This window comes from Hymenobacter sp. (genome assembly GCF_036387835.1).
Lineage (GTDB): Bacteria > Bacteroidota > Bacteroidia > Cytophagales > Hymenobacteraceae > Hymenobacter.
The window spans coordinates 1-57,671 of sequence record NZ_DASVSY010000110.1 but is presented as its reverse complement, the minus strand read 5'-3'; the positions used below and the strand labels follow the sequence as shown (position 1 = coordinate 57,671).

Genomic DNA, 57,671 nt, shown 5'->3' with positions numbered 1-57,671 from the left:
AGATAAACAAAAACGTCCCTCGTTGCGTGTCAATGAAAGCTGCCGGCCAAATCCGTACTTTTGCGCGTCTGTTCCCACCGAGCGGGCCTTCCTGCCTTTCCTGGCATCAACTCCATCCGTTTTATGCCCACAACCGAATCTGCCGACCTGCTGGCTCCCGTAGCCACTCTCAGTAAAGACGAACTCCTGCGCGACTATCGCCTCGGGTGGGAAAGTCGGTACGCCTCGTTGGCGGGCCGCAAGGAGGTATTCATGGGCAAAGCTAAGTTTGGCATCTTTGGCGACGGCAAAGAGCTGCCCCAACTAGCTATGGCCCGCGCCTTCCGCGCCGGCGACTGGCGCGCCGGCTACTACCGCGACCAGACCTTTATGCTGGCCATCGGCGAACTGACGTTGCAACAGTACTTCGCCCAGCTCTACGCCCACACCGACGTGGAAGCCGAACCCGCCACGGCCGGCCGCGCCATGAACGGCCACTTCGCCACCCGTATCCTCGACGAAGACGGCAACTTCAAAAACTTGGCAACCAGCAAAAACTCCTCGGCCGACATTTCGCCCACTGCCGGCCAGATGCCCCGCCTGGTGGGCTTGGCCTACGCTTCTAAGCTGTACCGCCAAAACCCCGAGCTGCAGCAGTTCGAACAGTTTTCGGTGAATGGCAACGAGGTGGCTTTTGGCACGATTGGCAACGCCAGCACTTCCGAAGGCATGTTTTTCGAGGCGCTCAACGCCGCCGGAGTCCTCCAGATTCCGATGTTGATGAGCGTTTGGGACGACCACTACGGCATATCGGTGCCCGCCGAGTACCAGACCACCAAGCAAAGTATATCGGCCATTCTGATGGGCTTGCAGCGCGAAAGCGAAGGCGAGCAAGGCTTCGAGATTTTCGTGGTGAGAGGATGGGATTACCCGGCCTTGTTTGACACCTATCAGCGCGCCGCCGAGCTCTGCCGCACGCAACACGTGCCCGTGCTTATCCACGTAACCGAAGTCACGCAGCCACAGGGCCACAGCACCAGCGGCTCGCACGAACGCTACAAGCCCAAAGACCGCCTGGTGTGGGAGCAGGAGCACGATTGCCTCCTGAAAATGAAGTTGTGGCTCATGGCGGAAGGTCATGCCACCGAAGACGAGCTGCAACAGATTGAAAGCGAATCCCGGGAAGTGGTAAAAGCGGCCCGCACTGCCGCTTGGGCCGCTTTCTTCGACCCCATCAGGCAGGAGCGCGACGACCTGCTGACCCTACTTACTCAGTTGGCCACGGAAGCCGGTCCCGAAAGTGGGGTGCAGCAGCAGCTGGATTCTCTCAAGCAAAATCCAACCCCCATCCGGGCCGACCTCATGCGCACCGCGCGCCGGGCCTTGCGCCAGGTGCGCGGCCAGCGCCGGGCCGCCCGCCGCAACCTGCTAAACTGGCTCGACCAAGCGCAGGCCGAAAACGCTGACCGCTATAATTCTTACCTCTTCAGCCAAAGCGAAGAAGCCATTGGCAACATCGAAGTAGTGCCCGTTCAATTTGCCCCCGATGCTGCCCAAGTAGACGGCCGCGAAGTGCTGCAAGCTTGCTTCGACGCCAATTTTCAACGCGACCCGCGCATTTTTGCCATTGGGGAAGACGTGGGCCGTATCGGCGATGTTAACCAGGCTTTTGCCGGCTTACAAGAAAAGTTCGGTGAACTGCGCATAACCGATACTGGTATCCGGGAGTGCACCATCGTCGGGCAGGGGATAGGGGCGGCGCTACGCGGTCTGCGCCCCATCAGCGAGATTCAGTACCTGGATTATCTGCTCTACGCCATCCAGATTTTAAGTGACGATCTGGCCAATCTGCAATACCGCACCAAGGGCGGCCAGAAAGCGCCGCTCATTGTGCGTACCCGCGGCCACCGCCTCGAAGGCATCTGGCATTCCGGCTCCCCGATCCAAATGATCCTCGGTGCCATTCGGGGCATTCACCTCTGCGTGCCCCGCGACATGACGCAGGCCGCCGGGTTCTACAACACGCTCCTGCGCTCCGATGAGCCGGCCATTGTAATTGAACCCCTGAACGGGTACCGCCTCAAAGAGCGAATCCCGAGCAACGTTGGCGAGTTTACGTTGCCCCTAGGTGTGCCCGAGGTGTTGCGCGAAGGCTCCGACGTGACGGTAGTAACCTACGGCTCGATGTGCCGCATCGTGCTGGATGCCGCCAAGCAGCTGGCCGAAGTAGGTATTTCGATAGAAGTGCTGGACGTACAAACCCTGCTGCCCTTCGACCTAGAGCACGTCATCACCGACAGCATTCAGAAAACCAGCCGCGTCCTCTTCACCGACGAAGACGTGCCCGGCGGCGCCACTGCCTACATGATGCAGCAGGTGCTCGACGACCAGGACGCCTACCGCCACCTCGACTCCGCCCCGCGCTGCCTGGCTGCTCAAGCCCACCGTCCCCCCTACGGTTCCGACGGCGACTACTTCTCGAAGCCCAATGCGGAAGAGGTATTCGACACCGTGTACGAAATGATGCGCGAAGCTGAACCCAAGCGTTTTCCGGCTATTTATTAGGCTGTTTCTGAAAACGCTAGCTCGTCATGCAGAGGTGCAGCCGAAGCATCTCGCTAGTATGGTAAGCTCATTTAGTGCTACAACGTCAGCATGCGAGATGCTTCGGCTGCGCCTCTGCATGACGGGCTTTCAAGGAAAACAACCTCACTAAGGATTCCTCAGACATAGCCTAGCACCAATTGGGAAGGCACAGCTGTTAAGGGAATGGGTAATCCGAAAATTAATCTGTTTACATCTTCATGAAAAAAGGCGAGCAACGCAACTAAAAATCGCATTGCTCGCCTTGTATTTTTTCCTTAACAATTACCGCTCGATAACGTGACTGGAAGTAAATATCTCGTTGCTCCGGTTTAAAGCGCGGTCTTTGATGCTAACCCTGTAACGAATCTCAGAACCAGGGGGAAATACCGGGCCGACAGTTACGCTTGTGTTGAACTTTAGTGTTCCTTTAAGCGGAGCTTCTTTGTCAGATTCGGGTGCAAGACGAGGATAGCGACTGTTATACACACCTGCTGGTAAACCTGTAGCAACATAGTCTTCCCAATCACCAGTGCTTGGATTCTTTATTTGCGTTTGAACGAAGTAGTTGTAATAATTCTCATTCACCTCCTTTGTCACTGGATCTACTGTTCTGTCATAAGGAGGCATAGTATCAGTAGTAGAGAGACCCAAATCACCATTGCCATCCTCGAAATAAATCCGGATAGTATCCGAGTATTCAGTCTGGAAGCCAGGTGGGTTGGGCAAACGCACTATATCCAGGTTTTCAAACTTGATGCGTGGCGTATCCGAAAAATCAGGAGGGCTGATACAGGAGGTGGCGGCCGCGCAGAGCAGCGCGAAAAGTAAGCCTAAGGAAAGCGTACGAGACATGGCCATAGTAAGAAGAAAGACAAATAAAATATCGCCGCGGCGACGGGTAAAAGGTACAGCTTCTCAACGAAGACTTACTGCTTTTGTTATGTGTTTTCCTAACTCCATAACCCTGCAATGAGTTTCCGCGAAGAGCACTTGCGTCAGCTGCCGCACCTAACTACTTCCAACGTTTCGGAAGTGGCTTTGCGTATGTTTCGCTACCAGGCGAAGCACTGCCCACCCTATAGAGCATATTTAGAGGCATTAGGTTGCAATCCGGCCACTGTAGAGCGGCTAACGGATATTCCTTTCCTGCCCATCGAGTTTTTCAAGACGCACGACGTACGTACCGACCCCCAGGATTGGGAGCCGCGGGAGCTGTTCTTAAGCAGTGGCACCACGATGCAGCAGCGGAGCCAGCACCACGTCCGCGACCCGCAGCTCTACCGCCACAATGCGGCCAGAATTTTCGAGCAATACTATGGCCCGCTGACTAACTGGACGTTTCTGGCGTTGCTGCCCTCTTATCTGGAGCAAGGAAACTCCTCCCTAGTGGCCATGGTCGACTACTTCGCCAAGGAATCAGGCCAGACGCAACCCGCCTTCTTTTTGCACGACCACGCGGCTTTGCTGCAAGCGTTGCGCGAAGCGAAGCAAGACACCAGCCGCCGCGTCATGCTCTTCGGCGTGAGCTACGCTCTGCTGGACCTAGCTGCTGAAGTTGGCCCGGCGCCGGAACTACAAGACCTAACGGTGTTGGAAACCGGGGGCATGAAGGGCCGCCGCCGAGAAATGATCCGGGAAGAGCTGCACCAGGAGCTACAACAAGTTTTCGGCCCCGATGGCATCCACTCCGAATACGGTATGACCGAACTGCTAAGTCAAGCCTACAGCCTCGGCGACGGCCGTTTCCACGCGCCCCCGCAGTTGCGCATCCTGCTCCGCGACCCCGCCGACCCGTTCTCTGTTTCGGAAACCCGCCCCGATGGTGCCATCAACCTCATCGACCTGGCCAACGTGGATAGCTGCGCCTTCATCGAAACCAAAGACCTGGCCCGCCTGCACCCCGACGGCTCGTTCGAAGTGCTAGGCCGGCTTGACAACTCGGACGTGCGCGGCTGCAACCAGATGGCGTAGTGAGTTGCCAGTTGCCAGTTGATAGAACAGACTGGCAACCGGCAACTCACAACTGATAACTCATTTCCCCGCAAATGCTCTGGCATCGGCTTCTGAAATGGTGTCGTCGCTCATGATAACGAGGCGCTCTACCACATTGCGTAGCTCGCGGATGTTGCCACGCCAGTCGAGGCCTTGCAGGTATTTGAGGGCGGCGGCGTCTACCTTCTTGGGCTTGTTGCCGTAGTCGTTGGCAATGTCTTGCAGGAACTTTTGGATCAGGTCGGGGATGTCCTCGCGCCGGTCGTTGAGGGAAGGCACCTGGATGAGGATGACCGAGAGGCGGTGGTACAGGTCTTCGCGGAAGTTGCGGTCGGCTATTTCCTGCAGCAGGTTCTTGTTGGTGGCGGCCAGCACGCGCACATTCACTGAAATTTCCTTTTCGCCGCCCACGCGCGTGATTTTGTTTTCCTGCAAGGCCCGCAGCACTTTGGCCTGCGCCGAAAGGCTCATGTCGCCGATTTCGTCCAGAAAGAGCGTGCCGCCATCGGCCTGCTCGAACTTGCCGATGCGCTGCTTTACCGCCGACGTGAACGAGCCTTTTTCATGGCCAAATAGCTCGCTCTCAATCAACTCCGACGGAATGGCGGCGCAGTTTACCTCAATAAGCGGGCCGCTGGAACGGTTGCTTTGCTCGTGCAGCTGGCGCGCTACCATTTCCTTGCCGGCTCCGTTAGGACCCGTAATGAGCACGCGGGCATCGGTTGGTGCTACTTTCTCGATGGCCTTGCGCACGGCACCAAGCGCCCCCGACGAACCCACCATTTCCGAGCTTTTGGCAACCTTCTTCTTGAGCGTCTTGGTTTCGGCTACCAGCTTGGTGCGGTCCAGGGCGTTGCGGACGGTTACGAGCAAGCGGTTGAGGTCTGGTGGCTTTTGCAGGAAATCGTAAGCGCCTTTTTTGGTGGCATCTACGGCCATTTCCACGTTGCCATGGGCCGACACCATGATAAAAGCCGAATCGGGCGCCACAATGCGGGCCCGCTCCAGCACCTCAATGCCGTCCATCTTGGGCATCTTGATGTCGCAGAGCACTACGTCGTACTTGTCGCGAATCAGCATGTCGAGGCCCGTGGGGCCGTCTTCGGCTTGGTCTACCTGGTAGCTTTCATACTCCAAAATCTCCTTCAGCGTATTGCGAATGGCTTTTTCGTCGTCGATAATGAGAATGCGGGGCATAGAACGGGTTCAGCAAAAAGGGGAAAGCGAAAGGAACGAAGGTAACGAAAAGCCATACTTGGTTGGTGTGCGCGAACAAAATACAGCGCCCCGACGACCCGGCTGCAACTCCTGCTTAAAACCTGCCGACTTTGCTTTTCGCACCAGCATAACTAGTTTGCCGTGCCGCACCAGCAACAGAAGTAACCTCTGCTGTAGGAATGTAGTAAGCAAGCAAGCTAAGCCGGTGGCTTATCGATCTGATTTTCAGCGTTACACCCTTTGATTGACGGAACCCTCCTCCTATGAAACACCTCTTGACCCGCTACTTGTTGCTGCCCTCGGCTTTGGTTGGCAGTTTGGCACTCTACGCCTTAACCAGCAAAGTAGGGCCCCCGGTACCCGACGCCGACAATGCCGGCCTGAAACTACCAGCCGGTTTTGGAGCCTTGAAAGTGGTGGAAACCGGTGCCCGTACCCGCCACCTGACCATCACGCCCCAGGGCACGATCTACGTGAAGCTGGCCCGGCCCGACAAGAGCGGCAAAACCATCCTGATGCTCCGCGAAAACAGCGGCGGCAAGGCCACCGTGGCCAATAGCTTCGGTAGCTACGGCGGCACGGGTATCTGCATCAAAAACGGCTACTTGTACGCGTCGTCCGAGGAAGAAGTGTTTCGCTACAAGCTCAACGAGAAAAATGAAGTGCTGAACCCCGACAAGCCCGAAAAGATAATTACGGGCCTCATCAACCGGGGCCAGCACGAAACCAAGTCAGTGGCGCTCGATAACGAGGGCAACATCTACGTCAACATCGGGGCTTTTTCCAATTCCTGCCAGGTGAAAGACCGGCAGAAAGGCTCGCTTGGGCAACCCAATTGCCCGGTGCTGGATTCGGCCGGGGGCATCTGGCAGTTTCGCGCCGACAAGCTCAACCAGACCTACGGCGACGGTACGCGCTACGCCACCGGCCTGCGCAACGTGGTGGGCCTCGACTGGAATCAGCAAGCCAACCAGCTCTTCGTGATGCAGCACGGCCGCGACCAGCTTCACGACATTTTTCCGGACATGTACGACGTTAAGCAGTCGTCGCTGCTCCCCGCCGAATGCATGTACGCCCTCAAAAAAGGGGATAACGCCGGCTGGCCCTACATGTACTACGATGGGCTACAGCGCAAGAAGATGATGGCCCCTGAGTACGGCGGCGACGGCAAGAAGGAAGCAACCGGCAACTTTATTGACCCGGTAGCGGCATTTCCGGCCCATATGGCTCCCAACGCGCTGCTGTTCTACACGGGCACTATGTTTCCCGAGAAGTACCGCAACGGCGCGTTCATTGCGTTTCATGGGTCATGGAACCGGGCTCCGGAGCCGCAGGCGGGCTACTACGTAGTTTTCCAGCCCTTCAAAAATGGCAAGCCGTTTGGCGAATCGGAGGTATTTGCCGATAATTTTGCCGGCTCGCCCGAGAAAGTAGCTTCCGGCCGCGCTGACCACAAGCCCTGCGGCTTGGCCCAGGGCCCCGATGGTTCGCTCTACGTCTCCGACGATAAGATGGGCACGATTTACCGCATTGTATACGCCAAGAAATAAGTGCTTCAATGAAGAAGTTAATTGTTGCTCTTGCCGGACTGGCCTTATGTAGCTTGTCGGCAGCGGCCCAAAAAAAACCTGCTCCTAAAGCTAAAACAACTACGCCAGTAGTTTCGGCGGCTGCCCTTGCCCAGGGAAAAACGGTGTACACCCAAAACTGCCTGAGTTGCCACCAAGCCGATGGACTAGGCGTAGACGGCATGAACCCGCCACTCAGCAAAACCAGCTACGTGTTGGGCGACAAAACCCGCATCGTAAAAGTGGTGCTCAACGGCTTGCAAGGCGTAGACATTGATGGAGAGTCCTATAATGGCGCCATGCCGTCATACGATTTCCTCACCGACCAGCAGATAGCGGACGTGCTGACGTACGTGCGTAACAGCTTCGGCAACAAAGCGGTAGCTGTCGGCGTAGCGGAAGTGAAAGCCGTAAGGGCGGCTAATAAGAAGTAGGGTGTTAAGGAACGTCATGCGGAGGCGGAGCTGGCGCATCTCGCGTGCCGACTCAAGATTGCCATTATACTGTCGGCACACGAGATACTTCGGCTCTGCCTCTGCATGACGGGCTAGAATCCTGTCGTTCAGTGAAAAAGGCCGCCGCAACACAAGTTGCGGCGGCCTTTTTGTTGTGGGTGACAAGTCTATAAGCCGGGTTTTGTACGTGGCCCCGAAAGGCCGCGTCTCCACCATTTATCTAGGCCAGTCCTCGCGGAAAGGCTCCATCAACCTACCCGCTGGCTCCGGACGAGCCGCCCGGTACGTCCTCGCAGGGCGCGCGCCAGCTTATTTGGTCTTTCAACCCCTGAGGTTTACCCAGCCGGGACAGTCGCCTGCCCGCTGGTGCGCTCTTACCGCACCTTTTCACCCTTACCAGTGGCGAATGAGTGGCTGAGTGAATGAGTGAAGTAGCCTCTGGCGCTGTAGTCAGCTTGCGTAGGCTACTTCACTCAATTACTCTCATTCACCGCTTCGGCGGTTATTTTCTGTGGCACTGGCTGTCCTGGTTCGCATTATACTTGCCAGTCCTTCCCGTTAGGAAGCAGGGTGCTCTACGTTGCCCGGACTTTCCTCGTCGCCCCGGAAGGCGCCGCGGTGGAGCGACTTGTCACGCAGGCAAAGGTAGGAAATGGTTTCGTACTGAAACTATCAAGGAAGACGGACAAGACGGCCCCGCTCAAATACAAAACGATACGTGCCTTGTGAGCCTTCTTCGTCCAGAATGCCACGGAGCACTATCAGCTTACTAGTTAAGCGAAAATCAATAGGACTAAACTCGTCAGGCACATTGCCGCTCCAACAGCATACTGTTGCGTCCTCGAAGTATACAGTGCCCGTCTGCGCGTCGATGATGGCGTAGCTAAGGCATTCTGCGCCACAACCCCAAGCGGCTAGTATATAATGCCCGGCGAAGTTAGGCCGGAGCTTGGCTGCCTCCCGGATACGGGTTCTAAACATCCAAGCTGCCGTATGGCGGGTGATTTTGGGCACCGCAGATGAGCCTTTATATAATTCAGATGCTGGAAAATTTTGAAAGGAGGATTGTTGGCCGAAGGCAACTGTCGCATTAATCCAAAACCCCAATTCAAACAAGAGCCAAAATAGGAGGCTACCGCATAGAGGAAAATAACTGGGATTTATGCCCGTCTAGCTTCAATCAACTCGTAACCTTCATCTACCAGCAGCTTGCCCTGAGTGGCGCTCCGCACGGCGAGCTGGTCGCAACGTTCGTTTTCGGGGTGGCCGTTGTGGCCGCGTACCCACTTGAACGACACCTTGCGCTGGGCATACACCTTCAGGAAACGGCGCCACAAGTCCTCGTTGGCTTTCTTGCCGAAGTCAGCCTTTTTCTCCCACCCAAACACCCATTTCTTGTCCACCGCATCCACTACGTACTTCGAGTCGGTCACGACGGTGATGGGCAACTCGGGGCGGGTTATGGCTTCGAGGCCCTTGATGACGGCCAGCAGCTCCATGCGGTTGTTGGTGGTGAGGCGGAAGCCTTCGGTCAGCTCCTTCTCGTGCTGGCCGAAGCGCAGAATGGCGCCGTAGCCGCCCGGGCCCGGGTTGCCGCGGGAAGAGCCATCGGTGAAGAGGTAAATCATTTTGAATGACTAGGTGGCTGAATGGTTAAATGGTTGATTGTTTAGGTGTCGTGTAAGTATGACAAGCCATTTAACCATTCAACCATTTAGCCATTCAGCTAAAAATTACTTTTAAACAGTTTGATGGCAATGGCCAGCAGAATCACGCCGAATACGCGGCGCAAGATGTCTTCGCCGGCTTTGCCCAGTTTACGCTCGATCCAGGCGCTGCTTTTAAGCACGAGGTACACAAACACCAGATTCAGGGCAATGCCAACCAGCACGTTGGGCAGCGAATATGCGGCGCGCAAGGAGAGCAGCGTCGTCATGGTGCCAGCTCCTACAATGATGGGAAAAGCCAGGGGCACAATCGAGCCCGTGGAGGTCAGCGGGTTATGGCGGAACAGCTCAACACCTAGTATCATTTCCATGCCAATGAGGAAGATGATAATGGCGCCAGCCAGCGCGAACGATTGATAATCAACCCCAAAAAGCGATAAGATGCTCTGGCCCAAAAACAGGAACACCACCATCAGCACGCCCGCTACCAGCGTAGCTTTTTCGGAGTGAATCTTACCCTCGCGCTGCCTGATTTGAATGATGATAGGAATAGAACCCAGCACATCAATCACGGCAAACAGCGTGAGCGTGACAGAGAAGATTTCCTTGAGGCTAAACATGGGGAAAGGGGAAATCATGAAAGGTGAGGTTGTGAATTGCGCCTTAGGTACAATTCACGGAGTTGAACGCCAATTCACAAACTCACAACTTCACTATTTCACCGCTAGGCAAACTCTTTGGCGAAGAACTGTACTAACTGCTCGAAGGCTTGATCTGGGATGGCGGGGAAATTGGCGATACGGAAGCTGCCGGCTTTCCAGCTGCCGTAGCCGTTGCCGAGCTGCAAGCCTTGCGTGAGAGCCCGACGCTTCACCTCGTCGATGAGGGGAGGAGGGCCTTGCAGACCAATGACGGTGGTGGAGCGGGTTTCGGGGTTGTTGATGAGAGGCTTGAACGGGGTAGCTTGCTCGAAGTAGTCGTAGAGCTTGGTGGCGCGCTCCAGCAGGTGCTGATGCACCATCTTGATGGGCTCCCGGTCTTGCATAACCCGGCTCAGTAGGTAGATACCGAGCACGTTGGGCGTGTGAGTGGTCTGGAAGTTGAGCATCTTCTCGTACTGCGCCGTGAGCGAGTTGTAGTGGCTGCGCTCATTGATTTGCCGAAACCGGTCAACGGCCCGCGGCGACAAAATCATCAGCGACAAGCCCGCGGGCAAGCCAAAGCACTTTTGCACCGAGCCGTACCAAACATCGGCCTTGATGTACTTCATTTGAATACCGCCCAGCGAGGAAGTGGCGTCTACGGCCAGCAGCGAGTTGCCGAGGCGGTTGTAGAGGTTCAGGATAAAGCCGTCGCGCAGTTGGGTGGCGTTGCTGGTTTCGTTTTGGGTGATGCACACCAAGTCGATTTCCTGATCGGGGAGGGGCAGGGCGGCTACATCGGGTATCTCGTCGGGGCCGAAGGGGAAGGCCATGGTATCGGGCCGTAGGGCTTTGGCATACTCGTACCACTTCTCGCCGAAGGCGCCGCTGTAGAGGTGGAAACTCTTGCGGGGCGTTAGACTCTGGGTGAGAACTTCCCAGCACTCGGTGGCCGAGTTCATAAAGAACACCGTGTAGTCCTGGGGCACGTTGAGCTTGTTTTTCAGCTCGGCTACGGTTTGGCGCATCAGGCTCGTAAACCGCTCGCCCCGGTGCGGAGCCGACAGCCAGCCTTCATCGAAAGCATCCTGAAGATACTGGCGCACCTGCGGGTACACCTGCGACGGGCCGGGATTGAATGTATACATAGGTAGTGAAGGGCTTGGGAAATGGAGGTGCAAAGGTAGGAACGACAAAGTGGGGATTTGGCGACTTCGTGATTTAGTGAGTTTGCCGTTCAAACTGCGCACACGGCTCTTATAAAACAGTAAACTCGCCGAATCGCTCTATCACCATTTCACCACGGCTACACTTTGAACCCTAGACGTTTGGGGCGGAGGCTGTCGAAGTACTGCACAGCTAGGCGGTAGCTTTCCAGCTTGAAGCCGCTGATGCTGCCCACACAGTGTTTACCGAGCAAACTTTTCTGGCGAAACTCTTCGCGGGCGTGCAGGTTGCTGAGGTGCACTTCTACTACTGGGGCGTTGATGGCGGCAATGGCATCGGCCAGCGCTACGCTGGTATGGGTGTAGCCACCCGCATTGAGCACGATACCGTGGTAGGTGTAGCCTACTTCGTGCAGCTTGTCCAGCAGCTCGCCTTCATGGTTGCTTTGGAAGTACTCGATGGTAAGGTCGGGGAAGGCATTGCGCAATTCGGGCAGATAGTCGTCGAATGAGCGGGTGCCATAGATGCCTGGTTCGCGCCGGCCTAGCAGGTTCAGGTTGGGGCCGTTGAGGATAAGAAGGTGCATTTAGTACTTGTTGATTGCTGAATTGTTGACTGCTGGCTTGTGCCCGGCAAAACCTGTTCTTAAGGCAAGTCTAGCTAAACTTGCATGAATATCCGGGCAACCTTCCAACAACGAGCACCCAACAAGCAACAATTCAACAATCAGCTTATGTCGACTTGGGCGATTACGCTACGGCAGTTTGAAGGCTACCTACAATTGGAAAAGTCACTTTCTGCCAACTCGGTTGAGGCGTATGTGCGCGACGTAGGCAAACTGCGTTATTTTCTGGAAATCCGCCACTTGCCCAACAACCCCAAGGAAGTGACAACTGCGCTGTTGCGGGAGTTTTTGGATTGGCTCGGCGAGCTAGGTATGAGTGCTACCTCGCAGGCCCGCACCTTGTCGGGCGTTAAGGCGTTTTTCAGCTTCATGATTATGGAGGATCTGCTGCTAATTGACCCCACCGACACGCTGGAAGCTCCCAAAACCGGCCGCAAGCTCCCCGACACGCTCAGCTACGAAGACATCCTGAAACTGCTAGAAGCCGTGGATTTAAGTACTCCCGAAGGCACCCGCAATCGGGCCATTCTGGAAGTGCTCTACAGCTCGGGGCTGCGCGTGAGCGAGCTAACCGAATTGCGCCTCTCGAATTTATATGTCGACCAAGGCTTCGTGCGCGTCACGGGCAAAGGCAATAAGGAACGCCTGGTACCCATCGGCCGCGACGCGCTGAAACACGTGGGACTTTATCTGCAAGGCATCCGCTGCCACCTCGATATCAAGCCTGGCAACGAGGATTTCGTATTCCTGAACCGACGAGGCGCCAAACTTTCTCGGATCATGATTTTCAACATCATCAAGGAAGCCGCTGATAAAGCCGGAGTCCGCAAGAGCATTAGCCCCCACACGTTCCGCCACTCTTTCGCCACCCACCTCATCGAAGGCGGAGCCGACCTACGCGCCGTCCAGGAGATGCTCGGCCACGAAAGCATCACCACCACCGAAATCTACACCCACCTAGACCGGGACTACCTACGGCAGGTTATTACGGCCTTTCACCCCCGAAGCTGATTAACATTTAACAATTACATTTAACAGCAGCCGTGCATTCGGCCTCATTGTCTGCCGAGGGAGTAGCTTCGGCGCTACTATCGAGAGATCCTAGTGCAAGCGCCGGCAGATACCGCACTGTTAAATGATAAATGTTAATTGTTAGCTGTTCCCTTGCATTCGCGCAGCCAGTCTTCGGCATCATTCACAGACTCGAAGAGCTGCAATTCGGTGCCCGTGCTGCGGGTCCAGCTGGTATCTAAGTCACTAACATTGGCGTCGCCACCGGGCTGCATTACGTGAGCCACGCACGCAGGCGGAGGAGTCTGGGTACTATCCCAGGCATAACGTAGCCACGTCAAGGAGTCAAACCAAGGGTTGAGCACCTGGCTGTTATCGTTGAGAAAAAGCGTAACCACCGGATTACTCAGCACGCCCAAAGACGAGACAATACTTTGCAAAGCGTGCTGCGGATTGATAAAGCCATGCCAGGTGGCACGTAACCATTTATTGTTAGCATCATATTCAACTCGGCAAAATGGTTGCTCGGCTGAAAGAGTAGAAAGTTGTGGCATGGAACAATGCGAAGACAAAGAAAAACCTTAATCGGGCATTGCAATAGGTAGTAGGGAGTAGCAGGGCAGTGGTAATTTCGCAGTAAATCTAATCATTGTGCCATCATCTAGGATATATAATTCGCCTCGTATCTCCCCTTTGGTGCTGGCACTACTTGGGTTGCTGCTGTTCCTGCTGCCTTATGTAGTCTTGCAAGACCATAGCTACATAACCATCGACGATAACCTGGAAGCGGAGTTTGCTATTCCGTATCTACTTGTAAAGCAGAAGGTAGCCCTTGATTACCGTCCGGGCGTGGTGCTGCCAGCCGTGATGGATGGCCTGCCCCGCAACGCGGCCCGGTCGGGGCTGAGCGTAACCGTAGGTTTATTTCAGTTGCTGCCGCCTTGGGCGGTTTATTTAGTGCAGCAGGGGTTGGTGCGGCTACTAGGCTTGCTGGCCATGTACGCATTGCTGCGGCGCTTTTGGCTAGGGGATGCGCAACAGAAAGCCTTGGCTGCGGGTGTGGCGTTGTGCTGGGCGCTGCTGCCGCTGTACACCATGTATGGAATGCTAGTACTGGGGCAGGCGGCGCTGCTGCTGGCATTTCTGGAACTACGGCGGGGGCCGGCGCGGTGGTGGCACTGGCTTATTATCGGGGCTTTTCCGCTTTGGAGCATATTTGCTTTTGTGGGGCCGTTTGTACTGGCCGCCCTCGGGCTGTTCGTGCTCTACGACTGCTGGCAAGCAGGCCGCTTGAAATGGCGCTTAGTGGCCGGACTGCTGCTCCTGTTGGGTATGTACTTAGTGGTGGAATGGCCGCTGTTCTACTCGCTGCTCATTGCCAAGCAGTTTGTACCGCACCGGCTGGAATTTGATATGCGCCTAATCAACCCCATGGGCTTGCGGGCAGGTTTGCGCAGTGCCGGGCAGTTCTTCTTTACCGGGCAGTACCATGCCAGTCGTTTTCTGCGGCTGGCGGCGTTGTTGGCGGTAGGGGCAGTGATAGGGCGGGCTCCGGCGGGGCAGCGAGTTGCACAATTGCGGCGCTTCGGGGCGTGGCTGCTGGTATTGGCGGCATTGGCCTTCTTTAGTGGATTTTATCCGCAGCTGGTGGCTGTTGTGCAGCCGTGGCTGCCAGCAGTAGGAGCTTTCAATTTTGGGCGCTTCCACTTTCTGACTCCGCTGCTGTGGTTTATCGTGCTGGTTTTAGCGTTGCGTGAGTTGCCAAACCGTTGGCAGGTGGGGCTGGTAAGCCTGCAATTGCTGGTGGGTCTAGCCATGAATGCCGAGTGGCTAAACAACCTTCGCGAGCTAGCGGGGCGGCCGCGGGCATACGAGCCCAACTATGCCGCCTATGTGAGTGCGCCCCTATTCGAGCAAGTACAGCAAACTATTCGGCAGCAAACAGGCCTTGAGCCCGCCGACTACCGAGTGGCCTGCCTCGGTTTTCCGCCCGCAGTAGCTCAGCTCAACAACTTTTACACCCTCGATTCTTACCAGAATAATTACCCGCTTTCCTACAAGCATCAGTTTCGGCCGCTTATTGCCGGCGAGTTGGCCAAGAGCCCGATGTTGCAGACTTACTTCGATGCCTGGGGGAACCGCTGCTTCTTATTTTCCGCCGAACTAGGCAAGGATTTCCGCGTAGGTGCGTTTCAACACCGTGTTGTGCAGGATTTCACGTTTGATCCTAGTACCTTCCGAAAGTTGAGGGGCCGTTACGTTTTAGCAGCAACTCAACTAGCTCGGCCCGCTTCAAGCGGCCTCCGCCCGGTTGGCGTGTTCAGCCGGCCAGATGCCTACTGGCGGATTTACCTATACGAAGTCAAGAGTGAATGAGCGGATAAGTGACTGAGTGAAGTAGCCTACGTCGGCTGACGTGCGGGCCATCTGGTGCCATAGACTACTTCACTCATTCACTTATCCGCTCATTCACTCAATGTAAATGCCTAGATTTGGCCCTTTGGAGCGTTAGAATGGCTAAAAATACATACAAGCAAGATCAACCTTTACCGGCCAGCCGGGTCAACGAGCCGCGGCCGTCACGGACGGCTGCGCCCCGTTCGGTCCCGGCCGAGCCAGCGGCGCCCCGCGAAAATCGTCGGGCCTCCGAAGCGAAAGCAGCGCCAAAACCGCCGCGGCGCCCCCTGAAATTGCCTTCCTTCAATCTGGGCGGCATGTTCGGGTTTGTGCGTGACCGGCGGTTCCAGCTTTTCCTAGGGTTCTTCTTCCTGCTAGGGTCTCTCTACCTGACTATTGCGTTTCTCTCGTTCTTGTTCACCGGCCACGCCGACCAAAGCGTAGTAGCGGGAATCGACCGCACCACGGTGAAAGAGGCGGGTCAGGAAACGGGCAACTGGTTTGGGTTGCTGGGGGCCATAATAGCGCAGGCTTTTATTTATAGAGGTTTTGGAGTGGCGGCATTTGCCCTCATCCCTATCGTGTTTTTCCTGGGCTACAAGATTGTATTCCGTCGGGCCGGCGTGTCGGTGAGCTATGTGCTGGCCTTGTGCGTCTTTTTGATGGGCTGGCTGAGCGTGCTGCTTGGCTACGTGGTGCTCACCATGCAAGCCCCCGATGCCGACCCCACCCTCGGGCACCGCCTCGACTTTTTGAGTGGCGGCATTGGGTACGAAGTGGCCCTTTGGCTCAACAGTTTAATTGGTTGGGGCACAGTGCTGCTGCTGGCGTTTCTGCTGATTTCCTTCGTTGTTTTCTTCTTCAACGTTACGTCGCTCACCATGCCCCGCTTCGGTGCCGAAGCCGAAGAAGAGGAGGAAGTTTCTGACAGTCAGACTATAGTTAATCAGGCCCGTCCGGCAGCAAGCAACGTCGCCTCGCCTGCCTTCGACAATAAAGAAGAGGAAGAGCGTGACTTTGGGATGACGGTGCGCTCTGTGCGTCCGGTTCCGCTTGTAGCAACTACCCGTCCGGCGGCCGTGTTGCAGCCCAAAGAAGACAATGAGCCCGATGCTTCAATTATTACGTCCGGCTCCGTAGCCTCGCCGAATTTCAGCGTGGTACCAACCAGCGGCGCCGGGCTACTGACAGGAGCGGCCGCGGCTACTACTGCTACTGGTGCGGCTTTGCCGCTTTCCGTTGCTCCCGCCGCCAGCGCCGCCTTAAGTGCTGCCAGCGCCGCGGCTACTGTAGCTTCTGGTGGTGCTACAACTCCAGCCAAGGGCCCTAGCTTCTCCATAGAGTCAACGGTTGACCCGGAGCCAGTTGCCACCATGCCATCACGGGTTCCGACGCCACTTTCCTTGGCCGATTTGGCTGATGATAGTGTCCCGCTGCCGGCAGCTAACAGCCAACAATCAACTACCAGCAATCAACAGCCAGCCCTACAAATCACCGTCAAACAGGGAGAGCTAGATCCTGCCGCTGGCGCTGATATGGCTGTCATTGCCGACGAAGACGAGGATGCCGACGCCATGCCGGCGGTCAACTACGATCCTACGCTGGACCTCTCGCGCTACCAATATCCCACGTTGGATCTGCTCAACGACTACGGGCAGGCCAAAGCGCAGGTAACCAAAGAGGAGCTGGAAGCCAACAAGGACCGCATTGTGGAAACCTTGGGGCACTACGGTATCAACATTGCCAGCATCAAGGCCACCATCGGCCCCACGGTCACGCTCTACGAAATCGTGCCCGATGCAGGGGTGCGCATTTCGAAGATCAAGAGCCTGGAAGATGATATTGCTTTGAGCTTGGCCGCTTTAGGCATCCGTATTATTGCTCCAATTCCGGGCAAAGGCACCATTGGTATTGAGGTGCCGAACACCAAAAAGGAGATGGTGAGTATCCGTTCGGTGTTTGCTACCGAGAAGTTTGCGCACACCGAAATGGACTTGCCCATTGCCTTCGGCCGTACCATTACCAACGAAGTGTTTGTAGTGGATTTGGCCAAAATGCCCCACTTGCTGATGGCTGGTGCCACGGGTCAGGGTAAGTCGGTGGGCTTGAACGTTATTCTGGCTTCGTTGCTCTACAAGCGCCACCCCGCGCAGCTGAAGTTCGTGCTCGTCGATCCTAAAAAGGTGGAACTGAGCATCTTCAACAAGATCGAGCGCCACTTCCTGGCCAAGCTGCCCGACACCGAAGAAGCCATCATCACCGACACCAAGAAGGTGGTGAACACGCTGAACTCGCTGTGCATGGAAATGGACCGGCGCTACGACCTGTTGAAGGACGCCGGCTGCCGGAACCTGAAAGAGTACAATCGCAAATTCATTGAGCGCCGCCTCAACCCCAAGAAAGGCCACCGCTATCTGCCCTTCATCGTGCTGGTAATCGACGAGCTGGCCGACTTGATGATGACGGCCGGCAAGGAAGTGGAAACTCCGATTGCGCGTCTGGCCCAGCTGGCCCGCGCCATTGGTATTCACCTCATTGTGGCCACGCAGCGCCCTTCCGTGAACGTAATTACCGGTATCATCAAGGCCAACTTCCCGTGCCGGATTTCCTTCAAGGTTACCTCCAAGATTGACTCCCGCACCATCCTCGATGCCGGCGGTGCCGACCAGCTTGTGGGCCAGGGCGACATGCTCATCTCCCAGGGCTCTGATATCATCCGGGTGCAGTGCGCTTTCATCGATACGCCCGAAGTGGACCGGCTCTGCGACTTTGTGAGCGAGCAGCAAGGCTACCCCGATGCCTACCTGCTGCCCGAAGTGGTAGGAGAATCGGGCGGGGGCAACGGCGACCTGGAAGACATGGACCCCAGCCAGCGTGACTCGATGTTCGAGGAAGCGGCCCGCGTTATTGTTACGCACCAGCAGGGCAGTACGTCGTTGCTGCAGCGCCGCCTGAAGCTTGGCTACAACCGCGCCGGCCGCCTCATCGACCAGTTAGAACATGCCGGCGTGGTAGGACCGTTTGAAGGCAGCAAAGCGCGTGAGGTCTTGATTCCCGACGAATATAGTTTGGAACAGTTGTTGAATACACTGCCGAAATAGTAAGTACATTATAATACCGGGCAAAGAGGAGGATCATTTTAAACTTCTTTTTGTTAAGTCTTAAACAAAGCCCGGTTTCGTACGTCTCTGTACTTACCTCTACTGAACCACCTTTTTGTAATGAAAAAACTTTTCGCCCTGTTCGCCCTTTCGGTTTCCCTACTCTCAACCGCCACGGCGCAGCAGGACCCCAAAGCTGGTAAGATTCTGGACCAGATGAGTGCCAAATATCAGGCAATGAAGGCCTATAAAGCATCTTTTACCCAGACGCTGGAAAACGACGCGGCCAAAGTAAAAGAGAACATGAGCGGCGACATCACCGTGAGCGGCCAAAAGTTCCGGTTGAAAATGAGCGGCCAAGAAGTTATCAACGACGGCAAAACCATGTACACCTACATGAAAGCCGAAAACGAGGTAAATATCTCTGATTATGAGTCGGATGAGCAGGAGATTTCGCCCGCTCAAATCTATACGCTCTACAAAAAAGGCTACAAGTATTCTTACGTACAGGAAGCCAAGGAAGGTGGCGAGCTAGTGGACATCATCGAACTCGCCCCCGAAGACCGGAGCAATCCGGTTTTCAAGGTGCGTATGAAAGTTAGCAAGACCGATAACTCGGTGAGAAGCTGGCAAATGTTTAAAAAGAACGGCAACCGCTACACCGTAAAAATCAACAAGTTTACGCCCAACGTACCAGTTGACGCTACCACTTTTGCCTTCGACAAGGCCAAATACAAAGGCGTGAAAGTTATCGACCTGCGTTAAGCTTCTTTGCTTGTCAATGCGTCCGGCCCGTCTCTGCTACTCGCGGAGGCGGGCCGGACTGTCTTACGACAAATAGTGTTTTAAGCTTATTGGCGAGAAGTTGGCGTAATAAGCTTTAGCATCCTTGGCGCAAACTTCTGCGCCATCGGCGGGAATCAATGCCTGATCATTTCAAAGAGTGAGTCCAGGGTTGAGTGCTGAAAGCCTTATATTTCGAGCTTATATATTCTATTATGCAAGAAGATTTTCTCCATTACGTTTGGCAGCATCAATATTTCGATAAAACCGATTTGCGTACCACCGATGGCCAGCTTATTACCGTTTTAAAACCTGGTTACCGCAACGCCGACGCCGGCCCTGACTTCCTGACGGCCCGCTTGCAGCTAGACGAAGTAGAGTGGAACGGAGCCGTAGAAATCCACTTGAAAGCCTCCGACTGGCACCGCCACCAGCACCAGACCGACCCTAAATACGACCAGGTAGTCTTGCACGTAGTGTACGAAGCCGACCAGCCCGTACAACGCCTTGATAGCAGCATAGTACCCGCCTTGTCGCTAGGCCCGCGCATTGCCCCTGATTTGCTGCGCGCTTACCATGCTCTGCTGGAGCAGCCAACGTCCTTGTTGCCCTGTGCCGCACAATTGCCCTTGGTACCCGAAATTACCCGTACCAGCATGGTGGAGCGCGCGTTGCTGGAACGCATGGAGCTAAAAGCTTCCGTAGTAGCGGCTTTGCACCAGCGCCTGGGCGACGATTGGGAAGCAACTGCGTATCACACGCTGGCTGCTGCCTTCGGGTTTCAGAAGAACAGTGAGCCGCTGGCCCGGCTGGCGAAGGCACTACCGCTCCATGTAGTGCGCCGCCACCGCCACGACCAACTGCAACTGGAAGCACTGCTGTTCGGACAGGCTGGGCTACTAGAAGAAACGCAGGCTTCGGCAGACGAATATATCGTTGCTCTCCGCCGTGAATTCGAGTTCTTGCGCCACAAATACAGCTTGCACGGTACCGCTTTGGCCGCGCACGAGTGGAATTTTCTGCGGCTGCGGCCCGCCAATTTTCCACCGGTGCGCCTGGCGCAGCTAGCAGCGGTACTGCACGCGCGGCCTGCTCTGTTTGATGCCATGCTAACCGCCGCCGACTTGCCTACGCTAACTAAGTTCTTCCAAGCGCCTACTTCCAAGTACTGGCGCGAGCATTATCGGCCGGGCGCGACGGGCAAGGTGCCAGCCTTGGGCAAAAGCAGTATTTATCTGTTGATTACCAACGTAGTAGTGCCGCTACGTATAGCCTACGCCCGGCATACGGGGCAGCCCGAACTAGTAGAGAATGCTCTTGCTCTGCTAAGTTTGCTGCCCGCCGAACACAACCACATCACCGACGACTATGATGCGCTAGGCTTCCAGCACCGTAGTTCAGCCGATTCGCAGGGCTTGCTGGCGCTGCACCGGACGTACTGCGCGCCGCGCCGCTGCCTGCATTGTGCCGTAGGCAGCCGGATTTTACAACGTAACCTGGTCAGCCAGTGAAGCTACTTGTTGCCGTCCTGCTCAATGCGGCCCTGGCCATTTGGCTCTGGCGCTGGGTTCGTGCGCAGTTGCGCGTGCCGCAGCTGGGGCGTTGGCTGCTGCCGGTAATGGCCCTGAAGCTGCTGTCTTGGATGATAGCGTGCTGGAAGCCAAGCTCCGATGCCCGTCATATGCATCAGTTCTCTACGACCATGACGTTGCAACTGTGGGAAAGACCAAGCGCTTGGGTGCAGGCCATGTTGGGCAATGAATTTCATTACAACAAGGAACTCTACCTCATCTATCACGGCTATTCTAATACGTTTTTCACGGCCAAAATCCTGTCGGTTCTAAATCTGGCCAGCTACAGTAGCAGCTGGTGGAATGGCCTGTACCTTACGTTGTTCTGCTTTATTGCCTGCTGGACCTTGGTGCGAACTTTAGCTCATACATTCCCGCAGACGCCTGCCGGGGCTGCCCTGATCGGCTTTTTGGTGTGGCCGACGGTGGTTTTTTGGTCGGCAGGTATTACCAAGGAGAGTCTAGTGTTAGGTAGTGCGGCGGGACTGGTGGCTATCCTGATTGGCTGGCTTTATGATAGTGAGCGGTTTTCAATCTGGCGCATTTTAGTGTTCGTATTACTGGCCGTGCTGCACTTCAAAATGCGCTATTTCTTTGCGGCACTACTTTTCAGCGCGTTGGGAGGCCTCACGGTAGTGCGCTTGCTGCAGCAGTTGGGTCTTGCGCGTCAGCGGTGGGCGGTAGTGGTGTTTTTTTCAGCCACTATTGGGGTTGGGGCTTGGCTGGCAAGTGAAGTAGCGTTGGTTTTCCGGCCAAACCGCATCACGCTCCAACTAGTGCGCAACTACAACGAGCTAAGTAAACAGTCTGCAAACCGGCCACGCATTCAATACGAAGAACTTAGCCCCAACACTGAGAGTGTCGTCCGAAACGCTCCACAGGCAGTTTGGGAAACACTTAGCCGGCCCTGGTTTTGGGAAGGCAGTCTGGGCTATAAGGGGTTGGGGCTGGAAAACCTGTTATTGCTCGGTATTCTGGTAACTGCCTTGCTGGCCACCCTACGCGGACGGAAAGGCGAATTGCCGTTTGCGTTGGTGGTGGCCATCTTATTCTACTGCCTGGCCTTGGCAACTCTACTTGGGTTGAGTGCGCCCAACCTTGGCACCATGAACCGCTACCGGGCAGCTTTACTGCCGTTTGTGTTGTGGCTGGCACTGCAAAACGAATATGCCGCCCGATTGCTGCGCCGGTTGGGGCTATAGAGGTATACATTGATGGTTTGTTGTTGATTAATGCTCATTTGAAATATAAGAGAAAGCAACCTGTAGCAATCAACAACCATCAATCAGCAATCAGCAACCAAGTGTGGCGTATCTTTGCGGTTTGAATTTGGTCGGCGCGCTGTCGGCTCCCTTTCGCTACGTATGGAAAATCCCGTTATCATTCTTGGTGCCCAAACCGTGGGCATTGCTGCCCTCGACGCTTTTCTTTCCAACGATGTGGTAGTATACTGCCTCCTCGACGACGACACCAAGCTGCAAAACACCGAAGTATTCGACGTGCCCGTAATGGGCAACACCGACGATAAAGAATTACTCAAACTCCTCGGCAAGAAGTGCGAAGTATTTGTGGCTACCGAGGACACGGCCAGCCGCCGCAGCCTCACCGCCATGCTTCACGACGAATACGAAGTCGTGCCCGTGAATGCCATTCACCAGCGCGCCAGCGTGTCGCCGCACGCTTGGCTAGGGCACGGCAATCAGGTAGGAGCCAATGCCGTGGTAGCCGGTACGGCCAAGGTCGGCAATGGCTGCCTGATTGGGCCTAATGCCGTGATAGACGCCAAAGCCGAGTTGGGCGACTACTCGCAATTAAGCGCCGGCGCCATTCTGAATGCCGGGGTAGTGATAGGCGAGCAGGTCTTTATCGGGGCTGGCGTAGTGGTAGTAGCCGGGGTCAAAATTGGCAACAAGGCCCGCGTAGGAGCCGGTTCGGTAGTGGTGGCAGACATTCCCGCCAACCAAACTGTATTCGGCAACCCGGCAGTCAAGGTTTAATTAGTAATTAAGAATTATGAATTCTGAATTCATTTGAATGGTACCTCCAATTCAGAATTCTCGATTCATAATTCATAATTTTCAAAAGGATGGATTACCGCGTTTTACTTTATTACTGCTACACGCCCATAGCTGACGTGGAGGCGTTCCGGGAGGAACATCACCGGCTGTGTTTGCAATTGAACCTGCGGGGGCGCATTATTGTAGCCCCCGAGGGCTTGAATGGCACCGTTTCGGGGCTGGTGGCCGACTGTGCAGAGTACATGCGGCTGGTGAAGGCCGATCCGCGCTTTGCGGCGCTGGAGTTCAAGGTAGAAGAAGCTGAAACCCATACGTTTCAGAAGCTGCACGTGCGCGTGAAGCCGGAAATTGTGCACGTGGGCTTGCCGCACATCAAACCCTACGAGCGCACCGGCATTCACCTCTCGCCCGAGGAGTTTCGCGACATGAAAGACCAGGACGACGTCGTGATTCTCGATGTGCGCTCTGATTACGAGTACGAACTCGGGCGCTTCAAGAACGCCGTCACGCTCGACATCGAAAACTTTCGGGAGTTTCCGGACCGACTGGAGCGGCTGGAGCAGTATAAAGACAAGAAGATTCTGACGTACTGCACCGGCGGTATCAAGTGCGAAAAAGCCAGCGCTTACTTGCTGGAGCAAGGTTTTGAAAACGTGTATCAGCTGCACGGCGGCATCATCAAGTACGGGCTGGAAGCAGGAGGTGAAGATTTCGAGGGTAAGTGTTACGTCTTCGATGGCCGCGTAGCCGTGGACGTCAACCACGTCAACCCAAGTATCATCAGCCAGTGCCACCACTGCCACACGCCCTCCGATAGAATGGTGAACTGTGCCAACCCGCACTGCAACGCCCACGTGCCGCTCTGCGAAGCTTGCGGCGCGCAGTTACAAGGCGCCTGCTCATCCACTTGCCAAGCGCATCCCGACAAGCGCCCCTACGACGGTACTGGCACTTACCCCAAGATCAGCAACCACTACCGCCCCGAGCAAGGCCTGATTTCTTATCGGGCACCGGCGCGTTAGTTTTTTGTTTTTGGTTGTTTGTTTTTCGTTTTTCGCCGTTAAACGAAGCGTTTTAAGGGCAATAAAGGTCGTAGGTCATTACCGGCGCCGAAAAATGAACAACTAAAAACGAACAACGAAAATGCCTATTCCCGAATCCGAGCTGATTTTCAACAAAGACGGCAGTATCTACCATCTCAACCTGCAGCCCGACCACATTTCCGACACCATTATCACGGTCGGGGACCCGGAGCGGGTGCCGTTGGTGAGCGAGCATTTCGATTCCATTGAGACGCAGATCCACAAGCGCGAATTTGTGACGCACGTCGGCTACTACAAGGGCAAGCGCCTCACTGTAATCAGCACGGGCATGGGCACCGACAACATCGACATTCTGCTCAACGAGCTGGATGCTTTGGTAAATATTGATTTTATATCCCGCGAGGTGCGGCCCCACGAAGAGCATATTACGCTGCGTATCATTCGGGTGGGAACCAGCGGGGCCTTGCAGGCGGATATTCCGGTTGGCTCGCACTTAGTCACCGAGCACGCTGTTGGGCTCGATTCGCTGATGCAGTTCTACCCACTGGTGGAAACCGGATTAGAGATAGAAGTAGCTACGGGCGTGCAGCAAGCGCTGGCTCTCGATTATCGTCCGTACTGCGTGCGGGGAACCGACTTGCTGCGCGAGCAGCTAGGTGCGGGCATGGTGGTAGGCAATACGCTTACCTGCCCTGGCTTCTACGGGCCTCAAGGCCGCGTACTGCGCCTCGACCTCCGCCGCCCCGACCTTATCGAACAGTTCCAGAACTTCCGCTACAACAGCGCGGAAGGTGAATTCCGGCTTACCAATTTCGAGATGGAAACCGCTGGCTATTATGCCTTGGGTCGCCTGCTAGGCCACGAGGTGGTGTCGTTGAACGCCATTGTAGCCAACCGCGCCACCGGCGAGTTTGCCACCAACACCGACGCCGTGATGCACGATTTAATTACTAAAACGCTGGAGCGGGTATAGGTCCTAAGTTTGTAAATGCCGAGTGTAGCACGGCACTCCAAGTGTGCTTTGTTGAAAGCAAAAAGGCAAGGCCCACCGGAAACTTCCGGTGGGCCTTGCCTTTTATGAGTAAAGAACTCTTTGACTAGCGCTTACGGGCAGCGCGCAGACGCTTTAGGCCATAAGCAGCTCCTGCTGCCAAGAGCAAAGAAGCACCGCCATCAATAGGCACGGCTGTGGGGCTAGGAGTAGGGCCACCAGAACCTGGACCCTGTGCCGAAGCAGGTTGCGCTACACTCAGAGCACCTAGCAACAGCATGGTACCGAGCAAGTAGCGGTAAGTTGAAATAAATCTTTTCATGCAAACAGAGATTTAAGTTTAGGTTTTAGGAGCCGGTCTTGCTACGTGCAAGACCGGCTTACACATGGTTTATTCTACAACAAGGCGTTTGTTAACAACTCCGGCGCTAGTGCTCAAACGTACGGTGTAGATACCTTTAGCTACGCCGCTGAGTGACAACAGTTGCACATCCGTACCGCGGGTAGCGGACAGTTCCCGAGTCAGAACCACTTGGCCGAGAGTATTCACCACCGATACGCGAACAGCTTGTTTGGCTAGTGCGGCAGGTAGGCTCAACGAAACTTGCTCGCGGGCCGGGTTGGGGTACAGCGCTACTTGCTGGCTGAGGGCTGCAGGCGCATTGGCCAAAATCCGCTGCTGCGTGAGTTGCAGTGAGAAGCGGCCCGTTGCGGCGCCTGGTGTTAAGGTGAATGAGTAGCTAGCCTGAGCAGCCAAGTCGGTAACGGTGCCGGTCTGCTGGTCGCGCAAGTAAGCGTAGGTGCCTGCGGGCAGATTGAGCAACTCAGTGGCGCGTAGCGTGTAGCTACCTGCCTGAGCACCGTCTACCACAAGCGGTACGAGCACATCACCAGTTCCCAAAGCGGGCATGCCGTTGATAGACAAACGCTCGGCGCTGGTTTGCGAGGCCAGCAGCAGCGGGCTGCTACCCGTCAGCTTATAGGCATCGAAGCTGGAATCGAAGCCGGTGGTAGCACCCGCCGCGAAGTAAACTACGGCTTCGTCGGCGTTGCCACCAGCATTGCGCAAGTCCAGGCGAACCAGTGGGTCAGTGGTGGTGCGTTGGAACGTTGGGTTGGCGTAGGTGGTCAGGCGGGCGGCGTTGGTGAACGTCAGGGTGCCGGCTGCGCCAGCAGTGCTGCTGCGTACGAAGAAGCCCTGGCCCGTTGCAATCTGGTCGGTGCCGCCGTTGGTGCCGGTGCCGTTGGCTACGTAGCTAGAATAAGTGCCAGCGTATGGGCCCGACGAACGGAACACGTACACGGTAGCATCAACGCTGCTACGGCCTACCAAGTCCCAATCAATGGGCGAAGGGTAGGGGTTACCTAGCAAGTGCCAGCCCGATTCAGCTTGCGTGCCGCGGGTGAGGTTGCTGCGGGTAACGGTGCCGTTGTTGAGGGTACCAAGAAAGTCAACCGTCTGCGAGGCCGGAATATTAACGGTGTAGCCACGGCCGGTTTCGAGGGCGTCGCCGAGGGCGGCAGGAGAGAAGAAGCCTTTGTCGAAGTCCTGAGGTGCAGGATTGCCGGTGGTAGTTACGCGGCTCTCATCGTAGCCGAATACTGTGGGGAAAGGCGTTACCGAGCTTGGGTCGGCGGCTGTGTTGTAAGCAGAGTTAACCACTGGCGAGAAGCCGCTGGTAGTTAAGTCGGCTACGGTGCTGCCGCTAACGGGCGCCGAGTAGTGGCGGTAGCCAGCACTGGCATTAGCCCCGCCGTCGATGTAGCGCTGTACCGTGGCATTACCTACTACCGTGCCGTTGATGTTGACCACATGGGCGGTGCCGGTGGCGTTGGAAAGCAGGGTCAGGTTGCCATTCGAGGTTAGGTTGCCGTTCAGGGCCAGGACTCGCTGCACCTGTACTGGGCCACCAGCCGTGAGGCCCGCCGCGCCAGTCGTCAGGTTGTTGAAGAACGTGGTTGTACCGCTGATGGTCTGCGCCGCCGCGCCGTTGAACACAATAGAACCTGTACCGCTACCGAGCGTGGTGCCGCCGTTGTTGGTGAAGTTGCCGTTGATGGTCAATACACCACCAGGGGCACTAGTGAGGGTTGCCCCACTAACCAGTGTGACGTTGTTAGCTTGCTGCCCGTCGCTTACTACTGGGTCGTTGGCTACGTTCGGAATGGTTACGTTGTCAGCGGCGGTAGGTACCTGGGCTGGGCTCCAGTTAGCAGCCGTTCCCCAATCGGTGCTAACTGCGCCGGTCCAGGTCAGGCCCGCGAAGGTAGGCGTGAGGAAGGCTGCCAGACCGGTCAGGTTGCTGCCATTGCCAATGCGGCCCACCAGGCTGGCCGTGCCAGCCGTTAGGTTCACCGTGTACAGGTTGTCGGTAGTGGTGCCAGTTGGGGCCGCTACCAGGAAAGCGGAGTTGACGGGAGTGGCCGGAGTGCTCAGGTCGGCGAAAATGTCGAAGTCAACGCCGATGGGGTTAACCGTAATGCCCGAAGATCCTACATCGCCGTACACGCCGCCGTTGGCATTCGAGGAAAGCTGCAGTACGTTGCGCGTCTGGTCGTAGCCGAACAGTTGGGTGCTCGTTGCCGTGTTGTTGTCGTTGTTGGTATACGCCACTGCCGACAAGACCGGCGCGCCGGCTGGATTGTTGAGCGGAGTATCCAACGTAACGGCCCCACTGTTGGGGTTCACCCGGAAGTTAGCCTGGTTGGTAGCCGACACCACCCGGATCAAATCCACGGTGGGGTTGAAATCGAAGCCGATAGCTGTGGCCGTAGCTCCTAGAGCCAGCGGATTTGGGCCGCCAACCGCCGTAAGAGCGCCGCTCGTCAGGTTTACCGTGTAAAGCTGCGCTTGCTGATTAGTAGCATCATAGCCTAGGGCGTACAAGTCGCCGGTGGCGGGGCGGAAGTCAGCGCCTACTATTACTTGTGTATTTGTCGGGGTAGCTGGCAGACCCGTGATGTTTACGGCCGTGCGAATAACGCTAGGGTTACTGGAATCAAATGATACCAAGTTACCGCCGGCAATACCATAAAGCAGTCGGCCAGCAACAGCTGCCGTGCTGTTCGGAATGCTGGCTGCATCAAGCGCCGCCGAAATATCGCGCACCGGTACGCCGTAGCCAATGGTACCCACCGGGGCGCCGGTGCCGGCCGTTAAGTTCACCGTAAACAGACTGCTATTGGTCGAGCCCGTTGGAATGGCGGCCAGAAACGCCTGGTTGGTTTGCGTAGCAGTATTGTAGTAGATGTCTAAATCTACCTGCGGGTTGGCGGCATTTACTGTCAGGCCCGTGCTGGCGCCTTGGGTGTTGAGCGTGCCGTTGTTTGGCGGATTTTGCAGCGCCAGTACGTTCAGTCCCTCATCCAGGTCGTAGAGGGCCGTGCCCGTGCTACCCGCAAAGCTGTTGGTGTAGGCTGCCGAGCCGATGCGGGGCGTAGCGCCCGCGTTGGCGTCGCCAGCGGCGTAGGTCAACGTGCCATCGGTAGCAGCCAGGGCGCCGTTGTTGGGGTTGAGGCGTATGTTGGCGCGATTGGTGCTCACCACCCGAATCCGGTCCACGGTAGGGTTGAAGTCGAAGCCGATGTTGTCGGTAGCACCGCCTAGCTCCAGGCGGATAGCGGCGCCCACACTGGTAGCCACGCCGGTAGTCAGGTTGATGGTGTACAGCTGCGAGTTGGCGCCGGTAGTGGTGGCGTCATAGCCTAAACCGAACAATTGGCCGGTGTTAGGACGGAAGTCGGTGCCCACTAACGTTTGTCCGGCTACAATTCCCGTAACAGAGCTAATAGAGCGAATAATGCTCGGGTTGGTTGAGTCGAACGACAGCAAGTTGGTGTTGATACCTGTTGCCGCGGTGCCAAACACCTGCGTCGCGTACAGCAGTTGACCCATAACAGCCGGCAATGTCCGGTCAATTGCAATAGCAATGTCCGTTACGGCAATGGTGCCATCGCCAATAGGTGCCTGCGACGTGGTAGCGCCCGAGCCCAGATTCAGACCGTAGAAATTGGTGAGCGTGCTGGTGCCCGTTAGGTTGGGTGTAGCTACCACCAAATACGCTTGGTTGATACGGGTACTTGGGTTGAAGTAGATATCCAAGTCGGCCGACTGATTTAAGGCGCTGGTCGTAACCCCCAAAGAGCCAATCGTATTTAGTACCCCGTCGTTTGGTGGTACCTGCGTTACCAGACGGCTGGCTGCTTCATCAATGTCATAAAGGGTGGTAGCTGCCGTGCCGATGTAGCTGTTGGTATAAGCCGCGGCACCTACGCCGGGATTAGTGCCGGCGTTGGCATCCGTGGCTGCGTAGTTGAGCGCGAGGTCGGTAGCGGCAATAGCTCCGGTGTTGGGGTTGAGACGGTAGTTGGCATCATTAGAGCTTACCACCCGAATCCGGTCGACGGTGGGGTTGAAGTCGAAGCCGATGCGCGGTAAGTCGAGTACCGAACCTAGGGGCAGCGAAATGGCTGCGCCAACTGGCGTAGCGGCGCCAGTCGTTACGTTAATGGTGTAAAGTTGTGCGTTACCGGTGGTGAGGGCTGCATTGTAGCCTAAGGCAAACAGTTGCCCGGTGTTGGGCCGAACGTCCATGCCTACAACCGTTTGCCCGACGGCAATGCCAGTAATGGCCGTAGTGGCGGTGATGGTACCCGGTGCAGTGGCTTGGAACGTAACCAAATTGGTGCCCGAAAGGCCATACACCGTTTGAGCAGCAGCCGGCGCAGCAGCCAGCAAACCCAACCCTAGCGTCATTCCGAGCAAACCATGCCGACGGAAGCGGTTCTTCCCGTCACCGAGGGGAAGTAATGGTACAATTTTACGCATACAGCAAGCGCAAGTAAAAGTGAAAAATAGGAGGGAAATTTATGGTGAAATCAGGTGCTCACAAATTGTGAAGACTTTGACCAGGAGCCATACGAAACTTGTACGCCCTTTGGATTGCTTGTTGTCTAGCTTGTTTTCAACAAAAGTCATTTAAATATTGAGCAAAAAAAATAAGAATAACTTTATTTCTTAAAGAGCGTATTCGAGAGTTTTTCATGAAAGGTGTATATACATCTAAACGGCCTAAAACTGACTGTATAGGCGTTTGTATGCACCTATTGGTAACGAGGGGTAGCAAAAAGTTTACATTGAAAAAATAAATGCCAGAAATCTTTAAGATTTCTGGCATTAAAAATTCCTTAAATAATTTAAAAACGAGCGCCAGGGTGTAAGGCAATAGCTTCCCGTAATAATCCGACGAAAGGCTGAATTAGCTGTTGCTTGCTCGGCTCTTTTATTTAAAGTATGTGGTCTATAACTCAGCTAAAAAAGCCATAGTATCTACGCCGTCGGCATACTCTGCAACACCAGGGCACTGCGCCAACCCAAAAGCTACACTACCCGCCCACTGCCCACCACCGGATACGATGCACTGCGTTTGCGCCGCAACGTCAGTTAGTTGGTCTACCAAGTCCACCTCGTGAGCATACGTAGCGTAGTGCAGTATCGAAATCGGCGACACCAGCAGGGGACTTTCGAGCAGCAGCAGGAAACCTGTATCGAGGTGAGGTACCCCGTTCACCAGCAGAATGCTCTTGTTGTAGTCGTAGTTGTTGTTGTACTTATGATGGTCGAGGACGTGGTGCCAAGGGCGTAGGGAGTCAAGCAAGGGCGAGAAGTTATAGTTCTTCGGCACGAAGAGTTTGCTCACGTTGCGGCAGCCCAAGCCGTAGTAGCGAAATATGTCTTCGCCGAGCAGGCCTAGCTCGTGCGTGCTTTCCTGGCCTTTTAGCACTGCCACGCTGGTGCGGTTACGGCGAATAATATGAGGCCGCTTCCCAAAATAGTAGTCGAAATACCGGGCCGTGTTATCAGAGCCAGTAGCAATGAAGGCATCCGCCGCATTGAGCCGCTCCAGCACCTGAATCTGGTCTTGGAAACGCGGTTCAATTCGCGTCAGCTCACCCAGCAGCCAAAGCATGAGGGTAGAGTCGTCTTTGCTGAGCTTAGCGAGCAAGGTATGCCCACTTAGCAGCACGCACAGCGCGTCATGAAAGCCCACCATGGGAATATTGCCGGCCATCACTACGCCTACTTGGCGCGGTGCGTCAGGCTCGGCCTTGTAGCGGGCCGCCCACCGACGCAGCGGTTCCTCGGCCAGCATCTCGGCCACGCTCTGCATAGCTAAGGTTACGTTGGGCAAATCGAACCAGGCATTGCGGTTGCGGGCTTGAGCAGCTAAAGAGGCGATGGTGTCGGCAGGAAGCTGGTGCAAGTGCTGGCCTAAGGCCACAAAAGCAGCCAGGCGTTCGGAATGGGTCATTATCAGAGGTGAAGTGGTGAAACGGGGAAGTGGTGACTTAGCGATTTAGTGGGTTTGCTGTTCGAATTTCGCAAGTAGCGTTAGTTGAACAACAAACCCACTAAATCACTAAGTCACCACTTCCCCACTACGTATCCGCAAAAAACTCGCAAGACTACGAGTTAGTTTCTACTTTTGAGGACCAAAGAAACCGCCATGCGGATTTTTTTCGCGTACATGCTTTCCATTATTCACTTTACCTGATTCCACGGCTATGGCCATCATGATAACCGATGAGTGCATCAACTGCGGTGCCTGCGAACCAGAATGCCCCAACACGGCCATCTACGAAGGGGGTGCTGCCTGGCGCTGGTCTGATGGCACTGCCTTAAAAGAAGTAACTATCGATGGCGGGGCAACGGTGTCCGGCGTAGCACCCCAAACGCCCATCTCCGACGAGTATTACTACATCGTGTCCGATAAGTGCACCGAATGCGTAGGCTTCCACGAAGAGCCGCAGTGCGCCGCCGTTTGCCCCGTCGATTGCTGCGTAGACGACCCCGATTACCGTGAGTCGCGCGAGAAACTGACGTCGAAAAAAGATTGGTTGCACGGGGAAGGTTAAAAAACCTCGTCATTCAATCAGTAACAACAAACAAAAACCCACTCGCAGGAGTGGGTTTTTGTTTTAAAGCGAAATCCAGTTGCTCCGTGAACTGTACTGCCTTCATTCAGGCTCTTGAACAGATGCGCTGTGCTCTGCATGACGAGAGCAGCTTGACGGATAATCTTAACTGTCCACACAGCCAGCTTAATACATAGAACCGATGCCGCTCTTATCACCAGCTGGCAAGCCAGTGCGTTGAAAGTTGAGTTGTCTTTTTTGACTATAGTAGGCTAGCCATTCGAGGAGAAAGAGCCGTACATCGTGATGGACCCAAAATCCAAGGGGCCAAAGTCGGTGCCGGTGTAGCCGCTCGCGGTGTACTTGACGAAGTTGTTCTCGTACCCGCTCTCGATATTTTCGGTGAATGAAAGCGGGGCGCAGACTTTATAGCCTGCGCCCCGCTCGTATAATAGAATTGCCAGGAATCTAAGTGCCGCAGTTGAAGTACTTATCGTAGGCCGATTCTGGAATCAAATTTAATTGACTGAGAATTTTGATGGGCCAGCGAAGCTTGCGGATCAGGGAATAATTGTTGGGATAGTCGCGGAAGGTTTTGGGGGGAGTCTTTACAATTTCCTCGAATTCCGCGCGCGTCAAGCCCAAGCGCTTGATGCACAAATTGATGACCCGTTCGTCTTCAATGCCATTGATATGCTTGACGCGTTCCAACGCCACTTCACGGCTCATTTGGTCGGAGCGTATTAGCGCCGAGTAGTTGAATAGGCGCCGGTCAATGTTGAACTTGGTCCGGTTGAGGTAGTAGATGACGCTTTGGTACAAGTCATCGAAATAGTGCGCGCCAGGATTCACCCACTCCAGTTCTCGGGCTAACAACTCGTCTACGTCGGCCCGCACGTAATCCACGTGGTAGAGCAACGTTACAGTTTTAATACGGCGGATGAAGGCGTAGTAGAACATCTGCTCCAGATCCAGATGGAAGCCAGGGTCATCGGCTTTCCACGGGCGCAGGGGCACCGTGCCAAACTGCTTGTGTACTGCTTTCAAGTACTTGCCGTCCAGGTAATTCCACGTGAGCGGGGCAATGCCCTCCGTGCGGAAAGACTGCCCAATAACAATGCGCTGAATACCTTCTTTGGCGGCTACCCCATACAGGGCGGTAGCAATGCCCACGTCGGTGCCTTCTTCCATATCGGGCGTCGAGGCTTTCAGGAAGGCTATCTTCAGATCCTTTGATTCGCGCCAGTCCGAGGTGATAGTCCGCATTTCTACCCCGAGCTTTTGGCAGGCCTTCACCATGTTCTCGCCGGCTACGGGATTGCCAAAACCATCGTTGAAGTGTACGGCCAGCGGGCGCAGACCTAGCTTTACTACGCAGTACCAAAGGGTAAACGACGAGTCACGGCCGCCACTTACGCCTAACACACAATCGTATTTCTTGCCTCGGCCGAGCCGCTTGATGTCGGCGGCTATTTCCTGTACTTTCTGGCGACCGGCTTCACCGAGCGGAAATGCTCGGTCCATGTGGCTATGTACTTCGCAAAAATTACACTCTCCCTGTTCATCGAAGGTGATGCCGGGAACGGTGGTGTCCATGATGCAACGAGTACAGCGCTGATAGGAGTGTGCGGTGGTGTACTGGGATAAGGTACCTTCGCGAGTACGAATCTCCATGTTTGAATGGTATTAAGGGAGAGCAGGTTGGTTGCAGAATCTTATCGATTCTGGCAGGTAGAGTGGAGCAGGTAATCAGGGCAGAAAGGAATCCGAAGATTCCGGCAATATAGGATTGATTAGGAGGGAAGGGTATCGAACTTAAAGCCTTTGCGCAACAGCATCTCTCCAATTTGCGTGCCTTTTTCAAGGCGGTCGGGCCGGGGAATGTCAACTACGACTAAATCGCCCGCAAATTCGTTGAATTTACCTTGCGCCCGAATGCCGGCTGCGTCCACTGCCAACGAGCAGCCGATGCTTTTTTTGCCTTCATAAGGTCCCCCCACAATGTAGCCTACGGAAGTGGTGCCTACTACCGCCACATTGTAGAGCCGCGCCAGAATGGAATAAGGCTTCACCCACTTCTCGCGATAGGGGTCGTGCTCTTCCGTGATGGAATAATCAACGGTCCACGACGAGGGAGAGAGAATGAATTCGGCGCCCATACGGGCTAGGGTATGGCCAATAGAAAGACCATCAATAAAATTGTCGGCGCAGATATTGACGCCAATTTTACCTAGAGGAGTATCTACCACGTTCAGGGTTTGGCCTATCGCGTAGTAAGGCTGCTCAACGGTGAGCAGGTTGATTTTGTGGTACTTGGTGATGATCTCGCCTTTCGGGTTGATGAGCAGGGCAGCGTTGTAAACCCGGCCATCGGCGGCTTTCTCCGTGAGGCCCGCGCAGATATAAAGCTGATGCCGGATAGCCTCCTGGCATAAGCGGTCGGAGTAGAGGCCCGGAATAGGCTGCGCTTCCGTGAGGGCGCTTGGATGAGTCCAAGCAAAATCAAGTGTTTCGGGCAACAGAATGACGTCGCAACCACGGCTGGCTGCTTCTGCAATCATTAGGGACGCCCGAGCTAGATTGCGGTCTGGCTCGCCGCCTTCCACCAGCAACTGGCCCATACCAATGCGAATAGTAGTGGTAGCAGCGGGCGAAGCCGGCGTAACAGGAGCAGTGGCTGCCTGAGCAATAGAAGCGGCCGGTATGGCGGGAGCTACTGGCTGCGGAGGAGTGGTTTTAAGAAATTTAAACAAAGCAGCCATATAGCGGGAGAAAGCCAATGCAGAAGGGTTTACTACTTACATCAAAATAGTAAGATATAGGTTAAACTCAGCCATAAATCAACTGAGCACCTCAAATCTAGTGTTTATCATTGATTTTGCTGTCTTTATTTGTGATTAAAAAGGAATAAAGAACGGCTAAAAAGGATAGGCAAGTAGGCTCTGTCAAGTCACGACTGTAAAGCCCTACTTTTGCGGCTAATATAAACTGTCTTTTTTCTATTGTCGATGTCCATCGCCAAAACGTATAATCCCGCCGATGTTGAAACCAAGTGGTATCAGCGCTGGCAGGAGGAGGGCTTTTTCAAAGCCAAAGCCAACCAACTCAAAACACCGTACTCGGTAGTTATTCCGCCGCCCAACGTAACGGGGGTGTTGCACATGGGGCATATGCTCAACAACACCATTCAGGATGTGTTGGTGCGCCGGGCCCGCATGCAGGGCAAGGAAGCCTGCTGGGTGCCCGGTACCGACCACGCTTCTATTGCCACCGAGGCGAAGGTGGTGGCCTTGCTGAAAGAAAAAGGTATTGAGAAGAAAAGCCTGACCCGGGAGCAGTTCCTAGAGTATGCCTGGGAGTGGAAGGAAAAATACGGCGGCATTATTCTAGAGCAGCTCAAGAAGCTCGGCGCCTCCTGCGACTGGGACCGGACCCGCTTCACCATGGAGCCTGAGCTGACCGAGGCCGTGCTGCGCGTATTCCTGGACCTCCATCAGAAAGGGCTGATTTACCGCGGCATCCGCATGGTCAACTGGGACCCCCAAGGCGGCACCGCCGTGTCCGACGAGGAGGTTATTGCCAAGGACACCATGGCCAAGATGTACCACTTGCGGTATGAAGTGGTGGGAGCGGCAAGCTCGCAGCCGCAAGCCGCAAGCGCCGCCGCAGAAGGTAACAGCCAGAACGAAAGCTTGCCGCTTGCCGCTGACCGCTTGTGGCTCACGGTGGCTACTTCCCGGCCCGAGACGATTATGGCGGACGTGGCGGTGGCGGTAAATCCGAACGACCCGCGTTACACGCACCTGCACGGCGCGAAAGTGCGGATTCCGCTGCTCGGGCGCGAAATCCCGGTGATTCTGGATGAGTACGTGTCGATTGAATTCGGGACGGGCGCGCTAAAGGTGACGCCCGCGCACGATTTGAACGATTATGAGTTGGGCCTCAAGCACAACTTGCCTGTTATCGACATTCTCAACAACGACGGCTCACTCAATGAAAAGGCCGAGCTGTATGTGGGCCAGGATCGGTTTGCGGCACGCCGTAGCATCGTGAAAGATCTTGACGCGGCCAACTTACTAGATAAGGTAGAGGAGTACGCCAGTGTGCTTCAGACCTCCGAGCGCACCGGAGCCGTAATCGAGCCGCGCCTGAGCTTGCAGTGGTTCCTGAAAATGGAGCACTTGGCCAAACCCGCGCTGGCCGCGGTGGAAAGCGACGAAATCAAGCTGCATCCGCCCAAGTTCAAGAATATGTACCGGGCCTGGATGGAGAACGTGCACGACTGGTGCATTTCGCGGCAGCTGTGGTGGGGCCAGCGCATCCCGGCCTACTACCTCCCCGACGGCAGCTATGTAGTAGCCCTGAACGCGGAAGAGGCGTTGAAACTGGCGCGAGAGAAAAGCAGCAACCCTGAGTTGCAGCTAACGGACCTGCGGCAGGATGAAGACGTGCTCGATACCTGGTTTTCGTCGTGGCTGTGGCCGATTTCGGTGTTCGATGGTTTCAAAGATCCCGACAATGCCGACGTCAACTATTTCTACCCGACCAATGATTTGGTGACGGCGCCCGAAATCCTGTTCTTCTGGGTGGCCCGCATGATTATGGCCGGACTGGAATACCGCCGCGAGGTACCGTTCCGCAACGTCTACCTCACCGGTATCGTGCGCGACGACCAGGGCCGCAAGATGAGCAAGCAGCTCGGCAACTCGCCCGACCCGCTCGACCTGATTGCGCAGTACGGCGCCGACGGCGTCCGGACGGGCATGCTGTTTTCGTCGCCGGCCGGCAATGACTTGCTGTACGATGTCAAGCTGGTAGAGCAGGGGCGCAACTTCACCAACAAACTCTGGAATGCCTTCCGCCTCACGCAGGGTTGGGAGGTGGATGCTTCCTTGCCATTTGCCAATGCCCGGGCCGTGGAGTGGTTTTCGGCCAAGCTGCACACCACCTTAGCGGAGCTGGACGAGCACTTCGACAAGTTCCGGATGAGCGACGCACTGATGACGATTTACAAGCTGGTGTGGGACGACTTTTGCTCGTTTTACCTGGAAATGGTAAAGCCGGCTTACCAAGCGCCCATCGACCCGGAAACGTTGCAGTACACCACCAACTTCCTGGAAACGCTGCTCAAGCTGCTGCACCCGTTCATGCCCTTCATCACCGAAGAAATCTGGCACGAGCTAGCCGAGCGCGGACCCAAGGAATATGTGTGCGTAGCAGCCTGGCCCAAGGCGCAGTCGGTATCGGGAGGAGTTGAGTTGCTGGCCCGGATGGAAAAGGCCCTGGAGATTGTGGCTGGTGTACGCAACATCCGCAACCAGAAAGGCTTAGGTCCTAACAAGCCGCTGACCCTGGCCGCCAAAACCGACGATGCCACTCTACTGCAAGACTACGACGGCATCATCCGGAAGCTGGCGGCGCTCAGTGAAATCAGCTTGGTGGAAACCGCGCCGGCGGCTTCCGTTAGCTTCGTAACGGGCGGTACGGAATACTTTGTGCCGCTGGAAGGCCAGATTGATTTAGGCGCTGAAAAGGTCCGCCTGGAAAAGGAGTTGGAGTACGCCATCGGCTTCCGCGACTCGGTGCAGAAAAAACTTTCCAACGAGAAATTCGTGTTGAATGCCAAGTTGGAAGTGCTGGAGCGGGAGCAGCAAAAGCTAGCCGATGCCGAAGCCAAAATTGCCACCCTGCAACAAAGTCTGAATAGCCTGTAGTTCAGCTTCAACTGAGGTTCTTAAGTAGGCACCTGCCTAGATAAGACTATCGGTTTTATGTAGCAACAATACACTGGCCGTTTTCTGAAGCCGCAATGCGGTGGTAGATGACGGCCAGTTCTACTAGCAGCCGCTTCAAAAAATGGTAACATTTTCTGGTGCCGCCGCTTATGTTTTATTTCAGCTGCCTCCGAACTGGCTTTAGAGGCGGCAGTACCTTTGTTGAACCTGAACAGCCTTATGCTCACTCCACCCGTTGCCACGCCCAAACCCAAGCAGCTCACCTCACCCCACGGCACCCGTACCGACAACTACTATTGGCTGAATGAGCGCGAGAACCCGGAGGTAATCGAGTACCTGAACGCCGAAAACGCCTATTTCGAGGAGCAGATGGCACCGGTAAAGCAGTTGCAAGCCGACCTATTCACTGAAATCAAGAGCCGCATCAAGGAGCAGGACGAGTCGGTGCCGTACCGTGACAACGGCTATTATTACTATGTGCGCTACGAGGCCGGCGGCGAGTACCCGATTTACTGCCGCAAGCAAGGCAGTTTGGAGGCGCCGGAGGAAATATTGCTCGACGCCAACACCATGGGACAAGGAGAAGCCTACTTCCAGATTGGCGGCTTTCAGGTAAGCAACGACAATCAGTTGCTCGCCTTCAGCGTGGACACCGTGGGCCGCCGCATGTACACGCTGCGCCTCAAGAATCTGGCAACCGGCGAGCTATACCCTGAGCAGATAGTGAATACCGGTGGCGAAGCCGTGTGGGCCGCCGACAACCAAACGGTGTTCTACTCCAAGCAGGACGTAAACACGCTTCTGACTTATCAGATATACCGCCACCAACTCGGTACCGACCCCGCGCAGGATGTGCTGGTGTATGAGGAAGAAGACAACACGTTCCACATCGGGGTGGGGCAATCGAAGTCGCGCCAGTACATCTTTGTGCAGATGGGCAGCACCATGTCGTCGGAAACACGCTTTTTGGAGGCCACCAACCCAACGGGCAATTTCCAGGTATTCCTGTCCCGCGAGGACGACCATCTGTACGAAATCGAGCATTTCGAGGATAATTTCTACGTGTTGTCCAACGACGGGGCCCCGAACTTCCGGCTGCTGAAAACCCCCGTGACGAACACTGCCAAAACCGCTTGGCAGGAGATAATTCCGCATCGGGCCGATGTGTTTCTGGAAAACATGGAGCTGTTCCGGGACTACCTGGTGCTTGGGGAGCGGCAGGAAGGCCTGCTACAGCTGCGCGTACTACAGTGGCAGGACGGGCAGGAGCACTACCTCAACTTCGGTGAGCCTACCTACACGGCGGCCATCGGCATCAATCCGGAGTTTGACACGCCAGTGCTACGCTACGGCTACTCCTCGCTCACTACGCCCACCAGCACCTACGATTACGACATGAGCACCCGCACCAAAACGCTTCTGAAAGAGCAGGCAGTGCTAGGTGATTTCCGCAAAGAAAACTACGTGACCGAGCGGCTCTACGCCACCGCGCAGGATGGCACCCGGATTCCGATGTCCATCGTGTACAAGCAAGGCTTCCAGAAAGATGGACGGGCGCCGCTGCTGCAATATGCCTACGGGTCCTACGGTATTTCCATCGATCCTACGTTCAGCGCCGCCCGTCTGAGCTTGCTCGACCGGGGCTTTGCCTACGTTATCTGCCACATTCGGGGTGGGCAAGAGCTAGGCCGGCAGTGGTACGAAGACGGCAAGCTGCTCAACAAGAAAAACACCTTCACCGACTTCACTGACTGCTCGGCCTATCTGATTCAGGAGCAGTACACGTCGGCGGCCACGCTGTTTGCGGCGGGTGGTTCGGCGGGCGGGCTGCTGATGGGGGCCGTCATCAACATGCACCCCGAGTATTACAAAGGCATAGTGGCCGCCGTGCCCTTTGTGGATGTGGTAACCACCATGCTCGACGATACCATTCCCCTCACCACCGGCGAGTACGACGAGTGGGGCAACCCCAACGAGCAACCCTACTACGACTACATGCTCTCGTATTCGCCCTACGACAACGTGCAAGCGCAAAACTACCCCAACCTGCTCGTCACGACCGGCCTGCATGACTCGCAGGTGCAATACTTCGAGCCCGCCAAGTGGGTGGCCAAGCTACGCGCCACCAAAACCGACAACAACCTGGTTTTGATGCACACGGATATGGAAGCGGGCCACGGCGGCGCCTCCGGCCGCTTCAAGTCCATTCATGATGCCGCCCGGCAGTTTGCCTTCATGCTGCTGCTCCTGAAATAGGGTAGGAACTGCGCCTCCCGGGCCCGTTGCAACCGCCGTAGCTGCTACGACGGTTGCAATGGCCGTGCTCATGCGGGCAGGTCTGCAACTTCAAGCAATAGGGAGGATAACGCTAAACATATTCAAGCAGAATAAGAAAAGAGCTAAAACGTTTTACCAAAAATTAAGTATATGATTAACAACAACTTATAATGCAAGCAAATTTATTTGAAACGCTCCAATAAACTTGTGGCGCTTTTTGAGGTCAACAAATAACAGATATAGCTTTCTTTTTCAGAAGAGAGGTAAAACCTGAGCTATGCTGGCAGGAAAAACACGGTTCAGGTAGTAATACCCCTTTGAATAATAGAAATGCATCAACCAGACAACATTTGTTGACTGCTCGTGGTAAGCACTACCGTTGAGCGTAAAATGCAGGCACGGACAACTGTAGGTAGCTGATTCTGCCGGGTACGTATTGTTCACGAATAATCATAGAGTAATAAGGCGACGTGAAGCCACTAATTGGTCGAAGCTGTGTCTGTGGCTCCGGTGACAAGTAAAGAAGGTTTACCGGATTGATTTAAGGTAAAGTGAAGCCTAAGCAGCCAGACAACCCAAGGCTGCTTTTTAACGGAAGAAAATAAAGACCCGAGCCGGGAAAGCAGGGCAATAGTCGTTTGTTGATTGTATGAAAAAGATTTCCTTTCTAGTAGTGCTTCTTGGTAGTGGCTATATGGCCTTGGCGCAGGAACCAGCCGGCACGGGTCGACCACAGGGCGGTCCGCCTGCCGGAGGACAGCGTCCGGCGTTGGGTGCACCCGCGCAGCCGCAGCAAGGTAATGGCCGCATTACGGGCATAATTACCGATGCAAGTACCAAACAGCCCGTGCCATACGCCACGGTGGTGCTCCTCAATCCGACCACTGGCAAACCCGTAGACGGCGGCGCCGCTGATGAAAGCGGCAAATTCACCGTAAGCAAAATTGCCGCGGGTACTTATACACTGCAAATTAGCTTTTTAGGTTACAAATCCATCGATAAGCCGGGCGTTGTCATCACCGACGCGGGCAACACCGTGGCGTTGGGCACGATAGCACTGGCCTCATCGGCGCAGGCGCTGAAGGAAGTGGTGGTAGAAGGTCAGCGCTCCTTGGTAGAAGAAAAGGTGGACCGCACGGTGTACAACGCCGAGAAAGACGAAACCACCCGCGGCGGCGACGCCACCGACGTACTCAAGCGCGTGCCGATGCTTTCTGTCGACCTCGATGGCAATGTGAGCCTACGCGGCAGCAGCAATATCCGGGTGCTCATCAACAACCGGCCCTCCACTATTTCAGCTAACAGCATTGCCGATGCGCTGAAGCAGATTCCGGCCGACCAGATCAAGTCGGTGGAGGTGATTACCTCCCCTTCGGCCAAGTACGACGCCGAGGGCTCGGGTGGTATCATCAACATCGTGACCAAGCAAAACAACCTGCAGGGCTTCACGCTGGACGCGCGCGGCAGCGGCGGCTTGCGTAGTGCCGATTTTGGCTTGAACGGTAGCTACCGCACCGGCAAAATGGGTTTCTCGCTCGGGGGCGGTGGCCGGGCGCAATACAACACACCAGGGCGCTTCTCGAACGTGCAAAACACCTTCGACACCGACGGTACCTACCTGGCGCAGGCCACCCAAACGGCCAAAACGCGCAACAACAACCTGTTCGGTCGCTATTCGCTGGGCTGGGACTACGACATCAACAAGTACAACTTCCTTTCCGCTTCGGTGCAGCTAGGCGTGCGCAATGGCACCAACTACCAAGACAACCTGCTAAGCGAGTCGTACCGCCTCAACTCCTTCGGGGATTATCCGCTGAGTAGCCGCACCGTGCGTAACGCCCGCACGCTGGATCAGTCGAACACGCTCGATTTGAATCTGAACTACACGCATACTTTCGAGACGCCGCAACAAGAGTTTAGCGCATTAGCGCTCTACAGCCGCAATAACCGCACAAACAACTTCACCAACGACATCCTCGAAAGCCTCGACCAGAACTCGGCTAGCCAGATTCGTAACCAGAACGACAGCTACAACGAAGAGATGACGTTGCAGTTCGACTACCAGATGCCAGTTGGTAAAAATCAAATGGTGGAAGTGGGCGCTAAAGACATTATGCGCCAGGTGAACAGTGAATACGCCACTTTCGCAGATGGTGTGCAAACAGTAGGGAGCAATTTATCCAACACCTTCACCTACGACCAGAACGTGGCCGCCGGTTACGCTTCGTACACGCTAGGCTTTCTGAAGAACTACACCGTGAAAGCCGGTGCCCGCTACGAGTACACCACTATCGATGCTAATTTTCAGGCCTCCGACACCGACGTTAACATTCCTTCGTATGGCGTGCTGGTGCCGAGCGTGAATCTCTCGCGCAAGTTTGCCAGCGGCAACACCTTGAAGGCCGGTTACAACCGCCGAATTCAGCGCCCTTCGCTGCAATTCCTGAACCCCAACCGGCAGGCGGCCAACCCTTTGAACGTTACGGAAGGAAATCCGGAGCTGCGGCCTGAATACACCAACAACTACGAGTTGGGGTACAGCACGTTCATCAAGAAAACCTCGCTTAATTTTTCGGCTTTCGCGCGTAACACGACCGGCTCAATTCAGGCGGTGCGCACCAGTAACTTCGACACTATTCGTACTTCCTTCGCCAACATCGGCCAGGAAAACGCCTACGGCGGGAGCGTATTCGCCAACGTTAACCTCAACAACAAGTTCACTCTTGGGGGCGGTTTCGATACCTATTATGCGGTATTAGACAACAATGTGTCAGACCGCATTTTCCAAGCCAGCAACCGCGGGTGGGTGATTAGTGGCCGGATGCAGGGTAGCTACGCCTTTACCAAAGGATGGGGCCTGCAGTTCTTCAGCTTTTACCGCGGGCGTCAGGTGCAACTACAAGGCTACCAGAGCGGCTTCGGGGTGTATAGCTTGGGCGTGAAGAAGGATTTCAACGAGAAGAAAGGCAGCATCGGCGTTGGTGCCGACAACTTCTTTACCCCCCGCAACAACATCCGCACTGAAATCAACTCGCCCATTCTGGCGCAGAATAGCGTCAACGTGCTGTATCGTACGGGTTTCCGCGTGAATTTAAGCTACCGCATCGGCAAGCTGACTACGGCACCGCCTAAGCGCAAAAAATCGGTTAACAACGACGACCAGAAAGAAGATGGTGGCGGTGACAACGGCGGCCAGCAAGGCGGCGGACGGCCCTAATTGGGTGCTGCGCACTACCGCGCCTTCCATTACTCTAAAGTAAATTGGCGCCGCATATATGCGGCGCCAATTTGCTTTATGGCTTTTGGAGTGTAGCCTTAGTGATACACTATACCAAGTTCTTGCTGTGCTTTACCAGTCTTCAGCTAGAGTTGGTTAACACCCGACCTTTTTCCTTTCTCATGAAGAAGTAACACGGATATGGCCGCTGGCCACGGCGGGGCCTCTGGCCGCTTCAAATCCATCAACGACGTGGCTCGGCAGTATGCTTTTATGCTGATGTTGTTGGGAGTGAAAGCCTAACCTAATTTATCCTTCAGTGAAAAGCCCCGCTATGCACAACATGGTGGGGCTTTTTGCTGGAAGACAGATCAAGAACGGAAGTTAGTCGCGCACTTTCAGGCTGTCGGGCACCGGGCCGCGGGTGGCGGCTACCAGTTGGTTTTGCAGCTGGAAGTTTACGGTCTCGCAATCCGAAAATCGTTGCTCTGACTGCTTTAGGGTTTCTTCCAGTTTGTTGACGCGCAGGTATAGAAAAATGATGAGACCTAAGGAAATGAGCAGGGCGGCAAGAGGCAGCACTTTGTTCATGGAGTAATTGATGAATGGCTGAATGGTTGGCTGTTCAACAGATTGTCGGAACGTCCAACCATTAAACAATCAGCCATAAAACCATTCAACAATTAAATGGCCGTATTAGGGTCAAATTGCTCTAAATAATCGGCCACTTTGCGCACAAACATGCCCCCCAACGAGCCGTCAACCACGCGATGGTCGTAGGAGTGGGAAAGGAACATGAAGTGTCGCACGCCAATCAGGTCGCCCTGCGGGGTTTCGATAACGGCCGGCTTCTTCTTGATAGCGCCTACGGCCATGATGGCTACCTGCGGCTGCATGATGATGGGCGTGCCCATTACGTTGCCAAAAGAGCCTACATTGGAGACAGTGTAGGTGCCTCCTTCCAAGTCAGCGGGAGTCAGCTTATTGATGCGGGCCCGGTTGGCCAAGTCGTTGACCTTTTTGCTGAGGCCATTGAGGTTGAGTTGGTCGGCATTGTGAATGACCGGTACAATCAGGTTGCCGGAAGGCAGAGCCACGGCCACGCCAATGTTGATGTCGCGCTTCTTGATGATGTAGTCCCCGTCCACCGATACGTTGATGTTCGGGAAGTCTTGGATGGCACGGGCAATGGCTTGAATGAAGATGGGGGTGAAGGTCAGGTTCTCGCCCTCCCGCTTCTTGTACGCATCCTTATTCGCGTTGCGCCAGTTCACGATGTCCGTTACGTCGGCTTCTACAAACGACGTGACGTGCGGGGCAATTCGCTTGGAATCTACCATGCGTTGCGCAATCATTTTGCGCATCCGATCCATTTCAATCAGCTCCTGGCCACCGCTGATAGAGGGCACGGCCTTAGAGGGTTGTTGATTGTTGCTTGCTGGTTGCAAACTTGCAGGAGCAGCTTGCGGGGTGGACGGGGCGGGGGCCGCCGGAGCAGGAGCCTCGGGGGTTGCTGGTGCAGGAGTTGGGGCAGCTGGTTGCGGTGCGGCAGCTTGCGCAGCTAAGGGTTTTTTGCCAGCAGCCACGTAGTCGAGGATGTCTTTCTTGGTGACGCGGTTTTCGTTGCCGGTGCCGGGCAGGTACTCAAGGTCAGCCATCGAAATGCCTTCTTCACGAGCAATACTGAGCACGAGCGGCGAGTAGAAGCGGCCCGGTTGGGGCTGTGCGGCTGGTTGCACCGCGGCGGTACTAGTTTCGGGAATGTAGGGCACTTCGGCCACGCCATTGTCGGGAATGGCTGGCAGAGCTTGCGTTGTAGCAGGCGCAGCTTCGGCGGCGGGAGCGGCGGCCGGGGTGGCTGCGCTGGCACTGGCCGGCTCGGTTTCCACAATGGCAATGGGGGCTCCTACCGCTACTACCTGGCCTTCCTGCACCAATATCTCCTGCAACACGCCAGCCTGAATAGCGGGTACTTCGGTATCTACTTTGTCGGTTGCCACTTCCAGCACCGATTCATCTTGCTCAATCGTGTCGCCGACTTGCTTGAGCCATTTCAGAACGGTGCCTTCCATAATGCTTTCGCCCATTTTGGGCATCACCATTTCCACTCGTGCCATGCGGTTGGGGTAGGGGTTGGGTTATTGGGTGGGGAGTATTCGAGCCCAAAGGTAGGGAATAGGTGAGATGGTGAGTGGTGAAGTTATGAAAGGTGAAGTTGTGGCGCCTCGAGTTGTCCGGAGGGCTTCGTAGTGCCACTAGCGTTGCTGACGTCTGCCTCGTCGTTCCACCCGCGCTGGCGTGCTGCCGCTATCGTTCAATGATAGTGGCACCACAACGGGAAAAGGTCGGGGCACCACGCCTCAGCTTCACCACCTCACAATTTCACCTCTACCGGCAGGTTCTGGCGGAGCAGGTTCAGGGACATGGTTACGGTATACTCCACGTTGAGCTGGCGGCCGCGGTTGAAGCTGAACTGGCGGCTGATGGTTTGGTGGGCGTCGGCGTAGGCCAGGCAAATGGTGCCAACGGGCTTGGCTTCGGTACCACCATCGGGGCCGGCAATGCCGCTGGTAGCCAGGGCCACATCTACGCCGAGGCGGCGGCGGGCCCCTTCGGCCATCTCGCGTACGGTGGCTTCACTTACCGCCCCGTGCGCGGCCAGCGTCTCGGGCAGTACGCCTAGCTCCTGCATTTTTATGTCGTTGTGGTAGGCTATTACGCTGCCGCGGAAATAGGTTGAGCTACCCGGTACGCTGGTGATTTTATGCGCCAGCAAGCCGCCCGTGCAGCTTTCGGCAGTACCCACCGTGAGGCCCCGTTCCAGCAGCAGTTGGCCAATAGCTGCTTCCAGCTTTATTTCCCCTTCCGCGAAGATGTACTCGCCAATGGTGGCCCGTAGCTCGGGCAATAAGGCTTCCATGCGCTGGCGCAGGTGCGGCAAGCCGTCGTCGTGGCCGGTGAGGCGCAGCCGGACGCCGCCTAAGTAGGGCAAATAGGCGAGCTTGATGTTGGGAGGGAGGGCGGACTCCCAATTCGCAATTTTCTCGGCCAGAAACGACTCGCCGAGGCCAACGGTTTGGACCACCACATGCTCGATGGGTGGCACCTGAAAGCGAGTTTGCAGCCGGGGCAACACTTGCTCGGTCATCAGGTACTTCATTTCGTGGGGCACTCCGGGCATGCTCACAAACACGGTGCCCGCATCGTCAAACCACATGCCCGGCGCCGTGCCCACGGCGTTGAACAGCACCTCGCAGTTGGCGGGCACCATGGCCTGCTGCCGGTTTACGTCGAGCATCGGCCGGTTGAAACGGCGAAATATGTCTTCTACATGCGTAAGCGTGGGCTGATGCAGTACCAGCTCGCTCTGGAAGTAGCGGGCCAGTACGTGCTTGGTGAGGTCATCTTTGGTAGGGCCGAGGCCACCGGTGATGAGCACTACTTGAGCCCGTTGGCGAGCCAGATCGAGGGCGGTTACAATTTCATCGGCGCGGTCGGAAACGCTGGAAATTTGCCGCACGCGCAGCCCAATCGTAGCCAGCTCCTGGCCCATAAAGGCCGAATTAGTGTCGATAACCTGCCCGTACAGCAGTTCGTCGCCAATGGTCATGATTTCAACGTCGGGGAGCAAGGACATAAGGAGGAGGTTAGGATACAACAAGGAAATGGCGCAATTTGAGGCCCTGATGCGTAAGACCACCACGAGGGTGGTCTGGTTTTAGTCTTTTATTGATTTTAATTATGAATTGTTTTCGCACTCTCACTATTGCTTTCGCAATAAGCGCGGTAGCTCCGTTGGCTGTTCAGGCCCAAACCACGACCAAAAAAACAACAACTACCACCAAGAAAGCCACCACAACCAAAAAACCTGCTGCCAAAACTCCGGCCAAAACCACGACCACCAAAACAACCACTGCCAAAACTGCGGTTGCTGCCGCGGCAGCCGTCGTAAAAACTCCCCTCACCGATGCTGAAGCCAACAGCGGCTTGAAGGAGGCCCTCACCCAAAGCATTACGCGCAGCATCGAGCAGGCTTCCGCCACCGACGGTTTCAACGCCAACACCGACATCCGCATCCCATTCCCACCCGAGGCCGAACTGGTATCGGCGACTATGCGTAAGCTGCGCTTGGGGGCGTTGGTTGATAATTTCGAAGTAGCCCTGAACCGGAGTGCCGAGGCCGCCGCCAAAGAAGCGGGCCCAATTTTTTTAGGAGCCGTGCAGAATCTAAGCTTCCAGGATGCCCTTGGGTTGGCAACCAGCAAAGAAGACGATGCCGCCACCACTTTCCTCTACGGCAAAACGGCTGACCAGCTCAAAACCGCCTTCCAACCCATCATTCAGCAGTCGTTGGAGCAAACCGGGGCGACCAAGCTTTACGCCGAAATGGTAGGCCGATACAACAAGCTTCCGCTCGTCACGAAGCTAGAGCCTCAACTAACGCCTTACGCTTCGCAGAAAACGGTAGATGGTCTTTTCACGCTGGTGGCTTCCGAGGAAGCCAAAATCAGAGCGAATCCTGCGGCTCGCGGCAGTGAGCTGCTGAAGCGGGTATTCGGCAAGTAGAGGCCGAAGCACTGCGCTTCGATTGTAGCGCGCTGTAGGGTGGACCTATTTCCACGCTGCGGCGCGCTACGTTGGTTTTGGTCCGGTTTCTGCAAAAGGCGAAATACAATCCGTACCTCGTCTTTCTTCGCCATGAACTACCGCCGTTTCCTTGCTTTGCCGCTCGTGTTGCTGGGTTTGCAGCTTAGTGCTTCTGCTCAGATATTCAACCTGCCTAAAATCGGCCAGATCAAGCTCCCGACTCCCAAAGCCTCGACCAGCTCGACCAGCACTAGCCGGGGTAGCCTAACCAACACCGAGGCAGCCAACGGCCTCAAAGAAGCCCTCGTGCAAGGCATCAGCAAGGGCACCGACCAAGCTTCCAAAACGGACGGCTTCTACCTCAACCGGCTGATCCGCATTCCGTTTCCACCCGATGCGCAGCGCGTGGCCAACAGCTTGCGTTCCATCGGCCTCGGCAGCCAGGTCGATAAGTTCGAGTTGTCGTTGAACCGTGGGGCGGAAGATGCCGCTAAAAGCGCCAAGCCTATCTTTCTGTCGGCCATCAAAAGCCTGACCTTCTCGGATGTGTGGAACATTCTGACCGGCGAGAAGAATGCTGCCACGCAGTACCTACAGCGCACTACCACGCCGCAGCTCACCATGGCCTTCCAGCCCATCATCCAGCAAAGCCTCGACAAAGTAGGTGCCACCCGCTACTACACCGACCTCTCCACCCGCTACAACCGGATTCCGCTGGTAACGCCCGTGCAAACCGACTTAAACCAATACGCCACCGGCAAAGCCATTGAAGGCTTATTTACCCTAGTGGCCCAAGAAGAAATGAATATTCGAGAAAACCCGGTAGCCCGTACCACCGAGCTCCTGAAGCGCGTGTTTGGCCGCAAGAGCTAAGTGATTGATAGTGGTTGATGGCTGATTGTCAATTGTTAATCATAGAGGACCAAGCAGTGCTTAACGCATCAAAAAGGCCCCGCTCTAAGTTAGAGCGGGGCCTTCTGCATTTTATAAGCAATCAACAATCAGCCGTCAACAATCAACTAGAAGTCATCGTCGTCGAAGCCGCCACGACCGCTGCGGCGGCTCGGGCCACTTAGGTCATCGTCGTCATCGTCGTTGAAGTCATCATCGTCATCGTCGATGCTGCTAAAACCGCGGCTGCCGTCGGGGTCTTCGGCGGCTTCGGCGGTGGTATATTCTTCTTCGGTCATGCTGGCGAGGTCCAGTGCCTCGTCGTGGGAGGAGCCTGTATCACGCCACATCAGATAGTCGGCGTACTTGGCCGAAAGTTGATCTTCGGAAGAGCCACGGGTTTTGCTGCCGCCAGTTTTGGCGAAGCCATCCAGGTCATCGTCATCCAAGTCGTCGTCGTCGAGGTCGTCGTATTGTCTCATGGCCTTGTCAGGGGCTTGGGAGGTTTATAATAATTTAGGCTCGCAGTGGTAGGGCCACCGCTGCGAAGATACGTGACGAAAGGTTTTGGGTTAATGGTTGAGCTGGTAAAAAAGAGTACACACAGCCGGAAGGTCCACGGCATTTCAAGCAAATAAGCTACTGCTGATTCCAGTTGAATAGCAGGCTATTCAGCAAATGCACAGAGCCATATGCTCTTTTCTCGTTCCTGATTTATTGGGAGCGGTGCTTCAACTTAGGAAAGTGATTTTCCGGTAGATTTCTGTTAGCGGTAGTTCCAATTCTAAGGCGGGCAACGGGAGAGTGGCCTGAAGATCCTTGTATTCCTGAAACAGCCAGCTATTATCTGCGCCTCTGGTATAGACGCCCACTAGCGGGCGTTGGCTTTCTATCACCACGTAGTGTTGAAGGCTAGGAATGCTCTTGTAAAACAAAAACTTGTCGCCGCGGTCGTACTTGCCCGTGCTAAGTGAAAGCACTTCCAGCAGCACCAGCGGATTAAGCAGCGTATCCAAATGGGTGTCTTCCAGGTACTGCTCCTCGCCGCACACCACTGATACATCCGGGTAGGTGTAGAGGCCGCTAGCCGGCACGTGAACCCGCATGTCGCTTGGGAAAACACTGCACGTATCGCCTAATCGATTGTTCAAACTGGTGACAAGATTAGAAACCACGAGATTGTGCGCCCGACTAGCTCCGGACATAGCGTATACTTCCCCATCAAAGTATTCGCTCTTGAAGTCGGACTCGCGCTCTGTTGTGAGGTAGTCTTCGGGCGTGATGTAGGGTTTGCGCTGCGTAGCCATAGAAGAAAAACTTTGCTTTAAATTACACAGACTGGTACAAACAAGCACCTAACGCGCTGCGCGAGCCCCGAAATCCGTTACATTCAGTTGCTCGGTGCAGAAGTCGTACTCTTCCGGTACGTTGCTGGATACGAGTACGGTGCGGCCCGGCAGCGTGGCCCGCACGTGCTCCTGGTACCAGGCCATACCGGCGCGGTCGAGGTTGGTGGTTGGCTCGTCGAGAAGGAGTAGGGGCGTGTCGGCGTAAAGCGCCAGGGCTAGCTTGAGGCGTTGCTTCATGCCTGATGAGAAGTCGCGCACCAGCTTGTGGCGCGACTTCTCGAGGTACATCAGCTCGATGAGCTGTAATTGCGTAATACCGGGCCGCAGAGGTTTGAAGCGGGAGTGAAAATGCAACAGCTCGGTCAGCGTCAGCTCCTCAATCAGCTCCAGGTAAGGTGCGGCATAGGCCAGTAAAGGCGGTATTTCTTCCACAGGTACGGCTTTGCCTTGGTGCTCGTAGCGCAAGGTGCCGTCGGTGGGAAGCTGCTGGCCGGAGAGCGTGTTGAGCAGCGTGCTTTTGCCGGCGCCATTCGGGCCTAAGATGGCCGTGGTTGAACCCGACCGAAACGTATAGGTCAGGCCCCGGAAAATCCATTCGCGGGCGTAGCGTTTGCCGAGCCCAGTCGCTTCAATCTGCACCGTTACCGTTACGCGAATAGCCCTTAATTACGCCCCGGCCGGAGTTGCGCACAAAGTTCACCACTTCGTCGCGCTCCGGAGAAGGCGCTAGTTCCAGCTCGATTTTGTCGAGGGCGTCGTTGTTGTTCATGCCGCCCAAAAACAGCAACCGGTACAGCTGCTGAATCTCGGAAATCTTTTGATCTGAGTAGCCGCGGCGGCGCAGTCCGATGCTGTTGATGCCCGCGTAGGTAAGCGGTTCGCGCCCGGCCTTCACGAAAGGCGGAACATCCTTGCGTACCAACGAGCCGCCCGAAACCATGGCATGCTGTCCTACCTTTACAAACTGGTGCACGGCTGAAGTACCACCAATAATGGCATGGTCGCCGATTTCGACGTGGCCGGCAAGCTGCACCCCGTTGGCTAGCACGCAGTAGTTGCCGATGATGCAGTCGTGGGCGACGTGCACGTAGGCCATGAGCAGGCAGTTGGCGCCCACTACCGTTTTTAGCCGGTCCACCGTGCCGCGGTTCACCGTTACGCACTCCCGAATTACCGTGTTGTCGCCGATGTGGACCGTGGTTTTCTCGCCTGCGAATTTCAGATCTTGCGGAATGGCGGCAATTACGGCGCCCGGAAACACCTTGCAATTTTTGCCAATGCGGGCCCCTGCCATAATCGTCACGTTCGGACCAATCCAGGTACCGTCCCCAATCTCCACATCCTTATCGATAGTCGTGAAGGGTTCCACAACCACGTTCTGCGCGATTTTGGCTTGAGGGTGGATATAGGCGAGCGGCTGATTCATTCGGATTCAATTAACATTTAACAACTAACATTTAACAGTCAATTCCATCAACTAATCAGCAAACGCACAGCCGATGGCTGAATATTGCGCTTTGCCGACTGTTAATTGTTAATTGTTAAACGTTAATTGATTTAAGCTTCTTTACGTACGATGGCGGCACTCATTTCGGCTTCCATTACCACTTTGCCATTCACAAAGGCTTGGCCTTTCATCTTGGCAATGCCGCGCTTAACCGGAGCCAGCAGCCAGCAGCGAAAAATGATGGTGTCGCCGGGCTTCACCATGCGGCGAAAACGGCAGTTTTCAATACCCACAAAGTACGGGGTATAATTCTCCGGATCCGGTACAGTATTCAGCACCAAAATGCCGCCTGTTTGGGCCATGGCCTCCACTTGCAGCACGCCCGGAAACACCGGGTTGCCGGGGTAGTGGCCCGTGAAGAACGGCTCGTTGATGGTCACGTTTTTGATGCTGGCCACGGACGTTTCATCGAGGTGGATTACCTTGTCGATCAGCAGGAACGGGTAGCGGTGCGGCAGTACCTGCATGATCTTGTTGATGTCCATGACCGGCTCGCGCGTGGGGTCGTAGTGCGGCACGGCGGAGGAGTTGGCCTCCATCATCTTCTTCTTGATCTTCTTGGCGAAGGCCACATTGGCCGCATGGCCAGGGCGCGCCGCCAGAATCTGACCTTTCAGCGGCCGGCCCACCAGGGCTAAGTCGCCTACCAGGTCGAGGAGCTTGTGGCGGGCGGGCTCGTTTTTGTAGCGTAGGTCTACGTTGTTTAGGATGCCTTCTTTCTTGACGGCCACCTTGGGTTTGCCAAGCATGGTCGCCAACTCGCTCAACTCATCCTCGCTCACCACACGGTCCACCACCACAATGGCGTTGCTTAGGTCACCGCCTTTGATAAGGTTTTGCTTGTAAAGAGCCTCCAATTCGTGCAGAAAGCAGAAAGTGCGCGAGCTGGAAATATCGTTCTTGAACAAGCTGATATCCGTCAGCGAGGCGTGTTGGGAGCCTAGCACCGGCGAATTATAATCAACCATCACCGTGAGGCGGTAATCGTTGAGGGGGAGGGCGGCTAGCTCCACGGCCCGACCGTTGTCTACGAAGCGAATTTCCTCGGGTATCTCGTAGAAGTTGCGTAGCGCGTTCTGCTCTTCCAGACCAGCATCTTCCAGCGCCTGAATGAACTGGTAGCTTGACCCATCCATGATGGGCGGCTCGGGACCGTCGAGCTTGATGAGGACATTGTCGATCTGCAAGCCTACCAAGGCGGCCAGCGTGTGTTCCACGGTATTTACGCGGGCACCGTTCTGCTCGATAGTCGTGCCGCGCGAAAGGTCCACAACGTTGTCGACATCAGCCACCACGATGGGCTGGTCGGGCAAATCCATGCGCTGAAACTGATAGCCGTGGCCGACAGGAGCCGGGCAAAACGTCATGGTGGCTTGAACGCCGGTGTGCAGCCCGATGCCGCTTACCGTCACGGGAGCCTTGATAGTATGTTGCTTGTCGTTCATTTATAGGAGCTAGGAGCTGGGAGCTAGGAGTTAGGAGGGTAGCAAAAGACAGGGCACTGAATCTACCCCGGCTTCTAGCTCCTGACTCCTGGCTTCTAGCTTCTCAGGGGGGCAAAGCTAGGACTTTTCCGGCGGGTTCGTACGGCGTTCTAGTTGCGTAAGGCGGCGCTCCAGGTCGGGCAGGTGCCGGAAAACGGCTTGGGCCCGCAGACTATCACGTAAGCTGAAGGCCGGGGCACCTTGCAGGAACTGGCCTTCTTCCTTGATAGACTTGCCCACGCCCGATTGCGCCGTAACCGTCGTGCGGTTGGCCAGCGTCAAATGGCCTGCCAGTCCTACCTGGCCCGCTAGTACGCAGAAGTCTCCCACTTTAGTGGAACCCGAAATGCCGCTTTGCGAGGCCACAACCGTGTGTCGCCCTATTTCCACGTTGTGGGCAATCTGTACGAGGTTGTCGATTTTGGCGCCTTCCCGGATGATGGTGGAGCCCATAGTAGCGCAGTCGACGGTGGCGTTGGCGCCGATGCTGACGTTGTCTTCCAGCACCACATTGCCAATCTGCGGAATGGTGCGGTACGAGCCGTCGGGCTGCGGCGCGAAACCGAAGCCATCGGAGCCAACGACGGCGCCGGCATGGATGGTGCACCGCTCGCCAATGACGGTTTCGGCGTAAATCTTGGCACCAGCATACAAGATGGTGCCGTTGCCAATTTTGCACCGGTCGCCGATGAACACGTGCGGGAATATCACCACGTCGTCGCCGATCTGGCAGTTCTCGCCGATGTAGGAAAAAGCTCCGCGGTAGTGGTTGCCGCCAATGCTGGAGTTGGCCCCGATAAAGCTCGGTTCTTCCACGCCGCGCTTACCGGTGCGGGTGGCTTGCTGGTAAAACTCCAGCAGCGTAGTGAAGCTGGAATACGGGTCATCGACGCGGATAAGCGTGGTTTGCACGGGTTGGCGCAACTCCAGGTTGCGGCTCACAATAACGGCCGAAGCACCCGTAGTGTACAGGTGGGCTTCGTACTTGAGGTTAGCTAGAAAAGAGAGGGAGCCCGCTTGGGCTTCTTCGATCTTTGCCAGCCAATTAATTTGCTGGTTTGCGTCGCCTTCCACTGCGCCGCGCAGCACTTCTGCTATCTGGCCTACCGTAAATTCCATCGGGCAAAAGTAGAGAAATATTTAGTTGCCAGTTACCAGTTGCCGGTTGCCACTTAGGAGTTATCAGAAGAATACTGGCAACTGGTAACTCACAACCGGCAACTCAAAGTATCTCTTTGGGATAGCAGATATAGTGTTTTTCGACGCGCTGACCGAGGGCTTTGATGTTGGGCAGGTCGGAAGCTTCGGCGACGTTCACCACGCGGCCGCGCTTGGTAAGTACATCGATGGTGTCCTGGCCGTCGGCGTCGTAGGCGTTGTTGCTGATGCGGCCGGTTAGCATGAGTTGAGCAGCCTCGTTGGGGGAGAGGCCAAACCGCTCGGCAATCAGCTCGACGATGCCAATTTGGAAGTCTTCGTCGAAGGCTTCGGCTTGGAGGCTGATTTTGAACAGGTGCCGGTCGAGGATGCTTTGGGCCAGGTAGCTCAGCACTTTGTCGGGGTGGTCGGCCCACAGCTTTACGGCGCTCCACACGTCGGTGTCGTCGAGGCGGGTGAAGCGGCGCAGGATGGCATCATCGGCTTCAAACTCCACCTGGCTTACGGCTTTGGCCAGAAAGAAATGCAGGGCCGGCGAGGCAGGTACTTTGTGGCCGGCGCGGGTCAGCTCTTGGGCGCGCTGCATGATGCGGATAATCATCTGCTCGGCACTCGTGACGGTTTTGTGCAGGTACACCTGCCAGTACATCAGGCGGCGACTCACCAGGAAGTTCTCGATGCTGTAGACCGCCTTTTCTTCGAGCACCAGCCGCTCGTTGACTACGGTCAGCATCTTGATGAGGCGGTCGGCGCCGGGGCGGCCTTCCTGCACGCCGGTATAGAACGAGTCGCGGTTGAGGTAGTCGAGGCGGTCCATGTCGAGCTGGCTGCTGACAAGCTGGTGGAAGAACGGCCGGTGGTAGGTACCCTGGAAGATGTCGATGGTTAAATCCAGGGCGCCGTCAAACTCGACGTTCAGCTTCCGCATCAGGTGCAGGCTAATTTCCTCGTGGTTGACGTCGTGGAAAATGCTGCGCTCCAGGGCGTGGGAGAGGGGACCGTGGCCGATGTCGTGGAGCAGGATGGCCGCCATAGCCGCCTCGCCTTCCTTGGCTGAAATCTTGACGCCTTTGTCTTTGAGCGTGCGCAGGGCCAGCGTCATGAGGTGCATGGCGCCGAGGGCGTGGTGGAAGCGGGTGTGCAGCGCCCCCGGATACACGAACATGGTCAGGCCGAGTTGCTGAATCCGCCGAAGGCGCTGAAAGTAAGAATGTTCAATCAAGTCGAACAACAATTCCGTGGGAATGGTTACGAAGCCATACACCGGGTCGTTGAAGATTTTCTTCTTGTTCATGCAGTGCAGTAACGCCAAGCTCCAGCTTGGTGAATCGTTGAACGATGGTCGTTGCAAGGGCGTGGTCGACCGCAACGATTCGCCAAGCTGGAGCTTGGCGTTACATCCTACTGGAACTAACCCACAAATTTTCCGCTTCTTTACGGCGGAGTTTGAGGGGAATATCGGTTGGTAGTAATTTTTTAAATCAAAAACCAGGGATTGGCAGTAAAGCTACTTACGAAACTTCAGTTGCAACCTGTTTAAGCTAAACGGCCTCTTTGCAGTCTAATGGCCTTGCAGGTGGCGCAACTACTTGCTGAAGCTCGTTTAATGAGTCACCAACTCAAAGTTGGTGTTACACCCCAATCCCCACCAAATGCAACGCTACAGCATTCTTTGGGCCGATGATGAAATCGACCTGCTTAAGCCCCACATTCTCTTTCTACAGGAGAAAGGCTACGACGTAACCGGCGTCAACTCCGGGGCCGATGCTATTGAACAAGTTCAGGAGCAGAACTACGACATCGTATTTCTCGACGAAAATATGCCCGGCCTGACCGGCCTCGAAACCCTCACCGAAATCAAAGCCGCTAAGCCCACGCTGCCCGTTATCATGATAACGAAGAGCGAGGAAGAGCATATTATGGAGGACGCTATCGGCTCTAAAATTGCCGATTACCTCATCAAACCCGTCAACCCGAGCCAGATTCTGCTCTCGGTGAAGAAAGTGCTCGACAACAAGCGCCTCGTTTCCGAAAAAACCAACTCCGGCTACCAGCGCGACTTCCGCCAGCTCGGCATGCAGCTCTCCGACCGCCTCAGCCCCTCCGAGTGGGCCGACGTGTACAAGAAGCTGGTGTATTGGGAGCTGGAAATCAACGAGACGGAAGGCAAGAGCATGGCCGATGTCTTCAACATGCAGAAGGACGAGGCCAACACCTACTTCGGCCGCTTCATCACCGAGGATTACGAAGATTGGGTGAATGGCGACGACAAAGACGCCCCGCTCATGTCGCACCAGTTGTTCAAGGACCGGGTGTTCCCGCTCATGAAATCCACCGGCGACACGCCCGTGTACTTCGTGCTCATCGACAACCTGCGCTACGACCAGTGGAAGATTCTGGAGCCCATCATTGCCGAACTGTTCACCGTGGACCAAGAGGAAATGTATTACTCCATTCTGCCCACCACCACGGCCTACGCCCGCAACGCCATTTTCGCGGGCATGATGCCCGGTGACATCCAGAAGAAATACCCCAACCTGTGGGTGTGGGACGACGACGACGAAGGCAAAAACCTGCACGAAGCCGAGCTGGTGGAAATCAACTTCCAGAAGTCGGGCCAGAAGCAGAAGTTCAGCTACAACAAGGTAACCAACCTGCAAGCCGGTAAAGACCTGCTCGGCAAAATGGCCAACCTGCACAACAACAACAAGCTGAATATCATCGTCTACAACTTCGTAGACATGCTCTCGCACGCCCGCACCGACATGGCCATGATTCGGGAGCTGGCCGCCGACGAGTCGGCGTATCGCAGCATTACCCGCTCGTGGTTCCTGCACTCGCCGCTCTACGAAATGCTCCAGCAGATTGCCGAGCGCAAAGGCAAGCTTGTCATCACCACCGACCACGGCACCATCCGCGTAAAGCGCCCCTACAAAATCGTAGGCGACCGGAACACCAACACCAACCTGCGCTACAAGCACGGCAAAAACCTCGGCTTCGACGACAGCAAGGACGTATACACGGTCCGCAAGCCGGAGCGCATTTTCCTGCCCCGCGAAAACGTGAGCACCGCCTACGTCTTCACGGTCGGTGACTACTTCTTCGCCTACCCCAACAACTACAACTACTACGTGAACTACTACAAGGACACGTTCCAGCACGGTGGTATTTCGTTGGAGGAATGCATCATCCCCTACATTACGCTGACACCGAAAGGGTAGAAGTTAAGTTTCGCTTTCTGAAAGCTCAGACAAAATAAGAAGGCCAGTTCTTTATAGAACTGGCCTTCTTATTTTGCTTTAAATAAGCATTATAAAATATCAGTCTTCGTCATCATCTTCGTCCTCATCGGAAGGCGGATACTGTGAAATCATAATACCAGCACCGATTTCTGCGCATAGTTTTATTAGTTCGGCAGGCAAGAAATCAACTTGTGCAGCAACCTTGAACATGCGGGTATACAGGCCAAAGTCGAAATGTAAATCTGCATCATCCAAACACAAACTTAAGTCGCGAAGGATACATAAGTCTTGGCGGTTGGCTTTAATGAAGTTAATTACATCGACTACCTGTTGCTTGAATGAATTGAAATCTGCTTCACTGGCAATGATAGATAAGATGGATTTGATTAGTGGTTTACCCCTGCCTGAAAGTTCACCTTGACGCCGAACATTAGAAGGCTCAAGCTGAAGCATTGCGACCACAGCATCAACATCAAATTCTCTAGCCGAGAAATGT

At 55.4% G+C, this 57,671-nt stretch carries 45 protein-coding genes and 1 other RNA gene; 21 read left to right on the top strand and 25 right to left on the bottom strand.

Annotated elements, in window-relative coordinates:
- Positions 1–123 precede the first annotated feature (123 nt).
- On the top strand, positions 124–2,544 hold the full coding sequence (locus VF639_RS21415; RefSeq protein WP_331147988.1) for an alpha-ketoacid dehydrogenase subunit alpha/beta: 2,421 nt from the start codon (positions 124–126) through the stop codon (positions 2,542–2,544).
- Between the two features lie 303 nt (positions 2,545–2,847).
- On the opposite strand, the gene VF639_RS21410 is transcribed toward VF639_RS21415, so the two are convergent.
- The gene (locus VF639_RS21410; protein ID WP_331147987.1) at positions 2,848–3,423 is read right to left on the bottom strand and encodes a hypothetical protein; all 576 of its coding nucleotides are present in this window, start codon (positions 3,421–3,423) and stop codon (positions 2,848–2,850) included.
- A 111-nt stretch (positions 3,424–3,534) separates the two neighbouring features.
- Here VF639_RS21410 and VF639_RS21405 point away from each other — a divergent pair, with 111 nt between their 5' ends.
- Positions 3,535–4,536: a long-chain-fatty-acid--protein ligase gene (locus tag VF639_RS21405; RefSeq protein ID WP_331147986.1), complete on the top strand. Its 1,002-nt coding sequence runs from the start codon at positions 3,535–3,537 to the stop codon at positions 4,534–4,536.
- A gap of 60 nt (positions 4,537–4,596) precedes the next feature.
- Here the strand turns inward: VF639_RS21405 and VF639_RS21400 are convergent, their stop codons facing one another.
- Positions 4,597–5,754 carry a sigma-54-dependent transcriptional regulator gene (locus VF639_RS21400; RefSeq protein WP_331147985.1) on the bottom strand — a complete coding sequence of 386 codons (1,158 nt, stop codon included), beginning with the start codon at positions 5,752–5,754 and terminating at the stop codon, positions 4,597–4,599.
- 284 nt (positions 5,755–6,038) lie between these two features.
- Between VF639_RS21400 and VF639_RS21395 the strand changes: the two genes are divergently transcribed.
- Together VF639_RS21395 and VF639_RS21390 are read left to right on the top strand one after the other, a co-directional pair.
- The gene (locus VF639_RS21395) at positions 6,039–7,325 is read left to right on the top strand and encodes a PQQ-dependent sugar dehydrogenase (protein ID WP_331147984.1); all 1,287 of its coding nucleotides are present in this window, start codon (positions 6,039–6,041) and stop codon (positions 7,323–7,325) included.
- 8 nt (positions 7,326–7,333) lie between these two features.
- Positions 7,334–7,777, top strand: coding sequence for a c-type cytochrome (locus VF639_RS21390; protein ID WP_331147983.1), 444 nt, complete (start codon positions 7,334–7,336; stop codon positions 7,775–7,777).
- A gap of 175 nt (positions 7,778–7,952) precedes the next feature.
- Here the strand turns inward: VF639_RS21390 and rnpB are convergent.
- The 6 genes from rnpB to aroQ all read right to left on the bottom strand — a co-directional run bounded on the left by rnpB (position 7,953) and on the right by aroQ (position 11,859).
- Positions 7,953–8,433, bottom strand: an RNA gene (rnpB, locus tag VF639_RS21385) — RNase P RNA component class A.
- Positions 8,434–8,470: 37 nt separating this feature from the next.
- Entirely contained in the window at positions 8,471–8,779 is a 309-nt protein-coding gene (locus VF639_RS21380; RefSeq protein WP_331147982.1) for a hypothetical protein, read from the bottom strand.
- A gap of 179 nt (positions 8,780–8,958) precedes the next feature.
- Positions 8,959–9,426 (bottom strand): ribonuclease HI, encoded by a 468-nt coding sequence (gene rnhA / locus VF639_RS21375; RefSeq protein WP_331147981.1) that lies wholly within the window; start codon positions 9,424–9,426, stop codon positions 8,959–8,961.
- Positions 9,427–9,524: 98 nt separating this feature from the next.
- On the bottom strand, positions 9,525–10,085 hold the full coding sequence (locus VF639_RS21370) for a MarC family protein (RefSeq protein ID WP_331148005.1): 561 nt from the start codon (positions 10,083–10,085) through the stop codon (positions 9,525–9,527).
- Positions 10,086–10,189: 104 nt separating this feature from the next.
- Positions 10,190–11,254, bottom strand: coding sequence for an aminotransferase class V-fold PLP-dependent enzyme (locus VF639_RS21365; protein ID WP_331147980.1), 1,065 nt, complete (start codon positions 11,252–11,254; stop codon positions 10,190–10,192).
- A 158-nt stretch (positions 11,255–11,412) separates the two neighbouring features.
- Positions 11,413–11,859, bottom strand: coding sequence for a type II 3-dehydroquinate dehydratase (aroQ, locus tag VF639_RS21360; RefSeq protein ID WP_331147979.1), 447 nt, complete (start codon positions 11,857–11,859; stop codon positions 11,413–11,415).
- Positions 11,860–12,006: 147 nt separating this feature from the next.
- Here aroQ and xerD point away from each other — a divergent pair, with 147 nt between their 5' ends.
- Positions 12,007–12,909 carry a site-specific tyrosine recombinase XerD gene (gene xerD, locus VF639_RS21355; RefSeq protein ID WP_331147978.1) on the top strand — a complete coding sequence of 301 codons (903 nt, stop codon included), beginning with the start codon at positions 12,007–12,009 and terminating at the stop codon, positions 12,907–12,909.
- A gap of 134 nt (positions 12,910–13,043) precedes the next feature.
- Here the strand turns inward: xerD and VF639_RS21350 are convergent, their stop codons facing one another.
- Positions 13,044–13,463: a hypothetical protein gene (locus VF639_RS21350; RefSeq protein WP_331147977.1), complete on the bottom strand. Its 420-nt coding sequence runs from the start codon at positions 13,461–13,463 to the stop codon at positions 13,044–13,046.
- Between the two features lie 142 nt (positions 13,464–13,605).
- On the opposite strand from VF639_RS21350, the gene VF639_RS21345 reads away from it, so the two are divergent.
- The 8 genes from VF639_RS21345 (at position 13,606) to VF639_RS21310 (ending at position 24,795) form a co-directional block, all read left to right on the top strand.
- Positions 13,606–15,285, top strand: coding sequence for a DUF6044 family protein (locus VF639_RS21345; RefSeq protein WP_331147976.1), 1,680 nt, complete (start codon positions 13,606–13,608; stop codon positions 15,283–15,285).
- A gap of 137 nt (positions 15,286–15,422) precedes the next feature.
- The gene (locus tag VF639_RS21340) at positions 15,423–18,407 is read left to right on the top strand and encodes an FtsK/SpoIIIE family DNA translocase (RefSeq protein WP_331147975.1); all 2,985 of its coding nucleotides are present in this window, start codon (positions 15,423–15,425) and stop codon (positions 18,405–18,407) included.
- Positions 18,408–18,527: 120 nt separating this feature from the next.
- Positions 18,528–19,172: an outer membrane lipoprotein periplasmic chaperone LolA1 gene (lolA1, locus tag VF639_RS21335; RefSeq protein ID WP_331147974.1), complete on the top strand. Its 645-nt coding sequence runs from the start codon at positions 18,528–18,530 to the stop codon at positions 19,170–19,172.
- A 233-nt stretch (positions 19,173–19,405) separates the two neighbouring features.
- The gene (locus tag VF639_RS21330; RefSeq protein WP_331147973.1) at positions 19,406–20,701 is read left to right on the top strand and encodes a DUF2851 family protein; all 1,296 of its coding nucleotides are present in this window, start codon (positions 19,406–19,408) and stop codon (positions 20,699–20,701) included.
- Complete coding sequence (locus tag VF639_RS21325; RefSeq protein ID WP_331147972.1) at positions 20,698–21,963, top strand: hypothetical protein; 1,266 nt, start codon at positions 20,698–20,700, stop codon at positions 21,961–21,963. The genes VF639_RS21330 and VF639_RS21325 overlap by 4 nt, the downstream gene beginning before the upstream one ends.
- Positions 21,964–22,125: 162 nt before the next feature.
- The gene (locus VF639_RS21320; protein ID WP_331147971.1) at positions 22,126–22,758 is read left to right on the top strand and encodes a NeuD/PglB/VioB family sugar acetyltransferase; all 633 of its coding nucleotides are present in this window, start codon (positions 22,126–22,128) and stop codon (positions 22,756–22,758) included.
- A gap of 89 nt (positions 22,759–22,847) precedes the next feature.
- Positions 22,848–23,801 carry an oxygen-dependent tRNA uridine(34) hydroxylase TrhO gene (gene trhO, locus VF639_RS21315; RefSeq protein WP_331147970.1) on the top strand — a complete coding sequence of 318 codons (954 nt, stop codon included), beginning with the start codon at positions 22,848–22,850 and terminating at the stop codon, positions 23,799–23,801.
- A gap of 121 nt (positions 23,802–23,922) precedes the next feature.
- The gene (locus VF639_RS21310; RefSeq protein ID WP_331147969.1) at positions 23,923–24,795 is read left to right on the top strand and encodes a nucleoside phosphorylase; all 873 of its coding nucleotides are present in this window, start codon (positions 23,923–23,925) and stop codon (positions 24,793–24,795) included.
- 124 nt (positions 24,796–24,919) lie between these two features.
- On the opposite strand, the gene VF639_RS21305 is transcribed toward VF639_RS21310, so the two are convergent.
- The 3 genes from VF639_RS21305 to VF639_RS21295 form a co-directional block, all read right to left on the bottom strand.
- Positions 24,920–25,135: a PID-CTERM protein-sorting domain-containing protein gene (locus VF639_RS21305; RefSeq protein ID WP_331147968.1), complete on the bottom strand. Its 216-nt coding sequence runs from the start codon at positions 25,133–25,135 to the stop codon at positions 24,920–24,922.
- Positions 25,136–25,204: 69 nt separating this feature from the next.
- Positions 25,205–29,641 (bottom strand): DUF4394 domain-containing protein, encoded by a 4,437-nt coding sequence (locus tag VF639_RS21300; protein WP_331147967.1) that lies wholly within the window; start codon positions 29,639–29,641, stop codon positions 25,205–25,207.
- A gap of 472 nt (positions 29,642–30,113) precedes the next feature.
- Positions 30,114–31,124 (bottom strand): acyl-CoA reductase, encoded by a 1,011-nt coding sequence (locus VF639_RS21295; protein WP_331147966.1) that lies wholly within the window; start codon positions 31,122–31,124, stop codon positions 30,114–30,116.
- Positions 31,125–31,377: 253 nt separating this feature from the next.
- Here VF639_RS21295 and VF639_RS21290 point away from each other — a divergent pair, with 253 nt between their 5' ends.
- Entirely contained in the window at positions 31,378–31,728 is a 351-nt protein-coding gene (locus VF639_RS21290; protein WP_331147965.1) for a 4Fe-4S binding protein, read from the top strand.
- Between the two features lie 468 nt (positions 31,729–32,196).
- Here VF639_RS21290 and VF639_RS21285 read toward each other — a convergent pair whose 3' ends face one another.
- On the bottom strand, positions 32,197–33,402 hold the full coding sequence (locus VF639_RS21285) for an N-acetyl sugar amidotransferase (RefSeq protein ID WP_331147964.1): 1,206 nt from the start codon (positions 33,400–33,402) through the stop codon (positions 32,197–32,199).
- Positions 33,403–33,521: 119 nt separating this feature from the next.
- Positions 33,522–34,490 carry a carbon-nitrogen hydrolase family protein gene (locus VF639_RS21280; RefSeq protein ID WP_331147963.1) on the bottom strand — a complete coding sequence of 323 codons (969 nt, stop codon included), beginning with the start codon at positions 34,488–34,490 and terminating at the stop codon, positions 33,522–33,524.
- A gap of 246 nt (positions 34,491–34,736) precedes the next feature.
- On the opposite strand from VF639_RS21280, the gene VF639_RS21275 reads away from it, so the two are divergent.
- From VF639_RS21275 to VF639_RS21265, 3 genes are all read left to right on the top strand, one after another.
- Entirely contained in the window at positions 34,737–37,442 is a 2,706-nt protein-coding gene (locus VF639_RS21275) for a valine--tRNA ligase (RefSeq protein ID WP_331147962.1), read from the top strand.
- Positions 37,443–37,682: 240 nt separating this feature from the next.
- Entirely contained in the window at positions 37,683–39,719 is a 2,037-nt protein-coding gene (locus tag VF639_RS21270) for a S9 family peptidase (RefSeq protein ID WP_331147961.1), read from the top strand.
- A 670-nt stretch (positions 39,720–40,389) separates the two neighbouring features.
- Positions 40,390–42,957 carry a TonB-dependent receptor gene (locus tag VF639_RS21265; RefSeq protein ID WP_331147960.1) on the top strand — a complete coding sequence of 856 codons (2,568 nt, stop codon included), beginning with the start codon at positions 40,390–40,392 and terminating at the stop codon, positions 42,955–42,957.
- A 384-nt stretch (positions 42,958–43,341) separates the two neighbouring features.
- Here VF639_RS21265 and VF639_RS21260 read toward each other — a convergent pair whose 3' ends face one another.
- From VF639_RS21260 to VF639_RS21250, 3 genes are all read right to left on the bottom strand, one after another.
- Entirely contained in the window at positions 43,342–43,548 is a 207-nt protein-coding gene (locus VF639_RS21260) for a hypothetical protein (RefSeq protein WP_331147959.1), read from the bottom strand.
- Between the two features lie 92 nt (positions 43,549–43,640).
- The gene (locus VF639_RS21255; RefSeq protein WP_331147958.1) at positions 43,641–45,074 is read right to left on the bottom strand and encodes a dihydrolipoamide acetyltransferase family protein; all 1,434 of its coding nucleotides are present in this window, start codon (positions 45,072–45,074) and stop codon (positions 43,641–43,643) included.
- 257 nt (positions 45,075–45,331) lie between these two features.
- Positions 45,332–46,594, bottom strand: coding sequence for a competence/damage-inducible protein A (locus VF639_RS21250; RefSeq protein WP_331147957.1), 1,263 nt, complete (start codon positions 46,592–46,594; stop codon positions 45,332–45,334).
- 104 nt (positions 46,595–46,698) lie between these two features.
- On the opposite strand from VF639_RS21250, the gene VF639_RS21245 reads away from it, so the two are divergent.
- Together VF639_RS21245 and VF639_RS21240 are read left to right on the top strand one after the other, a co-directional pair.
- A complete protein-coding gene (locus VF639_RS21245; protein ID WP_331147956.1) occupies positions 46,699–47,523 on the top strand; it encodes a DUF4197 domain-containing protein in 825 nt (274 codons plus the stop codon).
- A gap of 132 nt (positions 47,524–47,655) precedes the next feature.
- Entirely contained in the window at positions 47,656–48,417 is a 762-nt protein-coding gene (locus VF639_RS21240; protein ID WP_331147955.1) for a DUF4197 domain-containing protein, read from the top strand.
- 146 nt (positions 48,418–48,563) lie between these two features.
- On the opposite strand, the gene VF639_RS21235 is transcribed toward VF639_RS21240, so the two are convergent.
- From VF639_RS21235 to VF639_RS21205, 7 genes are all read right to left on the bottom strand, one after another.
- Positions 48,564–48,917 (bottom strand): hypothetical protein, encoded by a 354-nt coding sequence (locus VF639_RS21235; RefSeq protein ID WP_331147954.1) that lies wholly within the window; start codon positions 48,915–48,917, stop codon positions 48,564–48,566.
- Between the two features lie 249 nt (positions 48,918–49,166).
- On the bottom strand, positions 49,167–49,742 hold the full coding sequence (locus VF639_RS21230; protein ID WP_331147953.1) for a Uma2 family endonuclease: 576 nt from the start codon (positions 49,740–49,742) through the stop codon (positions 49,167–49,169).
- Between the two features lie 48 nt (positions 49,743–49,790).
- The gene (locus tag VF639_RS21225) at positions 49,791–50,423 is read right to left on the bottom strand and encodes an ABC transporter ATP-binding protein (protein ID WP_331147952.1); all 633 of its coding nucleotides are present in this window, start codon (positions 50,421–50,423) and stop codon (positions 49,791–49,793) included.
- A complete protein-coding gene (gene lpxA, locus VF639_RS21220; RefSeq protein ID WP_331147951.1) occupies positions 50,413–51,210 on the bottom strand; it encodes an acyl-ACP--UDP-N-acetylglucosamine O-acyltransferase in 798 nt (265 codons plus the stop codon). Before lpxA ends, VF639_RS21225 begins: the two co-directional genes overlap by 11 nt.
- A gap of 131 nt (positions 51,211–51,341) precedes the next feature.
- Positions 51,342–52,736, bottom strand: a complete 1,395-nt coding sequence (locus tag VF639_RS21215) for a bifunctional UDP-3-O-[3-hydroxymyristoyl] N-acetylglucosamine deacetylase/3-hydroxyacyl-ACP dehydratase (RefSeq protein ID WP_331147950.1) — start codon at positions 52,734–52,736, stop codon at positions 51,342–51,344.
- 117 nt (positions 52,737–52,853) lie between these two features.
- A complete protein-coding gene (lpxD, locus tag VF639_RS21210; protein ID WP_331147949.1) occupies positions 52,854–53,894 on the bottom strand; it encodes a UDP-3-O-(3-hydroxymyristoyl)glucosamine N-acyltransferase in 1,041 nt (346 codons plus the stop codon).
- Between the two features lie 103 nt (positions 53,895–53,997).
- On the bottom strand, positions 53,998–55,227 hold the full coding sequence (locus VF639_RS21205; protein WP_331147948.1) for an HD domain-containing protein: 1,230 nt from the start codon (positions 55,225–55,227) through the stop codon (positions 53,998–54,000).
- Here VF639_RS21205 and VF639_RS21200 point away from each other — a divergent pair.
- Both VF639_RS21200 and porX read left to right on the top strand, forming a co-directional pair.
- Positions 55,226–55,402, top strand: coding sequence for a hypothetical protein (locus VF639_RS21200; protein ID WP_331147947.1), 177 nt, complete (start codon positions 55,226–55,228; stop codon positions 55,400–55,402). The genes VF639_RS21205 and VF639_RS21200 overlap by 2 nt on opposite strands.
- 183 nt (positions 55,403–55,585) lie before the next feature.
- Positions 55,586–57,154 carry a T9SS response regulator signal transducer PorX gene (gene porX, locus VF639_RS21195; protein WP_331147946.1) on the top strand — a complete coding sequence of 523 codons (1,569 nt, stop codon included), beginning with the start codon at positions 55,586–55,588 and terminating at the stop codon, positions 57,152–57,154.
- Between the two features lie 99 nt (positions 57,155–57,253).
- Here the strand turns inward: porX and VF639_RS21190 are convergent.
- Positions 57,254–57,671, bottom strand: a 418-nt coding sequence (locus VF639_RS21190) for a DUF4279 domain-containing protein (RefSeq protein ID WP_331147945.1), incomplete at its 5' end; no start/stop codon positions are given.

What these genes read in the sequence shown, in the direction of transcription:
- VF639_RS21415 (WP_331147988.1), top strand. Translation starts at nt 124, where the DNA reads ATGCCCACAACCGAATCTGCCGACCTGCTGGCTCCCGTAGCCACTCTC.
- VF639_RS21410 (WP_331147987.1), bottom strand. Translation starts at nt 3,423, where the DNA reads ATGGCCATGTCTCGTACGCTTTCCTTAGGCTTACTTTTCGCGCTGCTC.
- VF639_RS21405 (WP_331147986.1), top strand. Translation starts at nt 3,535, where the DNA reads ATGAGTTTCCGCGAAGAGCACTTGCGTCAGCTGCCGCACCTAACTACT.
- VF639_RS21400 (WP_331147985.1), bottom strand. Translation starts at nt 5,754, where the DNA reads ATGCCCCGCATTCTCATTATCGACGACGAAAAAGCCATTCGCAATACG.
- VF639_RS21395 (WP_331147984.1), top strand. Translation starts at nt 6,039, where the DNA reads ATGAAACACCTCTTGACCCGCTACTTGTTGCTGCCCTCGGCTTTGGTT.
- VF639_RS21390 (WP_331147983.1), top strand. Translation starts at nt 7,334, where the DNA reads ATGAAGAAGTTAATTGTTGCTCTTGCCGGACTGGCCTTATGTAGCTTG.
- VF639_RS21380 (WP_331147982.1), bottom strand. Translation starts at nt 8,779, where the DNA reads ATGTTTAGAACCCGTATCCGGGAGGCAGCCAAGCTCCGGCCTAACTTC.
- rnhA (WP_331147981.1), bottom strand. Translation starts at nt 9,426, where the DNA reads ATGATTTACCTCTTCACCGATGGCTCTTCCCGCGGCAACCCGGGCCCG.
- VF639_RS21370 (WP_331148005.1), bottom strand. Translation starts at nt 10,085, where the DNA reads ATGTTTAGCCTCAAGGAAATCTTCTCTGTCACGCTCACGCTGTTTGCC.
- VF639_RS21365 (WP_331147980.1), bottom strand. Translation starts at nt 11,254, where the DNA reads ATGTATACATTCAATCCCGGCCCGTCGCAGGTGTACCCGCAGGTGCGC.
- aroQ (WP_331147979.1), bottom strand. Translation starts at nt 11,859, where the DNA reads ATGCACCTTCTTATCCTCAACGGCCCCAACCTGAACCTGCTAGGCCGG.
- xerD (WP_331147978.1), top strand. Translation starts at nt 12,007, where the DNA reads ATGTCGACTTGGGCGATTACGCTACGGCAGTTTGAAGGCTACCTACAA.
- VF639_RS21350 (WP_331147977.1), bottom strand. Translation starts at nt 13,463, where the DNA reads ATGCCACAACTTTCTACTCTTTCAGCCGAGCAACCATTTTGCCGAGTT.
- VF639_RS21340 (WP_331147975.1), top strand. Translation starts at nt 15,423, where the DNA reads ATGGCTAAAAATACATACAAGCAAGATCAACCTTTACCGGCCAGCCGG.
- lolA1 (WP_331147974.1), top strand. Translation starts at nt 18,528, where the DNA reads ATGAAAAAACTTTTCGCCCTGTTCGCCCTTTCGGTTTCCCTACTCTCA.
- VF639_RS21330 (WP_331147973.1), top strand. Translation starts at nt 19,406, where the DNA reads ATGCAAGAAGATTTTCTCCATTACGTTTGGCAGCATCAATATTTCGAT.
- VF639_RS21320 (WP_331147971.1), top strand. Translation starts at nt 22,126, where the DNA reads ATGGAAAATCCCGTTATCATTCTTGGTGCCCAAACCGTGGGCATTGCT.
- trhO (WP_331147970.1), top strand. Translation starts at nt 22,848, where the DNA reads ATGGATTACCGCGTTTTACTTTATTACTGCTACACGCCCATAGCTGAC.
- VF639_RS21310 (WP_331147969.1), top strand. Translation starts at nt 23,923, where the DNA reads ATGCCTATTCCCGAATCCGAGCTGATTTTCAACAAAGACGGCAGTATC.
- VF639_RS21305 (WP_331147968.1), bottom strand. Translation starts at nt 25,135, where the DNA reads ATGAAAAGATTTATTTCAACTTACCGCTACTTGCTCGGTACCATGCTG.
- VF639_RS21300 (WP_331147967.1), bottom strand. Translation starts at nt 29,641, where the DNA reads ATGCGTAAAATTGTACCATTACTTCCCCTCGGTGACGGGAAGAACCGC.
- VF639_RS21295 (WP_331147966.1), bottom strand. Translation starts at nt 31,124, where the DNA reads ATGACCCATTCCGAACGCCTGGCTGCTTTTGTGGCCTTAGGCCAGCAC.
- VF639_RS21290 (WP_331147965.1), top strand. Translation starts at nt 31,378, where the DNA reads ATGGCCATCATGATAACCGATGAGTGCATCAACTGCGGTGCCTGCGAA.
- VF639_RS21285 (WP_331147964.1), bottom strand. Translation starts at nt 33,402, where the DNA reads ATGGAGATTCGTACTCGCGAAGGTACCTTATCCCAGTACACCACCGCA.
- VF639_RS21280 (WP_331147963.1), bottom strand. Translation starts at nt 34,490, where the DNA reads ATGGCTGCTTTGTTTAAATTTCTTAAAACCACTCCTCCGCAGCCAGTA.
- VF639_RS21275 (WP_331147962.1), top strand. Translation starts at nt 34,737, where the DNA reads ATGTCCATCGCCAAAACGTATAATCCCGCCGATGTTGAAACCAAGTGG.
- VF639_RS21270 (WP_331147961.1), top strand. Translation starts at nt 37,683, where the DNA reads ATGCTCACTCCACCCGTTGCCACGCCCAAACCCAAGCAGCTCACCTCA.
- VF639_RS21265 (WP_331147960.1), top strand. Translation starts at nt 40,390, where the DNA reads ATGAAAAAGATTTCCTTTCTAGTAGTGCTTCTTGGTAGTGGCTATATG.
- VF639_RS21260 (WP_331147959.1), bottom strand. Translation starts at nt 43,548, where the DNA reads ATGAACAAAGTGCTGCCTCTTGCCGCCCTGCTCATTTCCTTAGGTCTC.
- VF639_RS21255 (WP_331147958.1), bottom strand. Translation starts at nt 45,074, where the DNA reads ATGGCACGAGTGGAAATGGTGATGCCCAAAATGGGCGAAAGCATTATG.
- VF639_RS21250 (WP_331147957.1), bottom strand. Translation starts at nt 46,594, where the DNA reads ATGTCCTTGCTCCCCGACGTTGAAATCATGACCATTGGCGACGAACTG.
- VF639_RS21245 (WP_331147956.1), top strand. Translation starts at nt 46,699, where the DNA reads ATGAATTGTTTTCGCACTCTCACTATTGCTTTCGCAATAAGCGCGGTA.
- VF639_RS21240 (WP_331147955.1), top strand. Translation starts at nt 47,656, where the DNA reads ATGAACTACCGCCGTTTCCTTGCTTTGCCGCTCGTGTTGCTGGGTTTG.
- VF639_RS21235 (WP_331147954.1), bottom strand. Translation starts at nt 48,917, where the DNA reads ATGAGACAATACGACGACCTCGACGACGACGACTTGGATGACGATGAC.
- VF639_RS21230 (WP_331147953.1), bottom strand. Translation starts at nt 49,742, where the DNA reads ATGGCTACGCAGCGCAAACCCTACATCACGCCCGAAGACTACCTCACA.
- lpxA (WP_331147951.1), bottom strand. Translation starts at nt 51,210, where the DNA reads ATGAATCAGCCGCTCGCCTATATCCACCCTCAAGCCAAAATCGCGCAG.
- VF639_RS21215 (WP_331147950.1), bottom strand. Translation starts at nt 52,736, where the DNA reads ATGAACGACAAGCAACATACTATCAAGGCTCCCGTGACGGTAAGCGGC.
- lpxD (WP_331147949.1), bottom strand. Translation starts at nt 53,894, where the DNA reads ATGGAATTTACGGTAGGCCAGATAGCAGAAGTGCTGCGCGGCGCAGTG.
- VF639_RS21200 (WP_331147947.1), top strand. Translation starts at nt 55,226, where the DNA reads ATGCAGTGCAGTAACGCCAAGCTCCAGCTTGGTGAATCGTTGAACGAT.
- VF639_RS21205 (WP_331147948.1), bottom strand. Translation starts at nt 55,227, where the DNA reads ATGAACAAGAAGAAAATCTTCAACGACCCGGTGTATGGCTTCGTAACC.
- porX (WP_331147946.1), top strand. Translation starts at nt 55,586, where the DNA reads ATGCAACGCTACAGCATTCTTTGGGCCGATGATGAAATCGACCTGCTT.